The organism is Streptomyces sp. NPDC126510, assembly GCF_040302345.1.
Classification (GTDB): Bacteria; Actinomycetota; Actinomycetes; order Streptomycetales; family Streptomycetaceae; genus Streptomyces.
Map to the genome: position 1 here is coordinate 1 of NZ_JBEORR010000048.1, position 53,122 is coordinate 53,122.

The window sequence follows — 53,122 nt, forward strand, 5'->3', positions numbered from 1 at the left end:
ATCGCGGCGATCGCCGGCAGTCTGCGCGCGGCGGTGCGGAAGGTGCCGTGGGGCTGTGCGGGGGTGCCCTCGGAGCGGGGGAAGAACTCGTACCACGAGCCGTACAGGGCCCGCTCGCGTTCCACGAGCAGGGGCAGAGGCTCGCTGCTGGTCACCAGGTCACGCAGCGGGTGCCGGGCCAGGACCGCGTCCACCTCCGGCGTCAGCGCCGCCGCCAGACGAGCCGCCGCGGGGCGGTCCTCGTCCCGCAGGGCGTCGACGGCGGTGAGGATCACGGCGCGCAGTCCCTCCTCCTCGGGCACACCGGCCGCTGCCCGCTCGTACAGACGCGCTCCCTCCTCCAGGACGACGTCCGTGTCCATGCCCGCCGGGATCTTGATCTCGGCATGATGGCGCCAGGTACTGACCGGGTCCCCCCATGCCTCGACGGTGAACGTCCACAGCCCGGGCTCTCCCGCCGTGACCGTGGCACCCCACCGGTCCGTCCCCGGGGCCAGCTCCCGCAGGGGTGTGAAGGGGCCGGGGCGGCCCTCGGGGTCCTTCAGGACGACATTGGCGGCCACCGCGTCGTGCCCCTCCCGAAACACGGTCGCCGAGATCTCGAAGGTCTCGCCGGTGACTGCCTTGGCCGGCCGGCGTCCCCGCTGGACCGCCGGACGGACGTCCAGGACGGGTATGCGTCCGACGGCGGTCGCGTCGCTCACGGGGGGTGGTGGCGCGGCCGGTGGACCGGCGTCGGCCGGGCGTGCGGGGCGTGCTTCGCCGCCGGGTGCGCGCGCCCCGGTGGTGCGGCGGCTGGGGGGTGCTGGCGAGTGGTGCTTGGCGGGCATGACCGCTCCTGTCCGCGTCAACGTGGGTAGGCGGATGTCTGTGGGGAGGTGGGTCCTGCATGGTGCTCCTGAGAGGGGTACCCGCAGGAGCCTTCCCACCCTATTCGGGTGAGCAATCCGGCACTTTGTTAACTACTCACGCGTATGTCGACACACAAGACCGGCCTCGTCCGCGACGGACGAGACCGGCCCCCGACGTGGCTGCTCCTTCGCCCTACACGCGCGGCACCCGCAGTAACTTGTCCGGCGAACCGATGCCCCGGCCGGAGACCTTCCCGGTCGCCGCCGTGGCGGTCAGGGCCCTCCCGACCTGCGCCGGAGTGGTTTTCGGATGATCGGCCAGATAGAGCGCGGCCGCGCCGGCGGCGTGCGGGGACGCCATAGAGGTACCCGAAAAGGTCGCCCACGCGGTGTCGCCCGCGGCGGACGCGGAGGTGATACCGACCCCGGGCGCGAACAGATCGAGCGCCGGACCGTGGTTGGAGAAGGCCGGTTTTGTATCCTCCCGGTCGGTCGCGCCGACCGTGAGGGCCTGCTTCACGCTCCCCGGGGAGTACAGGCCGGCCGGCTTGCCGTCGTTGCCCGCGGCGACCGTGTAGGTCACGCCGGAGGCGATGGAGGCGCGGACGGCGGCGTCCAGCCGTTCGTTGCGCGGTCCGCCCAGACTGAGGTTGGCGACCGCGGGCTTCTTCGCGTGCCGGGTCACCCAGTCGATCCCGGCGATCACCCGGGCCGTGGTGCCCCCGCCCGCCGCGTCGAGGACCCGCACCGAGACGATCCGGGCCTTCCTGGCGACGCCGTGGGTCGCCCCGGCGACCGTGCCGGCGATGTGCGTGCCGTGGCCGTTGGCATCCGAGGCGACCCGGTCGTTCCCGACGAAGTCCCAGCCGTGGCCCGCCCGGCCTCCGAAGTCCCGGTGAGTGGTCCGGACGCCGGTGTCGATCACGTACACCGTCACTCCCGCACCGGCCGACCGGGGCCAGGCGTAGCTCCGGTCCAGAGGCAGCCGCGGCTGGTCGACGCGGTCCAGCCCCCAGGACGGGGGTTCCTTCTGCACCCCGTCCAGGCGCACACGGGTGTCCTGGACGACCGAGGCGACACGGGGGTCGGCGGCCAGCCGCCCGGCCTGTCTCTCGTCCGCGCGGACCGCGTAGCCGTTCAGGACCGTGCCGTAGGTATGGCTGATCTCCACCCCGTACTCTCCGGCGAGGTCCCCTCCGGCCGCCGACCGGGCCCAGGTGCCCTCCTTCAGTGTCACCAGGTAACTTCCGTGCACGGAGCCGGGTGATCCGGCGCCGAGTATTCGCCCCTCCGGTGCGGCCTGCGCGGGCAGGGTGGTGGCCGAAAACGCCGCGGCGCACATCGCCGCGACCAGGCCCCCCGTCCGGCGCAGACGCCGCTCGCGCGTCCGAGCCATGGTCCGATGCCCCCTCCTCGACTCGGCGTACGGCGGCCGCGCGGCGCCGCGCGCGGCGGGCACGGGCCGGTACGCCGGAGGCAGCCTCTCGTGGCGGGTGAAGCACCACAAGGACGCCTATGGGGGTGGAATCGGCCATATCCGCGGATGGTGCTGTTCAGGCCGATCGGGGGTCGGGTCGCGGAGCCTCAGCGGCGGGGGCGCCGACGTGGGTACTGTCGTAGGAGACGTCGTCGAAGCCCTGCGAAATCCAGCGAACGCGCCGAGGTGGAACCCGTGAAGGCGATCCGTCGATTCACCGTCCGACCCGTTCTCCCCGACCCCCTCCGGCCGCTCAGCGACCTGGCCCGCAACCTGCGCTGGTCGTGGCACGCGGAGACCCGTGACCTGTTCCGGTCCGTCGACCCCGGGCGGTGGGCCGCCTCGGGCGGCGACCCCGTCCGGCTGCTCGGCAGCGTGCCGCCCGCGCGGCTGGCGGAACTGGCCGGGGACCGCCCGTTCCTGCGCCGCCTGACCGCGGTCGCGGGCGATCTGCACGACTACACCACCGGCGACCGCTGGTACCAGACCCAGCCCGAGGAACTGCCCGCCGCGATCGCCTACTTCTCACCCGAGTTCGGCATCACGGCCGCCCTGCCCCAGTACTCCGGCGGCCTCGGCATCCTGGCCGGCGACCACCTCAAGGCGGCCAGCGACCTCGGCGTCCCGCTGATCGGTGTCGGTCTGCTCTACCGGCACGGCTACTTCCGCCAGACCCTGTCCCGGGACGGCTGGCAGCAGGAGCACTACCCCGTCCTCGACCCGAACGAGCTCCCCGTCGTCCAGCTCGAGGAGTCCGACGGCACCCCCGCCCAGGTCGCCCTCGCCCTGCCCGGCGGCAAACAACTGCACGCCCGGATCTGGCTGGCGCAGGTCGGCCGGGTCCCGCTGCTGATGCTGGACTCCGACGTCGAGGAGAACGACCTCGGCGAGCGCGGCGTGACCGACCGGCTCTACGGCGGCGGCAGCGAGCACCGGCTGCTCCAGGAGATGCTCCTCGGGATAGGAGGGGTCCGGGCGGTACGGACGTACTGCCGGCTGACCGGCCACCCCGCGCCGGAGGTCTTCCACACCAACGAGGGCCACGCGGGGTTCCTCGGTCTGGAGCGCATCGCGGAACTGTGCGCGGAGGGGTTCGACTTCGACTCGGCGCTGGAGTCGGTCCGCGCCGGGACGGTCTTCACCACCCACACCCCCGTACCGGCCGGCATCGACCGTTTCGACCGCGAGCTGGTCGCCCGTCACTTCGGTCCCGACGCCGAGCTGCCCCGCATCGACGTCGACCGCATCCTGCGGCTGGGCATGGAGACCTATCCCGGCGGGGAGCCCAACCTCTTCAACATGGCCGTGATGGGGCTGCGCCTGGCCCAGCGCGCCAATGGCGTCTCGCTGCTGCACGGCAACGTCAGCCGCGAGATGTTCTCCGGCCTGTGGCCCGGCTTCGACGCCGACGAGGTGCCGATCACGTCCGTGACCAACGGGGTGCACGCCCCCACCTGGGTCGCCCCCGAGGTGTTCGAGCTCGGCGCCCGGCAGATCGGTGTCCAGCGCGCCGAGGACGCCCTGACCGTCGGCGGCTCGGACCGCTGGGACGCGGTCGCCGACATCCCCGACCAGGACATCTTCGACCTGCGGCGGGTGCTGCGCGAGCAGCTCGTCGAGGAGGTGCGTCAGCGGCTGCGGGCCTCCTGGCGGCAGCGCGGCGCCCACACGGCCGAGCTGGGCTGGATCGACGACGTCCTCGACCCGGACGTCCTGACGGTCGGTTTCGCCCGGCGCGTGCCCTCGTACAAGCGTCTGACGCTGATGCTGCGCGACCGGGACCGGCTGATGGACCTGCTGCTGCACCCCGAGCGGCCGGTCCAGATCGTCGTCGCGGGCAAGGCACACCCCGCGGACGACGGCGGCAAGCGGCTGGTGCAGGAGCTGGTGCGGTTCGCGGACGACCCGCGGGTACGGCACCGGATCGTCTTCCTGCCCGACTATGGCATGGCGATGGCGCAGAAGCTGTACCCCGGCTGCGACATCTGGCTGAACAACCCGCTCCGGCCGCTGGAGGCCTGTGGCACGTCCGGCATGAAGGCCGCGCTCAACGGCTGTCTCAACCTGTCGGTCCTCGACGGCTGGTGGGACGAGTGGTTCCAGCCCGACTTCGGCTGGGCCATCCCCACGGCGGACGGCGTCGGCACCGACCAGGACCACCGTGACGACATAGAGGCCGCGGCGCTGTACGACCTGCTGGAGCAGCGGGTGACGCCCCGCTTCTACGAGCGGGGGCGCAGCGGGCTGCCCGACCGGTGGATCGAGATGGTCCGGCACACGCTGAGCCTACTCGGGCCGAAGGTGCTGGCGGGGCGGATGGTCCGCGAGTACGTGGAGCGGCTGTACGCGCCTGCCGCGCTCTCCCACCGGGCCGTGGGGCCGGACGCGGCGCGTGATCTCGCCGAGTGGAAGACGAGGGTGCGGGCGGCGTGGCCGGGGGTCACCGTCGACCATGTGGAGACATCGGCGTCGGAGGTGCTGGCGGAGCTCGGGACGACGCTGGGGCTTCGGGTGCGGGTCGCCCTCGGCGATCTTGGGCCGGATGACGTGGAGGTGCAGGTCGTGTCCGGGCGGGTGGACGAGGAGGACCGGATCGGGGACGCGACGGTTGTTCCCCTGAAGCCGGTGGGGTCTCCCGACCAGGACGGGCGCTGGGTCTATGAAGGGCCCTTGTCGCTGGATCGCACCGGGCCTTTTGGGTACACGGTGCGGATCCTGCCCGCGCATCGGCTGTTGGCCTCGAGTGCGGAGTTGGGTTTGGTCGCGGGGCCTTCTGAGGAGTTGGTGGCTGCTGCGGGGTTGTTGATGCGCTGAGTGTGCGGGTGTGTGGGGGTTGCTCGCGCAGTTCCCCGCGCCCCTAGGTGTCTGCGCCGCCCTGCGTTGACAGGTTCCGCAGGACGGCGCCGCACCGTCGCGCATACGCGTGCTGGAATCCCCTGGTCGCGGGGCCACCCGCCTTCGCGTACCACTTGGCGGGCCGGCTGAACGCGTTCACCGTCAGCCACACCGTGCCGTCTCCCGTGCGGTCGACCACGAAGGACTCCTCGCCGGTCTCCGGGTGGCCGGGCAGGGTGCCGTAGGCCCAGCCCGCGCGGCGTGGTTCCTCGACCGTCCAGACCACGCGGCAGGGGGCCTTGATCATGCCGGCGAGGGTGACGGTGACGTCGACACCGGGGGCGGCCCGGTCCGCGCTCGCGTCGAGTCCGACGCCCATCGCGCGGTGCATCTCCCAGGTGAGGACGGCCTCCGCGGCGCGGCGGAAGACCTCCTCGCCCTCGCCGAGACGGGTGCGTACGTTCATGGGACGGAAGCCCGGCGGGCAGAAACCCTGGTCACGGGTGGCGCCGACATCGGCGTAGGTGAAGTCCTGCGAATCCGTAGAAGACACGGTCCCCAAGACTAAGGCGGTACCCGGACCCGCTTCGGGTCCGGGTACCGCCCGTGGTCGTGGACCGGTCAGCCGACGTTGACGGCCGACCAGGCGGACGCGACCGCCTTGTACTCGGTGCTGGACGCGCCGTACAGCGCCGAGGCCGCGTTCAGGGTCGCCGTACGGGCCTGGGCGTACTTGGTCGTCGACGTCATGTACGTCGTCAGCGCCTTGTACCAGATCTGCAGCGCCTTGGTCCGGCCGATGCCGGTGACCGTGGAGCCGTTGGAGGTGGGCGAGTTGTAGGTCACGCCGTTGATCGTCTTCGAGCCGCTGCCCTCGGACAGCAGGTAGAAGAAGTGGTTGGCGGGACCGGAGGAGTAGTGGACGTCCACGCTGCCGAGGCTGGAGGACCAGGCGTCCTTGGACGCGCCGTCCTTGCTGGGCTTGTCCATGTAGCGCAGCGGGGAGCCGTCGCCGTTGATGTCGATCTCCTCGCCGATGAGGTAGTCGCCCTTGTCGGAGGAGTTGTTCGCGAAGAACTCGGCGCCCGCGCCGAAGATGTCGGAGGTGGCCTCGTTGAGGCCGCCGGACTCGCCGCTGTAGTTCAGGCCGGCCGTGGCCGACGTCAGACCGTGGCTCATCTCGTGGGCGGCCACGTCCAGCGAGGTCAGCGGGTGGGTGTTGCCCGAGCCGTCGCCGTACGTCATGCAGAAGCAGCTGTCGGACCAGAAGGCGTTGACGTAGTTGCTGCCGTAGTGGACGCGGGAGTAGGCGGCCTTGCCGTCGTTGCGGATGCCGCTGCGGCCGAAGGTGCTCTTGTAGAAGTCCCAGGTGATCTGGGCGCCGTAGTGGGCGTCGGCGGCGGCGGTCTCGGCGTTGGACGCGTTGCCGGTGCCCCAGACGTCGTCGGAGCCGGAGAAGAGGGTGCCGGTGCCGGAGGTGCCGCGGTTGAGGTTGTAGGTCTTGTGGCCGCCGCGGGTGCCGTCCGTCAGGTTGTAGGCCGACCCGGACTTGGTGGTGCTGAGGGTGACGGCGCCGCTGTAGGTGGTGTTGCCGGTGCCGGTCTCGATGCCCTGGTACTCGTAGAGCTTCTTGCCGGTGGCGGCGTCGGTGATGACGTGCAGCTCGTTCGGGGTGCCGTCCTCCTGGAGGCCGCCGACGACGGTCTCGTAGGCGAGGACCGGCTTGCCGTCGGCCGCCCAGATCACCTTGCGGGGCGCGGAGTCCGCCTCGGTCTTCTCCGAGCCGGCCGCCTTGGCGAGGGTCACGGCCTGCTTCTCGGCCTTGGCGGCGGTGACCGAGGGCTTGAGCGAGGCGACCTTCAGGGTCGCCTTGGTGGCTCTGGTGACGCCCTTGGCCGCGCCGGACTTCGACTCGTGCACCACGAGGTCGCCGCCGAGGACCGGCAGGCCCGCGTAGGTGCGCTCGTAGCGGGTGTGGACCGAGCCGTCGGCGTCCTTCACGACGTCCTTGACGACCAGCTTCTCCTGGGAGCCGAGGCCTATCGCGTCGGCGGTCTTCGTGGCATCCGCCTGCTGCTCCTGGACGAGCGCGGTGCGGGCCTGCGCGGACAGCAGGACGGGGGCGGCGGGGAGGGCCGGCTTGCTCGCGGAGTCCGCGGCGACACTGCTGCCGGAGCTCAGGCCGGTGGTGAGCAGGGCACCTGCGGCGACGGCGGTGGCGATGGCGAGCGTCGCGCGCTTTTGACGCGCGTAGAAAGAGGTGGACACACAAGCTCCTCGATGTGGGGGAAGTGCTGTGCTGCGGTGGTGCTGTGCGGGTGGGGGAAGACTGGCATTCAGGGCGCGTACATGTCAGGAGTGGGTGTGATGTTGGCCGGAAAACGACGGCCAGATGTACGCGAGGGCACGTGAAACGGACGCCGCCCCGGGGGATTCGAACCCACCGGGGCGGCGCCCTGACTTGAAGACCTACGGGCCTGCGGACTTACGGGTCTGTGGGCCCATCGGCCTGCGGACCTACGGGAACGTCAGCTTCCAGCTGTTGATGTAGCCGGTGTCGATGGCCGCGTTGTCCTGGACTCGCAGGTTCCAGACTCCGTTGGCCACCTCGGAGGAGGCGTTCACCGTGTAGGTGGTGTTGAGGTTGTCGGCGCTTCCGCCGGTGCCGTATCCCTTCAGCGCGTAGACCGTGCCGTCGGGGGCGACCAGGTCCACCTTGAGGTCACCGATGTAGGTGTGGACGATGTCCACCGCGACCTGGAGGTTGGACGGCGCGTTGCCCGTGCGGCCGGAGACGGTGACCGGCGAGTTGACGGCCGCTCCCCGGTCCGGGATCGCCACGTCGGCGGTGTTCTCGAAGGACGTGCCGCCGCCGCCCCCGTCACCGGGGCGGGTGCCGACGTTGATGCCCGCCCACGCGTGCTGGACCGCCTTGTACTCGGCGCTGTCCGTGCCGTAGAGCTCACCGGTGGCCGCCAGGGTGCCGGTGCGGGCGCCGGCGTAGTTGGTGGTCGAGGTGAACTTCGTGGTGAGCGCGCGGAACCAGATCTTCTCCGCCTTGTCGCGGCCGATGCCGGTGACCGGAAGGCCGTCCGAGGTGGACGAGTTGTAGGTGACACCGTTGATGGTCTTGGTGCCGCTGCCCTCGGAGAGCAGGTAGAAGAAGTGGTTCGCGGGGCCCGACGAGTAGTGCACGTCGATCGAGCCGATGCCCGAGTACCAGCTGTCCTTGGACGAGCCGTCCTTGCTCGGCTTGTCCATGTAGCGCAGCGGCGTGCCGTCGCCGTTGATGTTGATCTCCTCGCCGATGAGGTAGTCACCGACGTCGGAGGAGTTCTTCGCGTAGAACTCGACCGTCGAGCCGAAGATGTCGGAGGTGGCCTCGTTCAGGCCGCCGGACTCGCCGCTGTAGTTGAGGCCGGCGGTGTTCGAGGTGAGCCCGTGGGTCATCTCGTGCGCGGCCACGTCGATCGACGTCAGGGGGTTCGCGTTGCCCGAGCCGTCGCCGTAGGTCATGCAGAAGCAGCTGTCGGACCAGAAGGCGTTGACGTAGTTGTTGCCGTAGTGGACCCGGGAGTAGGCGCCGACGCCGTCGCCCTTGATGCCCGAGCGTCCGTGCACGTTCTTGTAGTAGTCCCAGGTCAGGGCGGCACCGTAGTGCGCGTCTGCGCCCGCGGACTCCAGGTTGGACGGGGTGCCGTTGCCCCACACGTCGTCCGGGCCGGAGAAGAGGGTGCCGGTGCCGGAGGTGCCGCGGTTGAGGTTGTACGTCTTGTGGCCGCCGCGGGCGCCGTCGGTGAGGTTGTACGTCGAGCCGGACTGGGTGGTCGTGAGGTCGACCGTGCCGGAGTACACCGTGTTGCCGGTGCCGGTCTCGATCGCCTCCCACTCGAACAGCTTCTCGCCGGTGGTGGCGTCGGTGACGACGTGCAGTTCCTGCGGGGTGCCGTCGTGCTGGAAGCCGCCGACGACCGTCTCGTAGGCCACGGTCGGCTTGCCGCTCGCGGCCCAGATCACCTTGCGGGGCGCGCGGTTGATGTCGGCGTTCTTGGCCTCGTCGGCCTCACCGGCCTTCAGGGCCTGCTGCCGGGCCTTCGCGGCGGGCACCGCGGTCTTCGTCGTCGCCGGCTTGATGGCGGCGCGGGTGGCCTTCACGACGGCCGCGGTGGCATCCGCCTTCGTGCTCTCGACGACCAGGTCGCCGCCGAGCACCGGCAGACCGTCGTAGGTGCGCTCGTAGCGCGTGTGCACGGTGCCGTCGCGGTCCTTGAGGACATCGCGGACGACCAGCTTCTCCTTGGCGCCGAGGCCGAGGTCCTTCGCGGTCTCCGCCTTGCCGGCGTTGGCTTCCCGGATCAGCGCGGCGCGCTGGGCGGGGGTGAGCTTGACCGATTCGGAGCCGGGGTTCGCCTTGCTCGCGGCCGACGGCGCCGTCGTAGGGGCCGCGATGGCGGTGCCGCTCTGGACGGCGGCGGCGATCAGCGCGGCGACGCCGGCGAGGGCCACGGCCGCGGTGCGGCGGGGGGTGTGGGGAGTGCGTCTGTGGGAGGTGCCTCTTCGCGAGGAACTGCTTCTCAACACTGACTCCTTCTGCGGGACCGGGGGTCGCCCGGCCTGGGGAGGTGGAGGTGTTGCTGTGGGGTTCCTGTGGAGCAGTCGTGGGAAGCGTGGCAGGGGAGCGCGCTTTCTGTCAGGACCGCGTCAAAAGTATGGCCGGAAACGGTTCGTTGTCCGGAAGTTCATGTTCGCTATGCGGACGCTTCGCTATACGGGCGCGTCGCCGTCCTCGGGCAGATCCCCGTGCCAGGAATGCCACAGCGCCGCGTAGGCTCCGCCTGCCGCCACCAGTTCGTCGTGCGTGCCGAGTTCGGTCAGCCGGCCGTCCTCCATCACCGCCACCCGGTCGGCGTCGTGCGCGGTGTGCAGCCGGTGCGCGACGGCGATGACGGTGCGCCCCTCGAGGACGGCGGCCAGGGCCCGCTCGGTGTGCCGGGCGGTCGTCGGGTCGAGCAGCGCGGTCGCCTCGTCGAGGATCAGCGTGTGCGGGTCCGCCAGCACCACCCGGGCCAGGGCGAGTTGCTGCGCCTGCGAGCCGTCGGTACGGCGACCGCCCTGGCCCAGCGGGGTGTCCAGACCCTGCGGCAGCTCCCGCACCCACGCGTCGGCGCCGACCACGGCCAGCGCGTCCCACACCTGCTCGTCTGTCGCGGCCGGTTCGGCGATCCGCAGGTTGTCGCGGACCGAGCCGAGGAACACGTGGTGCTCCTGGGTGACCAGGACGACCTGACGGCGCAGCCGCTCCGGCCCCAGCCCGACGACCGGCACCCCGCCGACCGTCACCGAGCCTGCGGTCGGCGCGTCGATGCCCGCCATCAGCCGGCTCAGCGTGGTCTTGCCGGCCCCGGACGGCCCGACCATGGCGAGCCGCTCCCCGGGCCGCACCGTCAGATCGACACCGCGCAGCACCTCGACGCCCCCGTCGTACGCGTAGTGCACCCCGACGACGTCGATCCGGTCGCCGTCGGGATCCGGGCAGTCGCCCTCCCCGCCGGCGTGCGGTGCCCGGGCGAGCCCTTCCACCCGGGCGAACGAGGCGCCGCTGCTCTGGAGTTGCTCGACCCGGACCAGGATCTCGTCCAGCGGGTTGCTCAGCTGGTGCAGATACAGGGCCGCCGCCACCACCGCCCCGAGACTTATCGCGCCCGAGGAGTGCAGCACGCCCCCGATGATCAGCACACCGGCCACGGGCAGGACGTACGACACCTCCACCGCCGGGAAGAACACACTGCGCAGGTAGAGCGTGTGGAAGCGGGTGCGGCGGGAGGTCTCCAGGGCGTCCCGGCTCGCGGCCGTGCGCTGCCTCTCCAAGCGGAACGCCTCGACCGTGCGGGCGCCCGACGCGGTCGCCGCGAGGATCTCCGCGACGTCCGAGGTGGCCGCGCCCTCGGCGAGGTAGCCGTCCCGGGCCCTGCGCAGGTACCAGCGCAACGCCAGCCAGACGGGCGTGAGTCCGAGCACCCCGAGGGCGCCGAGCAGGGGGTCCAGGAGGAAGACGGCGCCGATCAGGAACAGACACTGGACGAGGTTGACGAGCAGCTCCGGGCCGGCGTCGCGCAGGGTGTTGCCGACGGTGGTGACGTCGGAGGTGCCGCGGGCGGTGAGGTCGCCGGTGCCGGCTCGCTCGACCACCGAGGCGGGCAGGGCGAGGGCGCGGTCCACGAACCGCTCCCGCACACGGGCCAGGGTCCGTTCGCCGAAGCGGTGCCCCACGTAGCGGGCCCAGCGCGCCAGGAGCAACTGGACGAGGGCGCACAGGAGCAGGGCGAGGGCGAGCCGGTCCACGGCTCCGGCTCCGCGGCCCGCCTGTACGTCGTCGATCATCCGGCCGAGCAGCCACGGCCCCGCGAGACCGGCCACGGCAGCCAGGGCGTTGAGGGCGAGGACCGTGCAGAAGGCCCGGCTGTCCGCCCGTACGAGGTCCAGCATCGCGCGCCGGACGTCCTGCCGTCCGGCGACCGGGAGATGGGTGCGGGTCATCCCAGAGCCTCCTCGCTGTCTCGTGCCTCGGTGTCCCGTGCGACGACGGCCCGGTAGCCGGGTGTCGATTCCAGGAGCTCGTAGTGGGTGCCGGTTGCCGTGACCTTGCCGTCCTTCAGGAAGAGGACGGTGTCCGCGTTGTCGAGGACCAGAGGGGAGGTGGTGGTGACGAGCGTGGTCCGGCCTTGTCGTGCCGCGCCGAGCCGGGACGCGACCGTGGCTTCCGTGTGCGCGTCCAGGGCCGAGGTGGGTTCGACGGTGAGGAGGATCTCCGGGTCGGCCAGGAGGGCTCTCGCCAGGCGGATGCGCTGACGCTGGCCGCCGCTGAGGTTGCGGGCCTGGGCGGTCATCGGGGAGTCCAGGCCGTCGGGGAGGGCCTGGACGATGTCCTCGGCCGCGGCGGTGTGGAGCGCCTTCCGGATCGCCGGGTTCTGCGGTGTGGCGTCCGCGGGTTCGCCGTGGTGACTCGCGCGGTTCCCCGCGCCCCCGGAAGGCGGGGCGATCATCTCCTGGAGCGTCCCGGCGAACAGGTCCGCCTCGTGGTCCGCCAGCAGGATGCGGGACCTGACCTGGGCCAGGGCGATGTCGTCCAGGCGAGTGTCGCCCCAGGTGGTGTTCGACGGTGTGTAGCGGGCCAGGCGGTCCAGGACGGTCGTGGCGTCCGTGGGGTGCTCCGCCACCAGCGCCGTCAGGCGGCCCGGCCGCACGCGCACGCCCGACTCGGGGTCGTACAGCACCGAGGGTTCGGACGGGGCGTCCGAGGTGCCGGTGTCGGGCACCGGCTCCAGGCGCAGGAACCGTACGACCCGCCGGGCGCACACCAGGCCGCGGCTGATCTGGTAGCCGCACTCCACCCAGAAGGACACCGGGCCCACCAGGACCGCCACATAGCCGTAGACCGACACCAGCTCGCCCACGGTGATGTGGCCCTGCGCGGCCAGGCGGGCCGCGAGCCAGGTCACCACCGCGAGGAACAGGGTCGGCAGGCCGATGCCCAGGGCCTGGACCCAGCTGGTCACCGCGCCGACGCGGTAGCCCTGTTCGCGCAGCCGCCCGGAGTCCCGGCGGAAGGCGTCCGAGACCAGGTCCTTGCCGCCGAGGCCGGCGAGGACCCGCAGGCCACCGGCGAGGTCGCCGATGCGGGCGGTCAGGACGCCCTGGCGTTCGCGGTACTCCGCCTCCGAGCCCTGGAGCCGGCCGAGCAGCGGGCCGACCAGCAGGACGAGGACCGGAATGCCGAGCAGCACGACCGCGGCGATGAGCGGAGAGACCGAGATCAGCAGGGCGGCGATGACCAGATAGGCCACGACAGCGCCGACGCCGGGGCCGACGACCGTCAGGGACTGGCTGATCGTCTGGACGTCACCCACGCCGATCGTGACGACCTCACCCGCGCCCATCTGCCGGGACAGGGACGACCCGAGCCGGACCGCCTGGCCGACGACGACCTTCACCGTGCGGAAGTTGGCGTCCATACGGACCCGGGTCATGGTGCGGTGCCGCATGATGCTCAGCCAGGCGTTGAAGGCCCCCACCGCGAACAGCGCGCCGCTCCAGAGCACCAGTGCGCCCATGTCCCCGGGCTCCAGACCGTCGTCGATCGCCCGGGACATCAGATAGGGCGTGGCCGCCAGCAGCACCATCCACACACTGCCGAACATCGCCCCGGCGGCACACCGCCCGGGCTGCCGCGTGACCAGCCACCCCAGGTACCGGGCGCCGCCGCGGTGGTCCGGTGTGCCGGGGTCCTCGTACGCGTCGATCATCCGCCCGCCCTCCGCCGCCCACCTAGGCCAGACTGTCCCGCCATGCCCGGTGCAGATCCGCGAACCTGCCCGTGCCCGCGATGAGTTCGGCGGGTTCGCCGTCCTCCACGATCCGGCCGTGCTCCATCACCAGGACACGGTCCGCGATCTCCACCGTCGACAGCCGGTGCGCGATGACCACGGCCGTACGTCCCTTCAGCACCGTGGTCATGGCCCGCTGCACGGCGCGCTCCCCGGGGACGTCCAGCGAGCTGGTCGCCTCGTCGAGGATCAGCACCGCCGGGTCGGCCAGCAACGCCCGGGCGAACGCGACCAGTTGCCGCTGCCCGGCGGAGATCCGGCCGCCCCGCTTGCGCACGTCGGTGTCGTAGCCGTCGGGCAGGGAGACGATGAAGTCGTGCGCGCCGATCTCCTTCGCCGCCTGCTCCATCTCCTCGCGGGTGGCGTCCGGGCGGCCGATCGCGATGTTGTCGGCGACCGTGCCGGAGAACAGGAACGCCTCCTGCGTCACCATGACCACCCCGCGCCGCAGTTCCGGCACGGGGAGGTCGCGCAGGTCGACCCCGTCCAGCAGCACCCGGCCGCCGGAGGGGTCGTAGAACCGGGCCAGCAGCTTGGCCAGCGTCGACTTGCCGGCACCCGTGGACCCCACGACCGCGACCGTCTGCCCGGCCGGCAGGGTGAGGTCGAACGCGGGCAGCACCTCGCCGCCGGTGCGGTAGCCGAAGCGGACGCCGTCGAAGACCACTTCGCGGCCGGGGTGTTCGCTTGCGAGCGGCGGGAGCTGCCGGGGGGCGGCCGGCTCGGGGACCGACGGACTCTGGGCGAGCAGGCCGGCGATCTTCTCCAGCGAGGCCGCCGCCGACTGGTAGGAGTTCAGGAACATCCCGAGCCGGTCGATGGGGTCGTACAGCCGCCGCAGGTACAGCACCGCAGCCGCCAGCACACCGAGGGCCAGCGTGCCCTCCGCGACCCTTTGGGCGCCCCACAGGACGATCGCCGCGACCGCCGTGTTGGCGACCAGGCGGGAACCGGTGACGTAGCGGGCCATCTCCAGCAGCGCGTCGCCGTTGACCCGTTCGTGCCGCCGGTTGAGCTCGCCGAAGTCCGCGTCGTTGGCGGACTCGCGACGGAAGGCGCGCACCGGGCGGATGCCGTTCATGGTCTCGACGAACTTGACGATCACGGCCGCGATGGCGGTCGACCGCGCCCGGTACACCCGCCCGGCCCGCCGCTGGTACCACCGCACGAGCGCGTACAGCGGCACCAGGGACGCCACCGCCACACCCCCGAGACCCAGGTCGAGCCAGAGCAGCATCGCCGAGATGTAGACGAAGGACAGGATCACCGACACGAGCTCATGGAGACCCTCGTCCAGCAGTTCTCGCAGCGACTCCACGTCGGTCGTGGAGCGGGAGATGAGCCGGCCCGAGGTGTAGCGATCGTGGAAGTCGACGCTCAGCGCCTGCGCGTGGCGGAAGATCCGGCCGCGCAGGTCGAGCAGCACGTCCTGGCTGACCCGGGCCGCGGCGGCGACGAACGCGAACTGCAGCCCGCCCGCGGCCAGCGCGCACGCCAGATATCCGGCGCCCACCGCGATCAGCGGCCCGTGGTCCTGCGCGCGGAACGCCGGCACGCCGCGGTCGATGGCGTACGCCACGAGCAGCGGGCCCGCCTGGACGACCGCCTGCTGGAGCAGCAGCAGGAGCGTCGTGACCGTGACCCGGGCCTTCATGGGCGCGAGCAGGGAGCGAAGCAGGGCCCCGGTGGCGCCCGGCGGGGTGGGCAGGACGTCCTGGTCGAAGGGGTCGCCGGTGGCGGCCGGACGATCGCCGGGTCGGCCGTCGGGTCCGTCGTCGGGCCGGTCGCCGGGTTTGTTGCCGGCCGGTGCGCCGGTGGCCGCCGTCATCGTGCGCCCTCCTCTTCCCCTGACATTTCCCCGGACATCAGATGCGCGTACTCGGCGTTCGTGCGCAGCAGTTCGTGGTGGGTGCCGACCGCGGCGATCCGGCCGCCGGACAGCAGCGCGACGCGGTCGGCGAGCAGGACGGTGGACGGGCGGTGCGCGACGATCAGGGCGGTGGTGTCCGCCAGCACCTGCCGCAGGGCGGCCTCCACGGCGGCCTCGGTGTGCACGTCCAGGGCCGACAGCGGGTCGTCCAGGACGAGGAACTCCGGCTGCCCGACGACGGCCCGGGCGAGCGCGAGGCGCTGGCGCTGGCCACCGGAGAGGCTGAGGCCCTGCTCGCCCACCCGGGTGTCCGCCCCCTGCGGCAGGGCATGCACGAACTCGGCCTGGGCGACGGCGAGGGCACGTTCCAGATCGGCTGTGCCGGCGGTGTCCTTCGCCCCCATGAGAACGTTGTCGCGGACCGCGGCCGAGAACAGCGTGGGTTCCTCGAAGGCCACGGCGACCTTGGCACGCAGCGCTTCCCGGGACAGCTCGGTGATGTCGGCGCCGTCGAGGGTGATGCGGCCCGAGGTCGGTTCGTAGAGGCGGGGGACGAGCGCGGTGAGGGTGGTCTTGCCGCTGCCGGTGGCCCCGACCAGGGCCATGGACTCGCCGGGGCGGATGTGCAGGTCGACGTCCTGCAGGACGGGAGGGGAACCGGGCGGGGCGTCCGGGTAGCGGAACCGGACGTGGTGGAAGCGCAGACCTGTGTCCCGCGGGTCCTTCGCGCCGGTCCGCGCACCGGAGGCGGTGTGCTCGGGTGTGGAGTGCTCGGAGCCGGTGTGCTCGGAGGCGGGATGCTCGGCCTCCTCGTCCATCACCTCGAAGAACCGCTCCGTCGCCGTCGCCGCCTCCTGGCTCATCGCCAGCAGGAACCCGATCGACTCCACCGGCCACCGCAACGCCAGTGCCGTCGACAGGAACGCCACCAGCGTCCCCGCCGACAGGGCACCGTCGGCCACCTGGACGGCCCCCACCACCAGCGCCGCCCCGATCGCCACCTCCGGCAGCGTCACGATGACGCCCCAGATCGTCGCCAGCAGCCGCGCCTTGCGCAGTTCCGTGCCGCGCAGCGTCCGCGACAGGTCCCTGAACGCCCGGGCCTGGCTCCGGTGGCGGCCGAAACCCTTGATGATGCGGATGCCGAGCACGCTCTCCTCGACGACCGTGGTCAGGTCGCCGACCTGGTCCTGGGCCCGCCGGGCCACCTGCGCGTACCGCTTCTCGAAGACCAGGCAGGTGATCATCACGGGCACGGCGGGTCCGAGGACGACGAGCCCCAGTGTCCAGTCCTGGAGCAGCATGATGACCACGCCCACGACGATCGTCACCCCGTTGACCAGCAGGAACGTCAGGGGGAAGGCCAGGAACTGGCGCAGCAGCATCAGGTCGGTGGTGCCGCGGGACAGCAACTGCCCCGAGGCCCACCGGTCGTGGAAGGCCACCGGCAGCCGCTGGAGGTGCCGGTAGAGTCCCGCCCGCATGGACGCCTCGACATGGGTGAGCGGACGGGCCACCAGCCACCGCCGCAGTCCGAACAGCAGGGCCTCCGCGAAGCCGAGCAGCAGCAGGTACAGCGCGCCGAGCCACACCCCGGCGGGGTCCCGCCCGGCGATCGGCCCGTCGACCATCCACTTCAGGACGAGCGGGATCACCAGGCCCACGCAGGAGGCGAGTATCGCGACGAACGCGGCGCTGAACAGCCGCGCCCGCGCGGGCCGCACGTACGGCCACAGGCGCAGCAACGAGCGCACGGCGGAACGGTCCTGGGCGGGGGCGGGTGTCGTGGCCATCAGCAGCGAGCCTACGGATCGCCACTGACACTGCCCACCGAGTTTCCGCCGGACCGGTCTCGGTCCTTGGTCCTACGACCTGGGGGAACGTTCGACGGGGCGTACGGCTGCACCGGTCACGCCGTTACTGCTGCACCCGTCGGGCCGTACTGCCGCACCCGCGTGACCGTACGACGGCAACCCGCCGGGTCGTACGGCCGCATCAGCCGATCGGCCGATGCCCGTTCGAGCGTGACGGCCGATGTGCCGGGCCCCGCCCCACCGGGACCCTCTTCGTATGCCGACCGCACCAGTCATCGAAGTCACCGAACTGCGCAAGAGCTACGCCGGCCGCCGCGCCGTCGACGGAGTCTCCTTCGCCGTGGAGGAGGGCGAGATCTTCGGGATCCTCGGCCCGAACGGCGCCGGGAAGACCACCACCGTGGAATGTGTGGAAGGGCTGCGTGTGCCCGACTCCGGCCGCGTCCGGGTCGCGGGGCTCGACCCCGTCACCGAACACGAGGCCACCCGCCGGGTGCTCGGCGCGCAGCTCCAGGAGAGCGAACTCCAGGCCAAGCTCACCGTCCGCGAGGCGCTGGAGCTGTACAGCGCCTTCTACCTGAGCCCGCTCGACTGGCGGCCCCTCGCCGAACGCCTCGGTCTGACCGCCAAACTCTCCACCCGCTTCGCCAAGCTCTCCGGCGGCCAGAAGCAACGGCTGTTCATCGCGCTCGCCCTGGTGGGCAACCCGAGAGCAGTCGTCCTGGACGAGCTGACCACCGGACTCGACCCGCGCGCCCGCCGCGACACCTGGGAGCTGATCGAGGACGTCCGCGCGAACGGGGTGACCGTGCTGCTCGTCACCCACTTCATGGAGGAGGCGCAGCGGCTGTGCGACCGGATCGCCGTGATCGACAAGGGCCGGGTGGCCGCCCTCGACACCCCGGCCGGGCTGATCCGCCGCTCGGCGGGCGCCACCATCATCAGCTTCACCCCGTCCGCGCCTCTGGACGAGCGTGATCTCGGCGCGCTCCCCGCGCTCGCGTCCGTCGAGCACAAGGACGGCCGCGTCATCCTGTCCGGCACCGACGAGACCGTCAACGCCGTCATCACCCTGCTCGCCCGCACCCGCGTCACGGCCCACCAGCTCCGGGTCACCGACGCCACGCTGGACGACGCGTTCCTCGACCTCACGAAGGAGGCGGCGGCATGAACACCGCCCTCGTCAACACCGCCGTACTGAAGAGCGAGATCCGCCTCTTCCGCAGAGAGCCCGGCGCTCTCTTCTGGATCCTGGCGTTCCCCACCCTGCTCCTGGTGATCCTCGGCTCGATCCCCTCCTTCCGGGAGGCCGATCCGGACTTCGGAGGGCTGCGCCCGGTCGACGGCTACGTCCCGGTGTGCGTGCTGCTCGGGCTGATCATGGCCGGGATCCAGGGCATGCCGCAGACCCTCACCGGTTACCGGGAGCGCGGCATCCTGCGCCGGATGTCCACCACGCCGGTCCGGCCCGCCGCCCTGCTGTCCGCGCAGATGCTGCTGTACGGCGGGGCCGCCCTGGTCTCGGCGCTGCTCGCTCTCACGACCGGCCGGCTCGCCTTCGCCGTCCGGCTGCCCCGCCAGGGCTTCGGATACGCCCTCGCCCTGATCCTGGCCGTGCTCGCCGCCCTCGCACTGGGCTCGGTGATCTCCGCGCTGTCCCGGTCGACGAAGATCGTCGGTGCCATCGGGTCGGCCGTCTTCTTCCCCGCCATGTTCTGCGCGGGCGTGTGGATGCCCGTGCAGACGATGCCGGACGTCCTGGCCCGGTCCGTCGGCTTCACGCCCTTCGGCGCGGCGGCCGAGGCCCTGAACCAGGCCGCGGCGGGGCACTGGCCCGGCTGGGGCCACCTCGGGGTGCTGGTGGCCTGGACCCTGCTGCTGACGGCCGGGGCCGTGCGCTGGTTCCGCTGGGAGTAGGCGGAAATCCGTGCACAATGGCGCGATGACCCCGGTGGACGAACACATCGAGCACCGGCAGAACCAGTTCCACACCTGGGGTGTCTACGGGCTGCTCGCCGTCTCCGCCCTCCTGTCGGTGGCCTCGCACGAGCTGATGGTGAGCCCGGCCGAGTGGTACGCGGGCGGTGCCCTGCTCGTCGCCGCGGTGCTGCTCCAGCTGTGGCACGGGCCCCGCTGCGGCCGCCGCACCCCGTCCCCGCGCGGGACCGCCTACTACGCGCTGCGCTGGGCGCTCTCCTTCGCCCTCACCTGGCTGAACCCCTTCTTCGGGTTCTACGCGTCCGCCGGCTACTTCGACAGCGACGAACTGATCGCCGGACGGCGCCGGCAGTGGCTCGGCCTGCTCGCCACCGTGGTCGTGGTCGCGGGCTCGCAGTCCGGCGGGATGCCGATCGACGGCCCGGTGCAGTGGCTGCTGTTCGGCGTGCTGCTGGCCACGAACTTCGGCCTGCTGACGGTGGTCGGCCACATCGCCCAGCAGGAGGAGCAGCGCTCCCGTGAGCGGGCCGTCACCATCACCGAACTGGAACGCACCAACACCGCCCTGCAGCAGGCCCTCGACGAGAACGCCGCCCTGCACGCCCAGTTGCTCGTCCAGGCACGGGAGGCGGGTGTCGCCGACGAGCGCCGGCGGCTGGCCGCCGAGATCCACGACACCATCGCCCAGGGCCTGACCGGCATCATCGCCCAGCTCCAGGTCGTCACGAACGCCCCCGACCCGGCCACGGCCCGCACCCACCTCGAACGCGCCTCGGACCTGGCCCGGCACAGCCTCGGCGAGGCCCGCCGCTCCGTGCACAACCTCGCCCCGGTGGCGCTGGCCGACGCCGGACTGCCGGAAGCGCTGAAGAAGACGGTCGCCGAATGGGGCGAACGGACGGGGGTGCGCGCCGAGTTCACGGTCACCGGCACCGACGAGCACCTCCACGAGGAGATCGCGGCCACGCTCCTGCGGATCGTCCAGGAGGCCCTCTCCAACACCGCCCGCCACGCTGCCGCGGGCCGTGCCGGAGTCACCCTGTCCTTCCTCGGCGAGGAGGTCATCCTCGACATCCGCGACGACGGCCACGGATTCGACCCGCTCGCCGTCCCCGAACGCACCCGCGCCGGCGGCTTCGGCCTCGACGGCATGCGCGCCCGCGCCGAACGCGTCGCCGGGTCCCTCACGGTCGAATCCGAGCCGGGCCACGGTACGGCGGTCTCCGCTCGCGTACCGTTGGTCCGCCATGACTGAACACGCCGCGACGGGGGCCGCCCCGATCACCCTGCTGATCGTCGACGACCACCCCGTCGTCCGGGACGGCCTGCGCGGCATGTTCGAGTCCGCGCCCGGCTTCCGGGTCCTCGGGGAAGCGCCGAACGGCGTCGAGGCGGTCGCGCTCGCCGCGGCCCTCGACCCGGACGTGATCCTGATGGATCTGCGCATGCCGGGCGGCGGGGGAGTGGACGCCATCCGCGAACTGACCCGCACCGGCGCCCGCGCCGAGGTCCTCGTCCTCACCACCTACGACACCGACTCCGACACCCTGCCCGCGATCGAGGCGGGCGCGACGGGCTACCTGCTGAAGGACGCCCCGCGCGACGAGCTGTTCTCGGGGGTGCGGGCGGCGGCGGAGGGCCGTACGGTCCTGTCCCCCGCGGTCGCCTCGCGCCTGGTCTCCGCGGTGCGCGCCCCGGGCAACGAGCCCCTGTCCGCCCGTGAGCGCGAGGTGCTCGCCCTGGTCGCCAGGGGCACGTCCAACCGCGAGATCGCCCGCGAACTGTTCATCAGCGAGGCGACGGTCAAGACCCATCTCACCCACCTGTACGCCAAGCTGGGCGTCAAGGACCGCGCGGCGGCGGTCGCGACGGCGTACCAGCGGGGGATCCTCGGCTAGGCCGGCTGGGCCGGGTAGGGCAGCAGGGTTCGGTCGGTCCTCTCCCAGGCGGCCTTGAGCTCGGCGAGCAACTCCGGTCGGTCCGGGGCGAGATCGGCCTGTTCGCGCTGGTCCTCGGCGAGGTCGTACAGGTGGTCCTTGCCTGCGGCGTCCCGGTAGTACTTCCAGTTTCCCCGCCGCAGCGCCCGGTTGGCCCGCACACGCCAGAACAGGTCGTGCTCCGACGGCTGCTCGCCCCGCAGCAGGTATCCGGCCAGGCTCGCACCGTCCAGCGGGTAGGCCGGATCGGGTCGCGCGCCGGCCACCTCCAGGAAGGTCGCGGTCCAGTCGGGGGAGAGGTTGGGCGCGTGACTGACCTGGTTGCCGTCGATCCGGTGCGGCCAGCGCACGATCGTCGGCACCCGGATGCCGCCCTCCTGCAGCACGAACTTCTCGCCGCTGAGCGGCCACAGGTACGACCAGCGCTCACCGCCGTTGTCGCTGGCGAAGTACACCAGCGTGTGCTCCTCCTGCCCCGAGCGGCGCAGCGCCGTGAGCACCTCGCCGACGGCCGCGTCCAGGCTCTGCACCATCTCGGTGTACTTGGCGACCGAGCCGCCGTCGTGGTGGTTGAGCGCGGCCGACACCTCCGCCCGGCTCTTCGCGTTCCGGATCTTCTCCGCGATCTCGGCGCCGGTCTCCTCGTCGCCCTCGGCGAGCCAGGGCCAGTGCGGGGTGGTGAAGTTGAGGTTGAGCAGCCAGGGCTTGTCGTGGTCGCGGCTCACGTACTCCACGGCCCGTTCGGTCAGGACGTTCGTGTAGTAGCGCAGGTCCTTGTACTCGGCGTCGCCCTCGTAGAGGTCGTACTCGCCGAGCTGCCCCAGCTTGGAGAAGTACTCCAGCACGCCCCCGTGGTTGCCGAAGAACTCGTCCCAGCCGGACTTGGTGGGGCTGTAGTCGGGGAGCCAGCCGCAGTGCCACTTGCCGATGAGCGCGGTGGCGTAACCGGCCTTCTTCAACAGCGAGGCGAGGGTCGGGTGGTTCGGGTCGAGCCCTTGGGCCCTGTCGGCGATCGGCTCGGCCAGTCCGCCCTTCGTACGTCCCGGATAGCGGCCGGTGTAAAGGCTGAACCGGGTCGGCGAGCAGGTGGCGGAGCCCGAGTAGGCGTCCGTGAACCGCACTCCCTGACGGGCGAGCCGGTCCAGGTTCGGCGTGCTGATGTGCGGGGCGCCGTAGGAGGACAGATCGGCCCAGCCGAGGTCGTCGCCGAGGATGACCAGGAGGTTGGGGCGCTGTCCAAAGGCGGCGCCGGGCCGGGCCCGGAAGGGGCGCTCGGCCGGAGCCGCCTCGGCGGCACCGGCCGTACCGGCTACGGCGCCCACGGCACCACCGCCGACGAGAGCACCGAGGGCACGACGGGAAATTTCGGGCATGCGGAGGTCCTGGAGGGTCCGAGGGAGGAGTGGGGGGAGCCGAGGCTCAGCAACGACGCTGCCAGCGGTGCGACGGCGGGGTCAAGAAGATCCCCGCCGCGTTCACGCACCCGCAACGCGGCGCGACAATCCCCGGCACCGCCCCTCCCGCTGACCGGCGCCACGGCACCTCAGCGCACCGCCGCCCGCGTCGGCATGGCCCGCCTCGCTCTGGCGGCCGATTGGCGAAAGGGCGCCTCGGCAGGCCGTCCGCAGGGCACTGCCGTCTGCGTCGGCATGGTCCGGCTTCGCTCTGGCGGCCGGTGGCGAGACGGTGCCTCGGCAGGCCGTCCGCGGGGTACTGCCTCTCGCGTTGGCATGGCCCGGCTTCGCTCTGGCGGCCGATTGGCGAAAGGGCGCCTCGGCACGCCGTCCGCGGGGTACTGCCTCTCGCGTTGGCATGGCCCGGCTTCGCTCTGGCGGCCGATTGGCGAAAGGGCGCCTCGGCAGGCCGTCCGCGAGGCACTGCCGCCTGCGTCGGCACGGCCTGGCCTCGCTCTGGCGGCCGGTGGCGAGACGGCGCCTCGGCACGCCGTCCGCGGGGTACTGCCTCTCGCGTCGGCATGGCCCGGCTTCGCTCTGGCGGCCGATTGGCGAAAGGGCGCCTCGGCAGGCCGTCCGCAGGGCACTGCCGTCTGCGTCGGCATGGCCCGGCTTCGCTCTGGCGGCCGATTGGCGAAAGGGCGCCTCGGCACGCCGTCCGCGAGGCACTGCCGCCTGCGTCGGCATGGCCCGGCCTCGCCCTCTCGGCCGGTTGGCGAAACGATGCCTCAGCCTGCCACCCGCAGCAGCAGCACCGCCCGCGCCGGCATGGTGATCTCCGTCCCCGCGCGGTGCTCCACGCCCGGCGCCTCTCCCTGCTCCTCCAGGCTCGTGTCCACGACCACCTCGTACCGCTCGGCCCACGGCGGCCCCGGCAGCGCGAAGTTCACCGGCCCCTCGCCCGCGTGCAGGACGGCCAGGAAACTGTCGTCGAGGATCTGCTCCCCGCGTTCGTCGCGGCCCGGGATGTCCCGGCCGGACAGATACATGCCGAGGGTGGCCGCCGGCGCGTACCAGTCCTGCTCCGTCATCTCCGTGCCCCGGGACGTGAACCAGGCCAGGTCGCGCAGCCCGTCCGCGGTCTGCGCCCGGCCCGAGAAGAACGCCCGGCGCCTGAGCACCGGGTGGCGGTGGCGCAGCGCGATCAGCCGGGAGGTCAGCGCGAACAGCGCCTGCCAGCCCGGGTCCTCCAGCAGCCCCCAGTCCACCCAGCTGATCTCGTTGTCCTGGCAGTAGGCGTTGTTGCTGCCGCGCTGGGTGCGGCCCATCTCGTCGCCCGCGACCAGCATCGGCACGCCCGTCGACAGCAGCAGCGTGGTCAGGAGGTTCCTGAGCTGGCGCCGCCTGAGCGCCCGTATCCCCTCGTCGTCCGTCTCGCCCTCGGCGCCGCAGTTCCAGGCCCGGTTGTCGTCCGTGCCGTCCCGGTTGCCCTCACCGTTGGCCTCGTTGTGCTTGCGCTCGTAGGACACGAGGTCGCGCAGGGTGAAACCGTCGTGCGCGGTGACGAAGTTGACGGACGCGTACGGCCTGCGCCCTCCCCAGGCGTACAGGTCGCTGGAGCCCGACAGGCGGTAGCCCATCTCCCGCACGTCCGGCAGCGCATGCCGCCAGAAGTCCCGTACGGCGTTGCGGTACCGGTCGTTCCACTCCGTCCACAGCGGGGGGAAAGCCCCCACCTGGTATCCGCCCGACCCCACGTCCCACGGCTCGGCGATCAGCTTCACCCGGCGCAGCACCGGGTCCTGGGCGATGACCGCCAGGAACGGGGAGAGCATGTCGACGTCGTGCATGGAGCGGGCCAGCGCCGCCGCCAGGTCGAAGCGGAAGCCGTCGACGCCCATCTCGGTGACCCAGTACCGCAGCGAGTCCGTGATCAGGCGCAGCACGTGCGGCTGGACCACGTGCAGGGTGTTGCCGCAGCCGGTGTAGTCGGCGTAGCGCCGGGGGTCGTCCTGGAGGCGGTAGTGACCCCGGTTGTCGATGCCCTTCAGGGACAGCGTCGGACCGAGCTCCCCCGCCTCCGCGGTGTGGTTGTAGACGACGTCGAGGATGACCTCGATCCCGGCCGCGTGCAGGGCGCGCACCATCCGCTTGAACTCGCCGACCTGCTGCCCGGCCGTCCCGGAGGCCGCGTAGCCCGCGTGCGGGGCGAAGTAGCCGATGGAGTTGTAGCCCCAGTAGTTCCGGAGACCTCTGCGCAGCAGGTGGTCCTCGTGCGCGAACTGGTGCACCGGCAGCAGCTCCACCGCCGTCACGCCCAGCCCGACCAGGTGCTCGATCGCCGCCGGGTGCGCGAGACCGGCGTAGGTGCCCCGCAGCTCCTCGGGGATGTCCGGGTGCAGCCGCGTGAAGCCCTTGACGTGCAGCTCGTAGATCACCGAGTCGGCCCACGGCGTCTTGGGGCGGCGGTCGTCGGCCCAGTCGTCGTCGTCCTGGACGACGACGCCCTTCGGCACGTACGGCGCCGAGTCCCGGTCGTCGCGCACGGTGTCGGCGACGTGCTGCTGCGGCCAGTCGCGGACGTGCCCGTACACCTCCGGCGGCAGGCCGAAGTCCCCGTCCACGGCGCGGGCGTAGGGGTCGAGCAGCAGCTTCGCCGGGTTCCAGCGGGCGCCCGTCCAGGGGTCCCAGCGGCCGTGCACCCGGTAGCCGTAGCGCTGCCCGGGCAGCACGCCCGGAACGAAGCCGTGCCAGATCTCGTGGGTCAGCTCGGCGAGCCGGACCCGCGACTCCTTGCCCGCCTCGTCGAACAGGCACAGCTCCACGCCCTCGGCCCCGCCCGCCCACAAGGCGAAGTTGGTGCCCGCGACCCCGTCCGGACCGACCCGGAACCGGGCGCCCAGCGGGGTCGGCGCGCCCGGCCACGCGGGCACGGTGGGCGGCGGCGCGGCCCTCCGTGCGCCGTTCACGGCGGCGGACTGGCGCCCGTTCCCGGTGGCCCGATGACCGGCCACCGCCTCCTGCTCGGCTGCGCTGGACACCTGTCAGCCTCCCACCGGCTCATGGGACGACGGGGGACAGAGGGTGCGGCCCTGTGCTGCGGCCCGGGTCGCGGCTCCCCTGCGCGTCGTCCTCCCCACTGTTCTGCCCAGAGCGTGGGTCGCACTCACGTTTCCCCGGGGGCGGGCATGGTCGTTTCCCGGGGACGCGACCGGTCGTTGGGCACCCCGTGAGGCACGTACAAGGGCGCGCGCGGCGCGCGAGGGCCGCGCTGGCCGCCGTAGTGACATGGGCAGGGCTCCTGGCCGGGGCCACGGGGTGTACCTCGGACGACGCGGGCGGGATCTCCGGGGCCCCCGGCGCGCCCCCGGCGCCCGAGGACGTCATCAAGGTCTCGCCCGGCCACGGCAGCAGAGGTGTGCGCCCCGGCAGGGAGCTGCGGGTGCGCGTGCCCGACGGCCGGCTGGAGAAGGTGAAGGTCGTCAGGTCGCAGGACGCGCAGGAGACCCCGGTGCCCGGGCACCTCTCCGCCGACGGCCTGACCTGGGAACCCGAGGAGCGGCAGCTCGCACTGGCCGCCAAGTACACGATCGACGCGGTGGCCGTGGACGGCGACGGGCGCCGCTCGGCCCGGCACACCACCTTCACCACCTACGTCCCCGAGGAACGCTTCATCGGCTACGTCGCCCCGGAGAACCGCGCCACGGTCGGCACCGGCATGATCGTCTCCCTGGAGTTCAGCCGGGCGATCACCGATCGCGCCGCCGTCGAACGCGCGGTCCGGGTCACCGCCCGCCCGGCCGTCGAGATCCGCCCGCACTGGTTCGGCAGGACCCGCCTCGACTTCCGCCCCGCGGACTACTGGAAACCCGGCACCCAGGTCACCGTCGCCCTACGGCTGCGCGACGTCGAGGGCGCGCCCGGGGTCTACGGCCTGCAGCACAAGACGTTCTCCTTCACCGTCGGCCGCAGCCAGGTCTCCGTGGTCGACGCCGCCGCGCACTCCATGGAGGTCCGGCGCGACGGCGAACCCCTGGCCACCGTGCCCGTCACGGCGGGCGCGCCGATGAACGCCACGTACAACGGCAAGATGGTGGTCACGGAGATGCTCGACGTGACCCGGATGAACGGTGCCACCGTCGGTTTCAAGAAGCGCGACGGCCAGGGCGAGTACGACATCCCCGACGTCCCCCACGCCATGCGCCTGACCGACTCCGGCACCTTCCTGCACGGCAACTACTGGGCGCACCATTCCGTGTTCGGCCGCACCAACGTCAGCCACGGCTGCATCGGACTGCGCGATGTGAAGGGCGGCAGCTCGGACACCCCGGCCGGCTGGTTCTTCGACCGCAGCCTCGTCGGGGACGTGGTGGAGGTCGTCAACAGCAATGACAAAAAGGTCTCTCCCGGCAATGGGCTCGGAGGCTGGAATATGGGCTGGAATGCATGGAAGGCGGGCAGTGCGGTGAAGTAACCGGACAGTGGGGCGCGTTGACCTGTGATCCGTTGGGACCGAACGGTGACAATCGCGGGCCGCCGGTGCCCGGTGCCTTGTGGTTACTATGCGCCGACGCGCGGGGGACGCGCGGGGTGCGGGCCTGACCAGGCCCTGGGAGGGGAGAACCACGTGAACGGGCGACCGATATCGGGGGCGTCGGTTGGGCGCAGGAACGGAGTGCTCGCGTCGGCGATCGGCGTGCTGCTCCTCGCCGTCACGGCGTGTGGCGGTGGGGGAACCGGCTCCGGTTCCGGCGAGGGCGACAACAAGGGCAAGGACCCGGGCAGCGCGCAGAGCAAGCAGTCCGAGGCGGTCGTCGGCATCACCCCCGAGGACGGGGCGAAGTCCGTCGACACGAGCGGTGCGCTGAAGGTCACCGCGACGAAGGGGAAGCTGACCGAGGTCGAGGTCAAGGACGCCGAGGGCAGGAAGGTCGAGGGCGAGATATCCGGGGACGGCTCCGGCTGGACGCCGTCCACCCATCTGGCCGGTGCCACCAAGTACACGGTCCACGCGGTGGCCAAGGACTCCGAGGGCCGCACGGCCGCGGAGGACGCGGGCTTCACCACGCTGACCCCGGAGAACACCTTCACCGGCACCTTCACGCCCGAGGACGGCTCGAAGGTCGGCGTGGGGATGCCGTTCTCCATCCGCTTCTCCCGGGGCATCACCGCACCGGAGGACGTCGAGAAGGCCATCCGCATCAAGACGGAGCCGGCCGTCGACGTCGAGGGCCACTGGTTCGGCAACGACCGCCTCGACTTCCGGCCGGAGAAGTACTGGAAGCCCGGCACCAAGGTGACCGTCGACCTGAACCTGGACGGCGTCGAGGGCCGCTCCGGCGTCTACGGCGAGCAGGACAAGACGGTGAAGTTCACCATCGGCCGCAACCAGGTCTCCGTGGTCGACGCCAAGAAGCTCACGATGAAGGTCATGCGGGACGGCAAGACCGTCAAGACCATCCCCGTCACCACCGGCCAGCCCGGCATGGAGACCTGGAACGGCCAGATGGTCATCAGCGAGATGCTCACGGTCACCCGGATGAACGGCGAGACGGTCGGCTACGGCGGTGAGTACGACATCAAGGACGTCCCGCACGCCGTCCGCCTGACGACCTCCGGCACCTTCCTGCACGGCAACTACTGGGCGAGCGGCGCCTTCGGCAACTACAACGCCAGCCACGGCTGCATCGGCCTGCGCGACGTGCGCGGCGGCTGGGACAAGAAGGTGCCGGCCGCGTGGTTCTTCAACCACTCGATGGTCGGCGACGTGGTGGTCGTCAAGAACTCCGAGGACCGGATCGTCGACCCGGACAACGGGCTCAACGGCTGGAACATGTCCTGGGAGAAGTGGAAGAAGTAGTCCTTCGACGGCACGAGGGCCCCGGCGCGACGGACCGCACCGGGGCCCTCGGTGTTGGCCTCGTGCTGTGCCGGCCCGGGGGCGGCCCCCGGACCCCCGGCCGGTGGGGTGAGCTGACGGATGCGGCTCGGGAGCGGATGGTTTCTCCTATTTGGGCGCCGCAGCCCTCATCCGCCACCGCCGAATCACCGAGTGAAGCGACGGCCGGCCACCCGAGTCAGCGCCATTCCGGCGGGATGTTGGCCAGTTGACTCAGCAGATCCCAGTCGGCCGGCATCAGCTGCGGCTTGTGCCACTGGGCACCGTGACCGACCCAGTAGCCGCGCAGCTCACGGACTTGCGTCACGGTGTCATCACCGACGCCGGACTCGTTGTAACAGCACCCGCAGATGACATACCGAGGGAACCCGTGCTCGTAGAGAGCCTCCCCGTCGTCCAGCCCGCAGATACGGCAAGCGGTCTCGACCGTGTTCTCCATCAACACAGGCTATCGATCCCATCTGATGCAACGACGTCTCAGCCCCGGGGGGGGCCACCCCCGGACCCCAGGCCGGTGTGACCCACCGCACCGGCCCCAACCCTGTTAGTCCCCGTTAACCTGCTGCCTATGACCGTCTCTCTCGAAGTCGCTGAAGGCGTCGGCACGATCCGTCTCGACCGCCCGCCCATGAACGCGCTGGACATCGCCACGCAGGACCGGCTGAAGGAACTCGCCGAGGAGGCCGCGCGGCGTGAGGACGTCCGGGCGGTGGTGCTCTACGGCGGGGAGAAGGTGTTCGCGGCCGGCGCGGACATCAAGGAGATGCAGGCGATGGACCACACCGCGATGGTGCTGCGCTCCCGCGCCCTGCAGGACTCCTTCACGGCGGTGGCCAGGATCCCCAAACCGGTCGTCGCGGCCGTGACGGGCTACGCGCTGGGCGGCGGCTGCGAACTCGCCCTGTGCGCGGACTTCCGCATCGCCGGCGAGAACGCCAAGCTCGGCCAGCCGGAGATCCTGCTCGGCCTGATCCCCGGCGCCGGCGGCACCCAGCGGCTGGCCCGCCTGGTCGGCCCCTCCAAGGCCAAGGACCTCATCTTCACGGGCCGGATGGTGAAGGCCGACGAGGCCCGCGAGATCGGCCTGGTGGACCGGGTCGTCCCCGCCGGCGAGGTGTACGACCAGGCGCACGCCTGGGCCGCGAAGCTGGCCCAGGGCCCGGCCCTCGCGCTGCGCGCCGCGAAGGAGTCGATCGACACGGGCCTGGAGACGGACATCGACACGGGTCTCGCGATCGAACGGAACTGGTTCGCGGGCCTGTTCGCCACCGAGGACCGCGTACGCGGAATGCGCAGCTTCGTGGAGGAGGGGCCGGGCAAGGCGAAGTTCCTCTGAACATTCCTCCAGGGGCTTGCAATTGACGTGGTGTCTGACCCTGGGTCCCTCGTTGGGGCGGTTTATGGGAGCCTTAAGGCGACCTTAAGCGTGCCGGAACGGGAGAGTCCGGCGATTACCCCGGAATGCGATGTTCCAGCAGGTCAGGCGGGGTGCCGATGGCTTCGAAATGCCTTTGGCATATGACGGATGATCGCTCATCCGCCGTCCGTTCCCCGGGGTGTATTCCCCGGGAACGGCCCCTCGGGGTGCTGCGGGCGGCCATGATGGGGGCATGGCGGGGCTGGAGGGTACGGAACAGCCGCGGGGACACGCACATGCGGCCGCGGCGCGCTGGTCGCCGACCGTCGAGGACGAATACGCGCTCAAAGCGCTGGAGTTGTACGGCAACCCGACGGAGGCAGAGGTTCCACTGCCGTCCCGTCCCGAGTCCGCGGCCACCGCGAGACGGCTCACCCAGGTCGTGATCCTGCGTCACTGGGGACTCACCCCCAAGACCACCGAGGACGCGGTGCTGCTCGTCTCCGAACTGGTCGGCAACGCCGTACGCCACACCGGCGCCCGTGTCTTCGGACTGCGTCTGCACCGGCGCCGCGGCTGGATCCGCGTGGAGGTCCGCGATCCCTCCCGCGGGCTGCCGTGCCTGATGCCGGTGCAGGAGATGGACATCAGCGGCCGGGGTCTGTTCCTCGTCGACAAGCTGGCCGACCGCTGGGGGGTCGACCTGCTGCCCCGGGGCAAGACCACCTGGTTCGAGATGCGGGTCGCCGACCGCTGAGCACGCGCGCGATCCCTCACCCGGTCGCCGGACGGACGAATCATGCGTTTCGCCTCGGAGCCCCATTTAAATGGTGCAATGCGCCCCCAACTCCTCAAGAGCACCCTGGTCGCGGGTGCCGTCCTCGCCGTCCTCGCCGCCTGTGGCACCGGAAGCGGGGAACGGCTCGCCGAGGGGCACGGCACCAAGGCCGCCGTGCCTCTCCCGCCCGAGAAGAAGCCCGTGAAGGGCCTGCCCGGCATGCCGCCCGTCCTGGACCCCGAGGACGTGTACGCGGCCGACCGCCCGAACAAGCTGTCCCCGGTGGTCAAGGACTTCCCGTCCCGGGTCTACGTCCCCAACACCGAGTCCGACACGGTCACGGTCATCGACCCGAAGACGTACGAGGTCACCGAGACGATCGGGGTGGGCCGGCAGCCCCAGCACGTCGTGCCCTCCTGGGACCTGAAGACGCTCTGGGTCAACAACAACCGCGGCCACACGCTGACCCCGATCGACCCGAAGACCGGCAAGGCGGGCAAGGACGTCGAGGTCCACGACCCGTACAACCTGTACTTCACGCCCAACGGCAGATACGCCGTCGTCATGGCCTCCCTCGACCGCGAACTGGTCTTCCGCGACCCGCACACCATGGAGATCAGGAAGACCGTCCCGGTCTCCTGCTACGGCGTCAACCACGCCGACTTCTCCCTCGACGGCCGCTACTTCATCGTCTCCTGCGAGTTCAGCGGCGAGCTGCTGAAGGTCGACACGGAGAAGATGGAGGTCGTCGGTCAGCAGCGGCTGCCGTTCCAGGGCGCCATGCCGCAGGACGTGAAGGTCTCGCCCGACGGCAAGAGGTTCTACATCGCGGACATGATGGCCCACGGCATGTGGGTCCTGGACGGCGACCGGTTCACCGAGCCCACCCTGATGCCCACCGGCAAGGGCTGCCACGGCCTCTACGTCAGCCGCGACTCGCGCGAGATGTACGTGACCAACCGCGGCGAGGGCACGATCTCGATCTTCGACTTCACCCAGGGCAAGCTGACCAAGAAGTGGCAGCTGCCCGACGGCGGCAGCCCCGACATGGGCGGGGTCTCCGCCGACGGCAAGGTGCTGTGGCTGTCGGGCCGTTACGACGCCGAGGTGTACGCCGTCGACACCCGTACCGGCACCCAGCTCGCCCGCATCCCGGTCGGCAGCGGCCCGCACGGCCTCGCGGTCTATCCCCAGCCAGGCCGCTACTCGCTCGGCCACACCGGGGTCTTCAGGTGAGGGGCGGCCGGGTCGTGTGCGGCCCGCCCCGCAGGTCGGTCACCTGTGCGAGGTCACTGATCACGCGCCCCATCAGAAGCAGAACGATCGCTTTTATAGTGGCGACTTGACCTTCACCCTGACGTCAAGGTTGATGCTGCGGCTCATGCACACCTCACCGATTCCCCCCACCGACCGAGGCTCCGCCTGGGCCCTGGCCGTCCTGACCCTGTGCTCGTTCACGCTCGGCACCGGCGAGATCATGATCGCGGGCCTGCTGCCCGACATCGCCGCCGACGCCGGTGTCTCGCTCTCCACCGCGGGCCTCCTCGTCAGCTCCTTCGCCATGACGGTGGTGGTCGGCGGTCCGGTCCTCGCGCTGACCACCGGACGGACGCGGCGCCGCCACCTGCTGATCGCGCTGATGGTCACCTACCTCCTCGGCAACGTCGTGTCCGCCGTGGCGACCTCGTTCTGGCCGCTGGCCATCGGCCGGATCATCGCCGCGCTCGCCCACTCCGCCCTGATGCCGCTGTTCTTCGGTATCGCGGCCGATGTCGTGCCGCCGCACAAGCGGGGCACGGCGGTGGCCCGGGTCTCGCTGGGCTTCAGCCTGGCGATGATCGCGGGACTGCCCATCGGCACCGCCCTCGGTCAGTGGCTGAGCTGGCACGCCACCTTCTGGGCGGTCGCCGCGCTCACCCTCGCGGTCACCGTGCCCGTCGCGGCCCTCGCGCCCGGCACCCTCGCGATCCCCGCGGCCGAGGACCGGGGGCGACTGGCGGAGCTGCGGGTCCTCGGCGACCGCCGGGTGCGGATCGTCACCGGCATCACGGCGCTGTGCGCCGCCGCCTCCTTCACGGCGTACACCTACGTCACACCCCTGCTCACCGACGCCGTCGGTTTCGGCGAGCCGGCGGTCACCCCGCTGCTGCTGCTCTTCGGCATCGGCGGCACGGTCGGCAACCTCATCGGCGGCCGGCTGACCGACCGCTCGGTGCTCGGTGCCGTGTCCGTCTGCGTGGCCGCGCTGGCCGGCTCCCTGCTCCTCCTGGGCGCGACCACATCGTTCAAGGCGCCGGCGGTCGGGTTCCTCTTCCTCTTCGGCGCCGCCTACTACGCGGTCATGCCGGCGGTGAACACGCGGCTGCTGAACGTCGCCTCGCAGCAGGCCCGCACGCTGGCCCTGACCGTGCAGAGCTCGGCATTCAACCTCGGCACGGCACTGGGTGGCTGGCTCGGTGGCCGGGTCATCGCGGCGGGAGCCCCACTGGGCTGGCTGCCCGTGGCCGGCGGCGGGGTCGCCGTGCTCGCCCTGGTGTTCGCACTCGTCGAGGCGGCCGGGGAGCGGCGCCGTACTCCCGCGGCCGGCCCGGAACCGGCCGGCCCGGCCGTGGAGACGCCGAAGGCGGCCTCGAGCACCATCTGACCGGAAACCGAAAGGAGCCCCATGCGCATCGGGGAACTCGCGCACGCCACCGGCACCACCACCCGGGCGCTGCGGTACTACGAGGAGCACGGGCTGCTGCACCCCGAGCGCTCCTCCAACGGGTACCGCACCTACGGGCCTGAGGCGGTGCGGGTCGTGGAGAACATCCGGCTGCTTCTGGCCGCCGGGCTGACCACGGACGATCTGCTGCTCGTCGACGGCTGTCTGCGGGACGAACTGCTGAGCGACCACAGCTGTGTGGACCCCGGCGCCAAGATCGCCGTGTTCGAGCAGCGGCTCGACGTGATCCAGCAGCGCATCGACGACCTCACCCGGGTCCGTGCCCAACTGCTCGACCGGCTCGGCACTCTGCGCGGCCGCACCCACCCGCCCGGAGTCCGGGTCTGCCCGCAGCGGCTCGGTGAGAAGAAGGACAGCACGTGGCCGACGGGCGGCACCCCGCCCGGGCCGCCCCACCGTGGGCAGGGGGCCTGACGGGCGTCAGTACGGCGCTGCGGTCGCCCACCACCACCGGGGTGCCCGGTGCCGCCGCGCCGGAGGCGGGCACGGCCGGTTAACCTGACCTCCGTCAGACCTGCGTCACTGGGACGCACAGCACGAGATGAGGGGCGGATCGGTGGCGGACATCGAGGAAGCACGCAAGCAGTTCGAGCGGATCGATACGGACGGTGACGGATTCATCACCGCTGCCGAGTTCAAGGCCGCCCTGGCCCAGTCGGGTGACTGGAACGTCACCGAGTCGGTCGCCGAGGTCGTCATCAAGACCCGCGACCTCGACGGCGACAAGCGGCTGAGCTTCGACGAGTTCTGGGCCTACCTGAACAAGTAGGCGCACCGCTCGCCCGCCGTGAGCGAAGGGGCCCGGTCCACCATCTCGGACCGGGCCCCTCGCCGTACCCGGAGGACCGGGCCCCTCGCCGGAGTCGGATACCCCCTCACTGCCCCGGAATAGCCCGCCCTCCCCGGGGGTTGACCCAGCTCACGAGACTCCACGAGGCGCTGTTCATCTCCGGAAGGGCGAGGCGAGGACATGAAGATCGGCATCATCGGAGCGGGCAACATCGGCGGCAATCTGACCCGGCGGCTCACCGCCCTCGGTCACGAGGTGTCCGTCGCCAACTCCCGCGGCCCCGAGACGCTCACGGCCCTGGCGGAGGAGACCGGCGCGACCCCTGTGACCGTCGGGGAGGCCGCCCGGGGCGCCGAGATAGTCGTCGTCACCATCCCGCTGAAGGCGGTCCAGCACCTTCCCTCAGGCCTGCTCGACGGCGCGGCGGACGGCGTCGCGGTCATCGACACGGGCAACTACTACCCCCGGCAGCGCGACGGCAGGATCGCCGCGATCGAGGACGACGGCCTCACCGAGAGCCGCTGGACGGAACACCGGATCGGTCACCCGGTCGTCAAGGCCTTCAACGGCACCTACGCGCAGGACATCCTGGACCGCCCGCTCCCCGCCGGCGACCCCGGCCGCATGGCCCTGCCGGTGGCGGGCGACGACGCGGCGGCCAAGCGCAAGGTGCGGGAGCTGATCGACGCGCTCGGCTTCGACACCGTGGACGCGGGCGGCATCGACGAATCCTGGCGCCAGCAGCCCGGCACCCCGGTCTACGGCTTGCGCGAAGGCGTGGCGGGCGTCACGAAGGCCCTGGCGGAGGCGTCCCCGCAACGCACGCCGGAGTTCAGCGGCTGAGGCGTTCGGCTGATCAGGCGTCCCCGGCCCATCTCCGCAGCGCCGCCCTGCTGTCGAAGGCCGCCACGTTCTTGTCCAGCGGGTCGTCGGTGTACTGGTGGAAGCGCCACTTGGCCTTGATGCGCGGTTTGCCCGCCGAGACGTAGTCGGCGATCCACAGGCCGTCGCCCGCGTAGGACGTCGTGTCGACGTTCAGCCAGAAGTCGCGGTTGGCGTAGAGGACGACCCGGTTGTCCGGCCGCAGTTCCTTCAGCTTCCTCAGGAACCGGTCCTTCTCGGCGTTGCTCGCGTGCGTCCCCTCACCGGTCCTCTCCCAGTCGACGGCGAGGATGTCGCCCGGCCGGTCCGGGGCCTTGCCGACGAAGTACTCGGCCTGGGCGGTGATGTTGCCGGGCCACAGGAAGTGGTAGAAGCCGACGACCAGCCCGGCGTCACGCGCGCGCTTGGTCTGGGCGGCCAGTTTGGGGTTGACGTAGGACCGCCCCTCGGTCGCCTTCACGAAGACGAAGGAGAGACCGTCGGTGCTGTAGGAGGAGGACTGGTAGGCGCTCACGTCGATGCCGCGCAGCATGGGGGCTCCCTTGGTGCAAGTGGGGCTGAAGTCCCATCGGGCCGGGGGATGTTGTTATGCCCCGCGACCGTGGCCGTACGCCGGGCGCGAGGGGGCTCGCGACCCGGCGGTGGTGAGCGCCGGTCGGTCTGAGGGTCGGTTCGAGGGTCGGCGTCAGGAGGCGGGGGAGCCCGCCGGAGCCCGGGTCGCGTCGTCGGCGGAGGCCGCCTCGCGCTCCTCCAGGGAGACGTGTTTCGTCTCCTCGCCGAGCAGGAGCGCGATCAGCGTCAGCACCGCCATCGCCGAGAGGTAGACGCCGACCAGCCACGGCGAGCCGTCCCCGGCCTCCCACAGCGCCACGGCGATGAACGGGGCGACCGCCGCCCCGAGGATCGAGCTGACGTTGTACGAGATGCCGGAGCCGGTGTAGCGGACGCTGGTCGGGAAGAGCTCGGGCAGGAGCGCGCCCATCGGTCCGAACGTCATGCCCATCAGGGTGAAGCCGAGGACGAGCCACAGCACCACGCCGACGGTGCCCAGACTGATCAGCGGCACCCAGACCAGTCCGAAGACCATGATCGCGGCGGTGACCCAGATCAGGGTGGTGCGCCGCCCGTACCGGTCCGCGAGCGGACCCGAGGCCAGGGTGAACGCGGCGAAGAACAGCACACCGAAGATCATCATGAGTACGAACGTGGTGTAGTCGTACCCGAGTCCCGGCACGGCGGCGTCCTTCGCGGCGCGTCCGTAGCTCAGCGAGAACGTGGTCATCAGGTAGAAGAGCACGTACGTCGCCAGCATGATGAAGGTGCCCAGGACCAGCTGCTTCCCGTGGCCGCGCACCACGGTGACGAGCGGCAGCCGCCGCACCCCGCCCGACTCGCGGGTCTTGGCGAAGACCGCCGACTCGACGAGCCGGGAGCGCACCCACAGGCCGATCGCGACCATCACCGCGGAGAACAGGAACGGGACCCGCCAGCCCCAGTCGACGAAGGCGTCCGAGGGCTGCGAGGGGTCGGCGCCGGACGTGGACGGCAGCAGCGCGCCCATGACCAGGAACAGGCCGTTGCCGATGATGAAGCCGAGCGGGGCGCCCAGTTGCGGGAAGGTGCCGTACAGGGCGCGCTTGCCGCTGGGGGCGTTCTCGGTCGCGACCAGGGCGGCGCCGCTCCACTCGCCGCCGAGCGCGAAGCCCTGCGCGAGCCGCATCAGCACGAGCAGCGCGGTGGCCGGCCACCCGGCTTGCGCGTAGGTGGGCAGAACGCCGATGAGGAACGTGGCGATGCCCATGGTCAGCAGCGAGACGACGAGTGTCTTCTTGCGGCCGAGCCGGTCACCGAGGTGCCCGAAGACGACGGCGCCGACCGGACGGGCGACCATCGCGGCGCCGAAGACCGCGAAGGACGACAGCAACGCGGTGGTCGGGTCGCTGCTCGGGAAGAACAGCTGGGGGAAGACGAGCACCGCGGCGGTCGCGTAGATGTAGAAGTCGTAGAACTCGATCGTCGTGCCCATGAGGCTGGCGACGAGCACGCGGGACCGCGGGTTGACGGGCGTGCGGGCGGAATCGGTGGCTGGTGCGGGCATCGCTCGGTCTTTCACGTGTGAAACATGGGTGATGCAACGATGTCAGCCGTCTTGTTTTCCGGTACGAACGTCTCGCATGTTGAGATCGTCAACTGGGCAGCCACGCGTCGACGGCGGCCGCCAGTCCGTCCTGGCCGGTGAAGACGTGCCCGTCCATGCCGACGGCCTGCGCCGCGCGGACGTTCTCCTCGCGGTCGTCGATGAAGAGGAAGTCGGCGGGCGCGGCCCGCAGGGCGATGACGCAGTGCTGGAAGGCGGCCGGGTCGGGCTTGGCCGCACCGATCTTGCCGGAGAAGGCGACGTGGTCGAGGTCGTGCAGCCAGGACTGGGCGGCGAGGAAGGCGTCCGCGTGGTCGGCGGGGATGTTGGACAGCAGCGCGACCCGGGCGCGGTTTCGCAGGTTCCGCACGTAGGTCACCATGCTCCTGTCGACGCGGGACCAGCTGTCGATGTCGATGAGCCGCAGTTCTTCGATCGTGTCGGCGTCGGCGGGGCGGGACAGCGCGCGCAGTACGTCGGTCCAGTACGCGGACGCGGTGTGCCGGCCGGCGTCGTAGGGCGGGCGGTGGGTCCAGTAGGCCGTGGTGAAGGCGTCGACGGAGGTGTGGCAGCGGGCGGCCATCTTCTCCAGGGCGCCCGGGCGTTGGTGGCGGGCTATGACCCCGAAGAGGTCGAAGAGCACGATGCGGCGACTGTCGGTGGACATGAGGGTGTCGGTTCCCTTGGGTTGTCGGGGCGTGCGGGTCAGTGCCGGTGGGGCAGGGCGCGGGCGAGCGAGTCGAGTGCGGCCAGGGGGTCGGGCCCCGCCGGGGCGAGAACGACGCTGGTCGCGCCGGCCGCATGACGGGCGTCGATCGCCTTGCGGGCCTGGTCGGGGGTGCCGGCGATGCTCAGCGCACGGACCCAGTCGGCGGGCATCGTCCGGGCGAAGTGCCGGGCGTCGGGGCTGGCGGCGCGGTGTGCGCGCAGTTCCTCGGCGAAGGGCAGGGGGTCGATGTGCGCGGCCCACTGCGGTTCACCGACCGATTCCAGGGAGGCGCGGACGCGGGTCAGGGCGGCTTCCTCGTCGTCGTCCACGGCGGCGGCGTCGTAGACGACGATCTCCGGAGAGCCCGCGGAGGCGTGGGGGCCCAGGTTGCGCAGGGAAGCGGTGATGTAGTCCGGTGCGGCGGGCTCGGCCAGCAGGAGGCCGTCGGCGACCTCACCCGCGACGGCCTGCGACTTGGGGCCGCGGACGCCCAGGATCACCGGGGGGACGAGGTCCGGGGTCTCGGTGATGACGACGCCCTCGCAGCGCACGTACCGGCCGTTCTGGGGGCCGGGCTCACCGGCGATGAGCAGGCGCAGCGCTCTCGCGTACTCCTTGATCAGCGTCAGCGGGCTGGCGGGCCAGGACCCGGCCTGGCGCATCCAGCCGGGCATGCCGTGGCCGATGCCCGCGATGAGCCGGCCGGGGTGGAGCTGGGCGAGGGTGGCCAGTTCCATCGCGGCGAAGGCCACGTTGCGGGCGCCGGCGGGCATGATCCCGATCCCGACGGTGAGGTTCGTGGTGGAGGCCAGGACGGTGGCGGCCTGGGCGACACCGCCGCGCCAGCCGAGGTCCTCCACCACCCAGACCTGGTCGAACCCCAGCTCCTCGGCACGCCGGACATAGGGCAGCACCTCGCCGACGGGGAGGTCGAGCGGCAGCATGACACCGACACGGCCGGGGGCAGGACGTGAGGGGGACTCGGACATCGGGGACTCCTTCGGTCGGCTGAGGACGTTCTTCGCCCCGGCCTCGGGTGAGGCGGGGAAAGGAGAGCTTGTGCGGCACGGCTGTCAGGGACCGTGCCGCACAAGCGGTCAGTGGGGGCCGGCCGCCATCTCGGGCCGGCGGGTGCTGTCGTCGGATCCGGTGCGCAGGACGCCGGCGCCCACGGCCGTGGTCACGCACAGCAGGGTCAACAGGACGAAGGCGTGGTTGAGGGCGACGACGTGGGTCAGCCAGCCGATCACGGCGGGGCCGGCGAGCATGCCGACGTAGCCGAGTCCGGCGACGCGGGAGACGTTGGCCCCGGCGGCGGAGGGATCGGCGTGCCCGGCCGCGCTGAACAGCTGCGGGACGCAGCCGGACAGGCCCAGGCCGAACAGCGCCCAGCCGGTGAACACGGCCCACAACCACGGGCCGAGGACCACGAGGGTGATGCCGACGGCGGCCATGACCGCGCCCTGGCGCAGGATCGCCAGGGAACCGAACCGGGCGACGAAGCGGTCGGCCAGCAGGCGGCCGAGGGTCATCGCCGCGGCGAAGGTGCCGTACGCGAAGGCCGCCGCGCCGGCGGACGCGCCCAGGACGTCCTTCATGTGCAGGGCGCTCCAGTCGTTGGCGGCGCCTTCGCACAGCATCACCATCAGCGCCAGGACGGCCAGCAGCCAGACCCGGCCCGTGGTGCCGCCGCGCCCGCCGGCCTGTGGCGTTCCGTTCTCCTCCGTGGAGCCGGTGCTCCCGACGGCGGGAGCGGCGGGCAGCAGGGCGCGTGCCGAGGCCAGGGCGATCACGACGCCCACGGCTCCCATGGCGGCCATGCTCACCGCAGGGTGCAGTCCGGCGCTCGCCGCGCCCGCTCCGGCGAGTGCGGCGAGGACACCGCCGACGGAGAACGTGGCGTGGAAGCCGGACATGACGGGGCGGCCGTACGCCTTCTCCACGTGTACGGCGTGGGCGTTCATGCTCACGTCCAGACAGCCGTTGCACAGCCCGAAGACCAGCAGCGCGCCGGCCAGCGTCCACGGATCGTGGGCGAGACCGGGGAGGAACAGGGTCGCGCCGCAGAGCACGCCGCCGGCGGGCACCACGACGCGGGTGCCGAGACGGTCGGTCAGCGGCCCCGCCACCTGCATGCCTACGAAGGCCCCGAGCCCGAGCACCACCAGCAGGCCGCCGAGGGTGGCGTGGCTGATGCCCACGCGTTCCTCGATCGCGGGGATGTGCACCACCCAGGTGCCCAGCAAGGTGCCGTACAGGACGAAGTAGACATAGGTCGCCACGCGGGCGGCTCGCAGGGAATGTTCCATACCGCCCAGCGTAACGAACATCTAGCGTGTTCGGAAATCCTGCTAACGAACAGATTTGTTGTTCATTTTCTGGTGGTGTTCAATCGCGGTATGAGCAACGCAGACCGGCACGGGCTGATCGCGAAGGCCGTCAGGGACGCCGGAGACGCGACGGTCCAGGAACTGGCGGAGCTGACCGGCGCCTCCGAGATGACCATCCGGCGCGACCTCGACACCCTCGCCACCCAGGGCGTCCTCGAACGCGTCCGCGGAGGGGCACGCACCCTGCTGCTCCGGGGCGAGGAGCCGCCCTTCGCGCTGCGCGCCCACGAGTCGATCGACGCCAAACGCCGGATCGCCGCCCGGATCTCGGCACTGATCGCCGACGGCGAGAGCGTCCTGCTGGACAGCGGCACCACCTGCCTGGAGGTCGCCCGCCTCCTGCGCGAGCGGCCCGTCACCGTGATGCCCCTGTCCCTGCAGGCCATCCACCTGGTCGGTGAGACACCCGGCCCGGCCACCCTGGTCGTGCCCGGCGGACAGCCCCGGGCCGCCGAGGGAGCCCTCACCGGGCCCCTCACCCTGGCCTCCCTGGCGGCCCTGCGCTTCGACACCGCCGTCATCGGCTGCTGCGGACTGACCGCGGCCGACGGCCTGACCGCCTACGACCTCGACGACGCCGCAGTGAAGAAGGCGGGCATCGCCTCCGCCCGCCGCGTCGTCGCCGCCGCCGACGGCAGCAAACTCGGCCACACCGCCTACGCCCACGTCGGTCCCGCGTCCCTCCTGCACACCCTGGTCACGGACACCACCGCAGCCGCCGGGGAAGTCACCGCGCTCGAGGACGGCGGCACCGTCGTCCAGACCGTCTGACGGGCCGTCCGCTCCGCAGGCGCCTACCGCCCGTGCGGCCGGATCCCGGCTGCACGGGCGGTAGGCGTCACCGGGCGCGGGGCCGTCTCAGAGGTGCTGCTCGGTGGCCCGGATGCGGTCGTATTCCTCCTGGCGCTCGTCCGTGATGTACGCCGGGATCGGGAAGTCCCACCAGCCGGGCACCCAGGGGCCCGCGGCGTCGCGGTCCGTGGGCACCTCGATCAGGGCGGGTGCTCCCGACTGGACCGCCTTGCGCAGGGTCGGCTCCAGGGACGCGGCGTCGTTGACCTTCCACGACTCGATCCCGAAGGCCCGGCCCATGGCCGCGAAGTCGGGGCTGTACGGCGAGCCGTCGGGGTGCGAGAACTCGGTGCCGATGTGCCGCGAGGTCTGCTTGCGCTGGCCGCCGCGGATCGACATGTAGCCCGCGTTGTTCTGGACCACGAAGATCACCGGTGCGTCGGCGGTGACGCTCAGGGCGATCTCCTGGGAGGTCATGAGGAAGTCACCGTCGCCGAGGACGCACACGACGGGGCTGTCGGGCCGGGCGAGCTTGGCGCCGACGGCGGCCGGGATCGCCCACCCCATGGACGAGAAGCCGCCGGAGGTGAGGTGGGTGCGCGGGGAGTAGACCGGGAAGGTCTGCTTGACCGCTCCCTGGGTGTTGCCCGAGCCGGCGACGATGATCGCGTCACGCGGGAGCACGTTGCGCAGGGCGCCGAGCGGGCGCTGGGACGTGAACGGGAAGCGGTCGCTGTCGCGGCGGCCGGCGAGCTTCTCCTCCCAGTCCTGCTTGAGCTGGGCGAGTTCGGCGAGGTACTCGGAGCGGTCGACGCCCTTCGAGGGGAGGGAGTCGACGATCGCGGCCACGGCGCGCTGCGCGTCCGCGACGATGCCCACCTCGGCGGGGTAGTTCTTGCCGATCTCGTGGGGGTCGATGTCGATGTGGATGAGCTTCGCGGGCGGGATGGAGAAGCTGATGCCCTTGGCGTAGCTGGAGGCGGACCAGTCGGTGAAGCGGCAGCCGACCGAGATCACGACGTCGGCGGAGCTCGCGATCGCGTTGCCGGTCATCGTGCCGGTCTGGCCGACGCTGCCGGCGAACAGCTCGTGGTCCTCCGGGAAGGCGCTCTTGCCGTTCCACGTGGTGACGACCGGGATCTGCCACCGCTCGGCCAGCGCGAGGACCTGGTCGGACGCCTCGGACGTGATCGCACCGCCGCCGACCACGATGACCGGCCGGGCGGCCGCGCGCAGCACGTCCACGGCGCGGTCCACGGCCTCCGGGTCGGGGTGCTGGCGGCCGACCGGGATACGCCGCTCCAGGTCGTGGAGGTCCACGTTCGCGGCCTCGGCCTGTACGTCCATGGGGACTTCGAGGTGCACCGGGCCCGGGCGACCCGTCAGCATGGAGTTGAAACAGCGGTGCAGGACGAAGGGGAGCTCCTCGACCCGGGTCACGACCCAGTGCCGTTTGCTGACCGCCTCGGCCACCTTGGGGAAGTCGTTCGCCGTGTAGCGGTCGAGTTCCTGCAGCAGTCCGTGGCCACGCATGTGGGTGGGCGGGCCGCCCGTGACGACGAGAACACTGGTGGAGTCCGTGAACGCGGTGCCCATGCCGATGACGGTGTTGCTCGCGCCGGCGCCGATGGAGGTCACAGCGGCCTGCGGGCGGCCGGTGACGCGGTAGTAGCCGTCGGCGAGGTGGACGGCGCTCTGCTCGTGGAAGGTCTGGATGAAGGGGATCCTGGACTCGTCGTCGAGGAAGGCGTCGGTCAGTGACCAGATGCCGTGGCCGGGGATGCCGGCGACGACGTCGACCCCGTAGTTGCGCAGGGTCCGCGCGACGATCTGGCCTCCGGTGAGGACAGGCATGGTGTGCTCCCAATCAGCTCGGTTCGAAGGGGGTCAGGCGTCCTGACGGGCGGCCCAGGCGAAACCCTGTGTGCACAGGCGGGTGACGTCCGGGTTCTGGAGGTCGTCGAGGTCGTGTCCGACCGCGCTGTAGAAGACGCGGCCCCGTCCCCAGGTCCGGGTCCAGGCCTGAGGGATCGTCTTTCCCTCCAGCCACGGCAGGTGTTCGCCGGTGAAGGTGGACTCGGCCAGGACGTGGTTGTTGGGGTCGACGGACATGTAGTACTGCTCCGACGCGACCTGGAAGTCCTTCACCCCGGCGGTGATCGGGTGGCCGGTGTCGGTGAGGGTGACTGCGTAGGGGTACTTCACGCCTTCGCCGGCGGGGTGTTCGAGGAAGCTGCCGCCGATGAGCCAGTGGTACTTCAGGCTCGTGCGGAACGCGGCGGCCGCGCCGTGCCAGGCGGCGATCCCGGTGCCGTTCTCCACCGCCCCCAGCAGGTTGGCCTCCTGGGCGGCGGTCAGCCCCTCGGACAGCAGCGCGTTGTTCCAGTTGAGCGCGATGAGGTCGTAGCCGGTGAGGTCGGCGTCGAGCGCGAAGATGTCGTTGGTCTCGTCGACGTCGAATCCGAGGTTCTTGAAGATCGGGAGGGCCCATTCCTCGGCCACCTGGTAGGGCTTGTGCCCCGGCCAGCCTCCGTACAGATACAGAACGCGGGTCATGCGGTGTTCCCTCCGGTCGTACGGGACAGGGCCGCGGCGCGGCTGCGCAGCCGCTCGGCCACCTCCATGGCGTCGCCTTCCGGCGCAGTCGACTTGCGCTCCGGCTTCGCGGCCAACAGATACACGAGCCCCACGGCCGAGACGACGAGGAACCCGATGAGTGCGACCCACCGGTCCACGAACGGGGTTCCGGAGTCGCCGGTGGGCATGGCGAGAAGAACCATCCCGAGCACGCCGTAGACCAGAGCCGCCACGTTGACCAGGAAGCCCCAGCGGCCGAGGGTCCAGGCTCCGGCGGGACGCCAGCCCTTCAGGCGCATGCGCAGCGCGGCCAGTACGACCATCATGAACGCCGCGTATCCGGCCAGCATCTGGAACGCCGCGATCTTGGTGAGGGAGTCGGGCGAGTAGTAGACGAACACGAAGAGCAGCAGCGGCAGGACGTTGACGGCCAGCAACGCGTTCAGGGGGACGCGGTGCTTGCGGGTGATCTGCGAGAAGACGCGGGAACCCGGGAACATGTCGTCGCGGGCGAAGGAGAAGACGATCCGGCTCGCGGCGGCCTGCTGGCTCATCACACCCGCGATGAAGGACGTCATGATCACCGCCAGCACCACCTTCGTGCCTATGGTGCCGACCGAGCTCTGCAGGATCGAGGGGATCGGGTTGGTGTCCTTGCCCGAGAGGATCGAGGCGAGGTCCGGAGCCGCCAGTGCGTAACCGACGAACGCGAACAGCGCGGCCACTCCACCGACGGCCACGGTCAGCTGCATGGCCCGCGGGATGCTGCGGGAGGGGTTGGGAACCTCCTCCGCGATCTCGCCGCACGCCTCGAAGCCGTAGAAGAGGAAGAGCCCGACGAGCGAGGCGGCGATGAAGGCCATGACGTAGCTGTCATGGGTGGAGCTGCTGGCCTCGAAGAAGATCGAGACGGAGTTGTGCCGTTCGAAGATCAGCAGGTAGAAGCCCACGAGGACGATGCCGATCAGTTCCGCGGCGAGTCCGATCTTGGAGATCAGAGCCAGGGTCCTGGTGCCGAAACAGTTGCAGATCATGCAGACGGCGGTCACACCGATCGCGATCCACAGGCGCTGGGCGGGGGTGGAGCTGATGGCGGGCTCGGCAGCGGTTCCGGCGAAGAGGCTGGCCGCGAAGTCCGAGCTGAACAGTGCGGTGCTGGTGATGCCGATGGTGATGCAACAGATGTACGTCCACGCGTTGAACCAGGCATAGCGCCCGTTCCAGAGCCTTCTGACCCACTGGTAGAGCCCGCCCGCGAGCGGGAACTGCGAGACGACCTCTCCGAAGACCAGCGCGACCAGGAACTGTCCGGCCCCGACGATGCCGATCCAGAAGATGGACGGTCCGCCGGCGGTCGCCAGACCGACCGCGAAGAGGGCCACGACGCCGACGAGGGGCGAGAGGTACACGAAGCCCAGGGCGAAGTTCCCCCAGAGGCTGACCTTGCGGTCGAACTTCTGCTCGTAGCCGAGTACGGCGAGCATTTCCGCGTCCGCGGCCGACGAGACGGGAGTCGCGGTCCCGCCCGAGGGGCCGCCGGGGGTGGATGTGGGCGCCGCGTGCGCCTCGTTGTCCGTAGCTGACATGACGATCTCCGTGGGTTGAGAGGGAAAAGCTCCTTGTCGAACGACTGCCGTGACCCGTTTGCGGTCCGGCATAAGTCGCGATGGGCCATCGCGGTTCAGCCCTGCTCGAAGGTGTGGTCGGTCCAGTCCAGCCGGGCCGATCCGTAGCGCGCGGCGCGGACGTCCCCCGAGCGCGCGTGTCCCTCGAAGTTCTCGATGCGCGAGGCCCTGCCACAGATCTCGCCGAGCCGGGCACTGGAGCCGGCGTCCCTGATCTCCTGGTAGGTCATGGTCTTGAGGTACTTGCCGACCCAGAGGCCGCCGGTGTAGCGGGCCGCCCCCAGGGTGGGCAGCACGTGGTTGGTGCCGATGACCTTGTCGCCGTACGCGACGCACGTCTTGTCCCCGAGGAACAGGGCGCCGTAGTTGCGCATCCGGTGCAGCGCCTCGCGGGGCTCGGCGGTGAGGATCTGGACGTGCTCGCTGGCGTACTCGTCGGCGAGTTCGTAGGCGGCGTCCAGGGTGGGGACCACGATCACCTCGCCGTGGTCGCGCCAGGCACGCCCGGCGACCTCTCCGGTGGGCAGGTCCGGCAGCAGCTTGTCCACCCAGGCGATGGTCTGCCTGCCCACCTCCTCGGAGGTCGTGATGAGAACCGTCGGGGAGTCGGGTCCGTGCTCGGCCTGGGACAGCAGGTCCGTCGCCACCACGAACGGGTCCGCGGTGTCGTCCGCGACGATCAGTACCTCCGTCGGTCCGGCGAAGAGGTCGATCCCGACCTCGCCGAAGAGCTGGCGCTTGGCCTCCGCCACATAGGCGTTGCCGGGGCCGGCGAGCATGTCGACCGCGTCGATCGTCTCGGTGCCCAGCGCCAGCGCGGCCACGGCTTGGACACCGCCCATGACGTAGATCTCGTCCGCCCCGGCCAGATGCATCGCGGCGATGCTGACGGGCGGCGGAGCACCCCGGTCCGGCGGAGTCGTCGCGGCGACCCGTCCGACCCCCGCGACCTTGGCCGTCAGGACGGTCATGTGGGCCGACGCCGTGAGGGGGTAACGGCCGCCGGGCACGTAGGCGCCGGCCGCGCCGATGGGGATGTTGCGCTGCCCCAGGAACACGCCGGGCAGCGTCTCCACCTCGAAGTCGGTGAGGGAGTCCCGCTGCGCCTGGGCGAAGCCGCGGACCTGCTTCTGGACGAACCGCAGGTCGTCGAGGACCGTCTCGGGGACGGAGGAGACGACGGAGGCGATCTGGTCCGGACCGAGCCGGTAGGACTCCGGGCTCCAGTCGTCGAACTTCTGCGACCAGCGGCGCACGGCGGCGTCGCCGTTGGCCCGTACGTCGGCGATCACGTCCGCGACGGTCTCGACGATTTCCGGACGGCTGGTCCGCGACGTCTTCACGGCGACAGGAGCCTTGATGGTCTTGTGTTGGGCTGACACTCTGCACTCCTTGCACGGGGTCGTGCCTGCGGGCTTGCCCTGAAGTCTGGGGAAACGGGGGGTGGGACGACAGGCACAGTGTGTGCAATATTGACCGGGGGTTCTGCACACACCGAGGTCGTGGATCATGGCTCAAGTCCTGACGGTGCGCGCCGCGCTGGAGCTCGAGGTGTTCACGCGCACCGCCGTGCGTGTGTATGCCGGGGAGAGGAATCTGGACCGTCCTGTGCGCTGGGTGCACACCGGTGAGATCCCGGACATCCACCGCTTTCTCACGGGTCAGGAGATGCTGCTGACGGCCGGCCTCGGCATGGGCGCGACGCAACTGGAGCAGCGTGCCTTCATCCGGCGCCTCGCGGACGCCCACGCGGCCGTCCTCGTCGTCGAACTGGCCGGGCGCATGTTCGACTCCATGCCGGAGGCCGTGATCGAGGAGGCGGAGGCGGTCGGCCTCCCCCTGGTGGGACTCTCCGACGAGATTCCCTTCGTCGAGACGTCGGCCCAGGTCCACGAGGTCCTGGTCGGCATGCGCGTCAAGCAGCTGATCGCCGAGGAGGCCACCAGCCAGGCGTTCATGGATCTCCTCCTGGCGGACGAGGACTACGTCGGCGTGGTCAGAGAACTGGCGCGTCGCACCGGGCACCCCGTGGTGCTGGAGGACGTCGCCCATCAGATGCTGGCGTACGGAGGCGCGACGCCGGAGGCCGACCGGATCGTGGACGAGTGGAGTGCGCACTCCCGGGCGATCCACGAACGCCACCCCTCGCTCGCGGCGCAGCGCCCCGAGGTCCCGACCGCCTCGGCGGCCTCGTTTCGCGAGGTCGCGCCGTGCGCTCGCCAACCCGTGGTGCTCAGGGGCGAGTCGTGGGGGTGGCTCCACCTCCTGCACGGCGGAAGGCAGCCGAGCCCGCCCGAACTGCGCACGCTGGAGCGGGCCGCCGCGGCCGTGGCGATCTCGCTGCTGAGCGAACGGGAGAGCGGCGCCCGCGCCTCCCAGCGCCAGACGGCGCTGCTCAACCGGCTTCTGCTCGGCGACGTCACAGGAGAGCGGTTCGTGACCCTCAGCCTGGCGCTCGGCCAGGACCTGCGCGGGCGGGACCTCGTCGTCGTCACGGCATGGGCGGGGGACGAGGAGCCCGTCAAGGACCACATCCTCGCCCGTCTTCTGGAGGAGGCCGGCTGGCCCGCCGTCGTGGGCGACACCGGAGACTTCGACGTGGCGGTCGTGGGCCTGCCCACCCGCGCCGACGCCGGCCATGTGCGGACCCTGCTGACCGATCACGGGGTTAGGGGTGGCATCAGCCGCGTCGTGGAGCCGGCGGTGCTTCCGCTGGCACTGCGCCAGAGCCGCAGCGCGGCGTCCGTCGCCGCGGCGGCCTCGACCACGGAAGTGCGTCACTTCGACGACCTCGGAGCGCTGCGCCTCCTCGTCGCGCTCTCCGAGGGTCCCGAGCTCAGGCGTTACGTCGAGGACGAACTCGGTCCGCTCCTCGAGCACGACGCACTGGCGAAGAACCCTCTGCTGCCCACCCTCCGCACGTTCCTCGACTCCGGTGGCAACAAGGCACGGGCCGCGGAGGAGCTCTTCATCCAGCGCCGCACCCTCTACCACCGCCTCGACAAACTCTCCGAGATCCTCGGCCTCGACCTCACTCAGGTCAGCAACCAGCAGCGGCTGCAACTGGCCGTGCGCGGAAACGACCTGCTGCGCAAGCCGACCTTGCGGCGGACCTGACCTGCGGCGGGCCGGGCCGCTACGGCGTCAGCCCTTCGTCGCCCTGGCGAGGGACGGGGCGATGCGCAAGGCGTTCGCCCCGATCGTCAGGGCCGGGTTGAGCGCCGCGGAGGACGGGAAGAACGACGAGTCGGCCAGCCAGAGGTTCTCGACGTCATGGCTGCGGCACAGGGGGTCCAGCACGCTCTGCGCCGGGTCGTCGCCCGCCACGGCCGTTCCGCACATGTGGGAGTTGGTCTCGATGCCCATGCGCTGGGTGAAGATCAGCGGATAGCCGGACGTGCGGACCGCCCGGGTCACCCGGCGCACCAGTTCGTGGTGGGGGCCGAGGTTGGTCGGCGTCCAGTCGATGAGGATGCGCTCGCCGTCCACGCGCACCCGGTTGTTCCGCGACGGGAGGTCCTCGGTCGTCAGGTAGATGTCGAGGCTCCTGGCCGCCATGAACTTCAGTGCCCAGGTCGGTGCCCACGGACGCGCGGGCTTGAGCATGGGGGCCTGCAGCTTGCCCAGCATCTGGAGGTTCCCGAGCGGGAAGCGCGTCCCGGGTCCGGCTTCGTAGAAGTCGTTCAGACCGAGGGTCTTCTGCCACTGCGTGGGGTTGGTCCGCAGCGGGTTGACCCCGACGAAGAACGTGCTGTTGTGGACCATGTAGTTGCGGCCCAGCAGTCCTGAGGAGTTGCCGAGACCCTGAGGGTGCGCGTCGTCGGCCGAACGCAGCAGCAGCGCGGCCGAGTTGACGGCACCTCCGGCGAGGGCGAAGGTCTTGGCGTTGATCCGGACGGTGCGGCCCGCGTGCCATGCCTCGGCGGCGACGACCTTGCGGCCGTCGGGGGAGGTGATCAGGCGGGTGATCTCCGCGCCCGTGAGGATCTTCACGCCGTCGCGCAGCGCGGGGAGGAGGAGCCGGTTCTCGGCGTCCGACTTCATGCCCGTCTCGTCCGGACAGCCGTCGGCGGTCGTCACGGCGGCGCGATCGGCCTGCGTGCTGAGGTTCAGGGCGTTCGGCGTGTGGAACGGATGCAGGCCCTGCCTGCGCAGCGACCGGGAGAACCGCTCGATCTCCGGTTCGTGCTGGAGCGCCGGATACGGGTAGGGCTTGGAGCGAGGCGGCTCGGTCGGGTCCTCGCCGGTCTGCCCGTGCACCTGGAGCAGATGCTCCATGACGGTGTAGAAGGGCTCCAGGTCGTCGTAACCGAAAGGCCAGGCTTGCGAGACGCCCTCGTGGTGTTCCACCTCGGTGAAGTCACTGCGCCGGAAACGGGGCAGCATGGCACCGTAGAAACGGGTGTTTCCGCCCACCCAGTAATACACACCCGGCGAGAACGGCTTGCCGGTGCTGCCGTCGTACCAATAGCCGGCGTTCTTGTACCGGCCCTTGATGTACATCTCGGCCGGCTGCGAGTTCTCCGGTTCACGGGGAAGGAAATGGCCGCGTTCGGCGACGAGGACGTCGAGACCGGAGTCCTTCAGCGCCCAGGCCAGCGAGGATCCGCCCATGCCGGAGCCGATGATCAGGACATCGGTGCTGATCTCCTCGGCGGTACCGACTGAAACGAGGGCCTCGGGCCGGAGTTCCGGGGGAGTGTAATCCTGACGGACCGGGTGGGACATGACTCGGAATCCCCTTAGGCGCTCGGGTACGGCGGAGGTTCGAGGAGAGCCTAAACAGCGGCATGAATGCAGCACATGCACGGAATGGGTAATGGCTGCCGCCCCGGTTGCTCACTTCGTGCATGTGCTGAGCGGGCCCGGCGTCTCTAGCCTCTCCAGAGACCAGCTCCAGGGAGGCGCAATGGACAGGGAATCGTATGACTACGTCGTCGTCGGGGCCGGCTCGGCCGGCTGTGCGCTGGCGGCCCGGCTGTCCGAGGATCCCGGCGTCACGGTCGCGCTGATCGAGGCGGGTCCGCCTGCCCGGGGCCGCCTCTTCGAGATACCCGCACTGTTCTCGCAGCAGCTCAAGACGGCGTTCGACTGGGACTTCGAGACGGAGCCCGAGCCGCAGCTCGGCGGGCGCCGCGCCTACCTGCCCCGCGGCCGGGCGATCGGCGGCACCAGCTCGATGAACACCATGCTGTACGTCCGCGGGCACCGCTACGACTACGACACCTGGGAGCGGCTCGGCAACCCGGGCTGGGGCTACGACGACGTCCTGCCGTTCTTCAAGAAGTCCGAGGACAACGAGCGCGGGGCCGACGACTTCCACGGCACCGGCGGCCCCCTCACCGTCAGCAACCCCAACTCGGTCCACCCGCTGCTGACGGCATGGGTCGAGGCGGCTCAGGACGCGGGCCACAAGTACAACGCGGACTTCAACGGAGCCGAGCAGGAGGGCGTGGGCTACCACCAGGTCACGCAACGGAACGGCCTGCGGTGCAGCAGCGCGATCGCGTTCCTGGAGCCGGCCGCGGGGCGTCCGAACCTCACCGTGCTTCCCTCGACGACCGCCCTGCGCCTGAGCTTCGACGGCTCGCGGGCCACCGGCCTGGAGGTCGACCACCTCGGAACCGTCCGGACGATCCACGTCGACCGTGAGATCGTGCTGTCCCTCGGCGCCTACAACTCGCCCCACCTGCTCCTCCAGTCGGGCGTCGGGCCGGCCGACGAACTGACCGCGGGAGGGATCACCCCCCTGCACGACCTGCCGGACGTGGGCAGGAACATGCAGGACCACACCGGGTGCTTCATCAGCTTCTTCAGCGACACCGAACCGCTCCTGGGACCGGACACCTCGGCGGAGGAGCAGCTCCTGCGCCGGCAGGGCACCGGCCCGATGGCCTGGAACGAGACCGGCGGCTTCTTCAGCTCCAGCGACGACCTTCCCGCCCCGGACATCCAGGTGCACGCCGCGCTGGGCATCGTCCGTGACGAGGGTCTGGCCGCGCCGCTGGAGCCGGGCATGTCGTTCGGGCCCTACGTCGCACGGCCCGCGAGCCGCGGCTCGGTGCGGCTGCGGCACTCCCACCCCTACGCCAAGCCGCGCATCTTCCACAACTACCTCGACGACCCCGACGACCGGCGGCGGCTGCGCGAGGGCGTGCGGCTGTGCATGCGTATCGCCCGTGAGCAGCGGCTGACGTCCCTGCTGCAGTCGGACCTGCGTGGTGCCGCCGATGCCGGACTCGCCCCGCTGTCGGACAGCGACCAGGACATCGACGACTTCATCCGCACACAGTCGTTCTCCTTCTACCACCCGTCGGGCACCTGCATGATGGGCAAGGTCGTCGACCACGAACTGCGCGTGCGCGGGCTGGAGAACGTCCGGGTGGCGGACACGTCGATCATGCCGACCCTCGTCACCGGGAACACGAACGCCCCCGCCATCATGATCGGAGAGAAGGCCGCCTCGCTGATACGGACGTCGGCGGGGTGAATCCGCCCCTCAGCACTCGATGATGTTCACCGCGAGCCCGCCCCGGGCCGTCTCCTTGTACTTGACCGACATGTCGGCGCCGGTGTCCTTCATGGTCTTGATGACCTTGTCCAGGGACACCTTGTGGGAGCCGTCGCCGCGCATGGCCATGCGGGCTGCCGTGACGGCCTTGACCGCCGCCATGCCATTGCGTTCGATGCAGGGGATCTGCACCAGGCCGCCGACCGGGTCGCAGGTGAGGCCGAGGTTGTGCTCCATGCCGATCTCGGCGGCGTTCTCGACCTGCTCGGGCGAGCCGCCGAGGACCTCGGCGAGGGCGCCCGCGGCCATCGAGCAGGCGGAGCCGACCTCGCCCTGGCAGCCGACCTCGGCGCCGGAGATCGAGGCGTTCTCCTTGAAGAGCATGCCGATCGCGCCCGCGGCGAGCAGGAAGCGGACCACGCCCTCCTCGTCAGCGCCCGGCACGAAGTTCATGTAGTAGTGCAGGACCGCCGGGATGATGCCGGCGGCGCCGTTGGTGGGCGCGGTGACGACCCGTCCGCCGGCGGCGTTCTCCTCGTTGACCGCCATGGCGTAGAGGGTGATCCACTCCATGGACAGGGCCAGCGGGTCGCCCTCGGAGCGCAGCTTGCGCGCGGTGTTCGCGGCCCGGCGGCGCACCTTGAGACCGCCGGGCAGGATGCCCTCCTGGGACAGTCCGCGCGCCACGCAGTCCCGCATCACCTGCCAGATCTCCAGCAGGCCCTCGCGGATCTCCTCCTCGGAGCGCCAGGCCCGCTCGTTCTCCAGCATCAGCGCGGAGATGGACAGGCCGGTCTCCTCGGTCAGGCGCAGCAGCTCGTCACCCGTGCGGAAGGGGTATTTCAGAACGGTGTCGTCGAGCTTGATGCGGTCGGCGCCGACCGCGTCCTCGTCGACGACGAAGCCGCCGCCGACCGAGTAGTACGTCTTCGTCAGCAGCTCGGCGCCCGAGGCGTCGTACGCCCACAGGGTCATGCCGTTGGCGTGGTAGGGCAGGGCCTTGCGGCGGTGCAGCACCATGTCGTCGTCGAAGGAGAACGCGATCTCGTGCTCGCCGAGCAGGTTGAGCCGGCCGCCGGTCCTGATCGCCTCCACCCGCCCGTCGGCGCTCTCCACGTCGACCGTGCGCGGCGAGTCGCCCTCCAGGCCGAGCAGCACCGCCTTGGGCGTGCCGTGGCCGTGGCCGGTGGCGCCGAGCGAGCCGTACAGCTCCGCGCGGACCGAGGCGACGGACCCCAGAAGCTCCTCGTTGCGCAGCCGCCGGACGAACAGGCCGGCCGCGCGCATCGGGCCGACGGTGTGGGAGCTGGACGGGCCGATGCCGATCGAGAACAGGTCGAAGACCGAGATGGCCACGGGGGAACTCCTGACTACGGGGGTGGTGCAGAGGGGGCGGACCTTGCCTCCGGTCACCAGGCAGTCGACCCTCGCCTTCGCCCAGGCGCCCTTG

General features: G+C 71.1%; 40 protein-coding genes. 17 read left to right on the plus strand and 23 right to left on the minus strand.

Features of this window, described 5'->3' with window-relative positions:
* A partial coding sequence (locus ABTX60_RS39585) for a maltotransferase domain-containing protein (protein WP_352101683.1) occupies nucleotides 1-830 on the minus strand: 830 nt, incomplete at its 3' end.
* A 214-nt stretch (nucleotides 831-1,044) separates the two neighbouring features.
* Entirely contained in the window at nucleotides 1,045-2,247 is a 1,203-nt protein-coding gene (locus tag ABTX60_RS39590) for a S8 family peptidase (protein ID WP_352101684.1), read from the minus strand.
* Between the two features lie 276 nt (nucleotides 2,248-2,523).
* On the opposite strand from ABTX60_RS39590, the gene ABTX60_RS39595 reads away from it, so the two are divergent.
* Nucleotides 2,524-5,142 (plus strand): glycosyltransferase family 1 protein, encoded by a 2,619-nt coding sequence (locus tag ABTX60_RS39595; protein WP_352101685.1) that lies wholly within the window; start codon nucleotides 2,524-2,526, stop codon nucleotides 5,140-5,142.
* A gap of 43 nt (nucleotides 5,143-5,185) precedes the next feature.
* Here the strand turns inward: ABTX60_RS39595 and ABTX60_RS39600 are convergent, their stop codons facing one another.
* The 7 genes from ABTX60_RS39600 to ABTX60_RS39630 form a co-directional block, all read right to left on the minus strand.
* On the minus strand, nucleotides 5,186-5,716 hold the full coding sequence (locus tag ABTX60_RS39600) for a DUF1990 domain-containing protein (protein ID WP_502992485.1): 531 nt from the start codon (nucleotides 5,714-5,716) through the stop codon (nucleotides 5,186-5,188).
* 68 nt (nucleotides 5,717-5,784) lie between these two features.
* Nucleotides 5,785-7,431, minus strand: coding sequence for a M4 family metallopeptidase (locus tag ABTX60_RS39605; RefSeq protein ID WP_352101687.1), 1,647 nt, complete (start codon nucleotides 7,429-7,431; stop codon nucleotides 5,785-5,787).
* A 249-nt stretch (nucleotides 7,432-7,680) separates the two neighbouring features.
* Nucleotides 7,681-9,741, minus strand: coding sequence for a M4 family metallopeptidase (locus tag ABTX60_RS39610; RefSeq protein ID WP_352101688.1), 2,061 nt, complete (start codon nucleotides 9,739-9,741; stop codon nucleotides 7,681-7,683).
* A 186-nt stretch (nucleotides 9,742-9,927) separates the two neighbouring features.
* Nucleotides 9,928-11,700 carry an ABC transporter ATP-binding protein gene (locus ABTX60_RS39615; RefSeq protein ID WP_352101689.1) on the minus strand — a complete coding sequence of 591 codons (1,773 nt, stop codon included), beginning with the start codon at nucleotides 11,698-11,700 and terminating at the stop codon, nucleotides 9,928-9,930.
* The gene (locus ABTX60_RS39620; protein ID WP_352101690.1) at nucleotides 11,697-13,466 is read right to left on the minus strand and encodes an ABC transporter ATP-binding protein; all 1,770 of its coding nucleotides are present in this window, start codon (nucleotides 13,464-13,466) and stop codon (nucleotides 11,697-11,699) included. Before ABTX60_RS39620 ends, ABTX60_RS39615 begins: the two co-directional genes overlap by 4 nt.
* A gap of 22 nt (nucleotides 13,467-13,488) precedes the next feature.
* Nucleotides 13,489-15,375, minus strand: coding sequence for an ABC transporter ATP-binding protein (locus ABTX60_RS39625; RefSeq protein ID WP_352101691.1), 1,887 nt, complete (start codon nucleotides 15,373-15,375; stop codon nucleotides 13,489-13,491).
* Nucleotides 15,372-17,210 (minus strand): ABC transporter ATP-binding protein, encoded by a 1,839-nt coding sequence (locus tag ABTX60_RS39630; RefSeq protein WP_352101692.1) that lies wholly within the window; start codon nucleotides 17,208-17,210, stop codon nucleotides 15,372-15,374. Before ABTX60_RS39630 ends, ABTX60_RS39625 begins: the two co-directional genes overlap by 4 nt.
* A gap of 277 nt (nucleotides 17,211-17,487) precedes the next feature.
* On the opposite strand from ABTX60_RS39630, the gene ABTX60_RS39635 reads away from it, so the two are divergent.
* The 4 genes from ABTX60_RS39635 to ABTX60_RS39650 are packed head-to-tail and all read left to right on the plus strand — an operon-like array spanning nucleotide 17,488 to nucleotide 21,067.
* Entirely contained in the window at nucleotides 17,488-18,402 is a 915-nt protein-coding gene (locus tag ABTX60_RS39635) for an ABC transporter ATP-binding protein (RefSeq protein ID WP_352101693.1), read from the plus strand.
* Nucleotides 18,399-19,148 (plus strand): ABC transporter permease, encoded by a 750-nt coding sequence (locus tag ABTX60_RS39640; RefSeq protein ID WP_352101694.1) that lies wholly within the window; start codon nucleotides 18,399-18,401, stop codon nucleotides 19,146-19,148. The genes ABTX60_RS39635 and ABTX60_RS39640 overlap by 4 nt, the downstream gene beginning before the upstream one ends.
* Nucleotides 19,149-19,173: 25 nt before the next feature.
* A complete protein-coding gene (locus ABTX60_RS39645; RefSeq protein WP_352101695.1) occupies nucleotides 19,174-20,424 on the plus strand; it encodes a sensor histidine kinase in 1,251 nt (416 codons plus the stop codon).
* Nucleotides 20,417-21,067, plus strand: a complete 651-nt coding sequence (locus ABTX60_RS39650) for a response regulator (protein WP_352101696.1) — start codon at nucleotides 20,417-20,419, stop codon at nucleotides 21,065-21,067. The genes ABTX60_RS39645 and ABTX60_RS39650 overlap by 8 nt, the downstream gene beginning before the upstream one ends.
* On the opposite strand, the gene ABTX60_RS39655 is transcribed toward ABTX60_RS39650, so the two are convergent.
* Together ABTX60_RS39655 and glgX are read right to left on the minus strand one after the other, a co-directional pair.
* Nucleotides 21,064-22,479: a sulfatase family protein gene (locus ABTX60_RS39655; protein ID WP_352101697.1), complete on the minus strand. Its 1,416-nt coding sequence runs from the start codon at nucleotides 22,477-22,479 to the stop codon at nucleotides 21,064-21,066. The genes ABTX60_RS39650 and ABTX60_RS39655 overlap by 4 nt on opposite strands.
* 809 nt (nucleotides 22,480-23,288) lie before the next feature.
* Entirely contained in the window at nucleotides 23,289-25,541 is a 2,253-nt protein-coding gene (gene glgX, locus ABTX60_RS39660) for a glycogen debranching protein GlgX (RefSeq protein ID WP_352101698.1), read from the minus strand.
* A gap of 188 nt (nucleotides 25,542-25,729) precedes the next feature.
* On the opposite strand from glgX, the gene ABTX60_RS39665 reads away from it, so the two are divergent.
* Both ABTX60_RS39665 and ABTX60_RS39670 read left to right on the plus strand, forming a co-directional pair.
* Complete coding sequence (locus ABTX60_RS39665; protein WP_352101699.1) at nucleotides 25,730-26,974, plus strand: L,D-transpeptidase; 1,245 nt, start codon at nucleotides 25,730-25,732, stop codon at nucleotides 26,972-26,974.
* A gap of 153 nt (nucleotides 26,975-27,127) precedes the next feature.
* Complete coding sequence (locus ABTX60_RS39670; protein WP_502992486.1) at nucleotides 27,128-28,360, plus strand: L,D-transpeptidase; 1,233 nt, start codon at nucleotides 27,128-27,130, stop codon at nucleotides 28,358-28,360.
* Nucleotides 28,361-28,577: 217 nt separating this feature from the next.
* On the opposite strand, the gene ABTX60_RS39675 is transcribed toward ABTX60_RS39670, so the two are convergent.
* On the minus strand, nucleotides 28,578-28,838 hold the full coding sequence (locus tag ABTX60_RS39675; RefSeq protein WP_352101701.1) for a hypothetical protein: 261 nt from the start codon (nucleotides 28,836-28,838) through the stop codon (nucleotides 28,578-28,580).
* A gap of 129 nt (nucleotides 28,839-28,967) precedes the next feature.
* On the opposite strand from ABTX60_RS39675, the gene ABTX60_RS39680 reads away from it, so the two are divergent.
* The 7 genes from ABTX60_RS39680 to ABTX60_RS39710 all read left to right on the plus strand — a co-directional run bounded on the left by ABTX60_RS39680 (nucleotide 28,968) and on the right by ABTX60_RS39710 (nucleotide 34,892).
* On the plus strand, nucleotides 28,968-29,735 hold the full coding sequence (locus ABTX60_RS39680; protein ID WP_352101702.1) for an enoyl-CoA hydratase/isomerase family protein: 768 nt from the start codon (nucleotides 28,968-28,970) through the stop codon (nucleotides 29,733-29,735).
* Nucleotides 29,736-29,934: 199 nt separating this feature from the next.
* Nucleotides 29,935-30,513: an ATP-binding protein gene (locus ABTX60_RS39685; RefSeq protein ID WP_352101720.1), complete on the plus strand. Its 579-nt coding sequence runs from the start codon at nucleotides 29,935-29,937 to the stop codon at nucleotides 30,511-30,513.
* Between the two features lie 78 nt (nucleotides 30,514-30,591).
* On the plus strand, nucleotides 30,592-31,770 hold the full coding sequence (locus ABTX60_RS39690) for a YncE family protein (RefSeq protein ID WP_352101703.1): 1,179 nt from the start codon (nucleotides 30,592-30,594) through the stop codon (nucleotides 31,768-31,770).
* 145 nt (nucleotides 31,771-31,915) lie between these two features.
* Nucleotides 31,916-33,178, plus strand: a complete 1,263-nt coding sequence (locus ABTX60_RS39695; RefSeq protein WP_352101704.1) for an MFS transporter — start codon at nucleotides 31,916-31,918, stop codon at nucleotides 33,176-33,178.
* A gap of 21 nt (nucleotides 33,179-33,199) precedes the next feature.
* A complete protein-coding gene (locus ABTX60_RS39700; protein WP_352101705.1) occupies nucleotides 33,200-33,673 on the plus strand; it encodes a MerR family transcriptional regulator in 474 nt (157 codons plus the stop codon).
* 142 nt (nucleotides 33,674-33,815) lie between these two features.
* Nucleotides 33,816-34,028, plus strand: a complete 213-nt coding sequence (locus ABTX60_RS39705) for an EF-hand domain-containing protein (protein WP_344458902.1) — start codon at nucleotides 33,816-33,818, stop codon at nucleotides 34,026-34,028.
* A gap of 201 nt (nucleotides 34,029-34,229) precedes the next feature.
* The gene (locus ABTX60_RS39710) at nucleotides 34,230-34,892 is read left to right on the plus strand and encodes an NADPH-dependent F420 reductase (protein WP_352101706.1); all 663 of its coding nucleotides are present in this window, start codon (nucleotides 34,230-34,232) and stop codon (nucleotides 34,890-34,892) included.
* 13 nt (nucleotides 34,893-34,905) lie between these two features.
* On the opposite strand, the gene ABTX60_RS39715 is transcribed toward ABTX60_RS39710, so the two are convergent.
* The 5 genes from ABTX60_RS39715 to ABTX60_RS39735 form a co-directional block, all read right to left on the minus strand.
* Nucleotides 34,906-35,463: a glycoside hydrolase family 25 protein gene (locus ABTX60_RS39715; protein ID WP_352101707.1), complete on the minus strand. Its 558-nt coding sequence runs from the start codon at nucleotides 35,461-35,463 to the stop codon at nucleotides 34,906-34,908.
* Between the two features lie 153 nt (nucleotides 35,464-35,616).
* Complete coding sequence (locus ABTX60_RS39720; RefSeq protein WP_352101708.1) at nucleotides 35,617-37,029, minus strand: MFS transporter; 1,413 nt, start codon at nucleotides 37,027-37,029, stop codon at nucleotides 35,617-35,619.
* Between the two features lie 88 nt (nucleotides 37,030-37,117).
* Nucleotides 37,118-37,735: an HAD family hydrolase gene (locus ABTX60_RS39725; RefSeq protein ID WP_352101709.1), complete on the minus strand. Its 618-nt coding sequence runs from the start codon at nucleotides 37,733-37,735 to the stop codon at nucleotides 37,118-37,120.
* 38 nt (nucleotides 37,736-37,773) lie between these two features.
* Nucleotides 37,774-38,766 carry an LLM class flavin-dependent oxidoreductase gene (locus ABTX60_RS39730; protein WP_352101710.1) on the minus strand — a complete coding sequence of 331 codons (993 nt, stop codon included), beginning with the start codon at nucleotides 38,764-38,766 and terminating at the stop codon, nucleotides 37,774-37,776.
* 108 nt (nucleotides 38,767-38,874) lie between these two features.
* Nucleotides 38,875-40,086 carry an MFS transporter gene (locus ABTX60_RS39735; RefSeq protein ID WP_352101711.1) on the minus strand — a complete coding sequence of 404 codons (1,212 nt, stop codon included), beginning with the start codon at nucleotides 40,084-40,086 and terminating at the stop codon, nucleotides 38,875-38,877.
* 90 nt (nucleotides 40,087-40,176) lie between these two features.
* Here ABTX60_RS39735 and ABTX60_RS39740 point away from each other — a divergent pair, with 90 nt between their 5' ends.
* Nucleotides 40,177-40,938, plus strand: coding sequence for a DeoR/GlpR family DNA-binding transcription regulator (locus tag ABTX60_RS39740; protein WP_352101712.1), 762 nt, complete (start codon nucleotides 40,177-40,179; stop codon nucleotides 40,936-40,938).
* 87 nt (nucleotides 40,939-41,025) lie between these two features.
* Here ABTX60_RS39740 and ABTX60_RS39745 read toward each other — a convergent pair whose 3' ends face one another.
* The 4 genes from ABTX60_RS39745 to hisD form a co-directional block, all read right to left on the minus strand.
* Nucleotides 41,026-42,813 (minus strand): thiamine pyrophosphate-binding protein, encoded by a 1,788-nt coding sequence (locus tag ABTX60_RS39745; protein ID WP_352101713.1) that lies wholly within the window; start codon nucleotides 42,811-42,813, stop codon nucleotides 41,026-41,028.
* Nucleotides 42,814-42,846: 33 nt separating this feature from the next.
* On the minus strand, nucleotides 42,847-43,515 hold the full coding sequence (locus ABTX60_RS39750) for a ThuA domain-containing protein (protein ID WP_352101714.1): 669 nt from the start codon (nucleotides 43,513-43,515) through the stop codon (nucleotides 42,847-42,849).
* Nucleotides 43,512-45,122, minus strand: coding sequence for an APC family permease (locus ABTX60_RS39755; protein WP_352101715.1), 1,611 nt, complete (start codon nucleotides 45,120-45,122; stop codon nucleotides 43,512-43,514). Before ABTX60_RS39755 ends, ABTX60_RS39750 begins: the two co-directional genes overlap by 4 nt.
* A gap of 95 nt (nucleotides 45,123-45,217) precedes the next feature.
* A complete protein-coding gene (gene hisD / locus ABTX60_RS39760; protein WP_352101716.1) occupies nucleotides 45,218-46,543 on the minus strand; it encodes a histidinol dehydrogenase in 1,326 nt (441 codons plus the stop codon).
* Nucleotides 46,544-46,670: 127 nt separating this feature from the next.
* On the opposite strand from hisD, the gene ABTX60_RS39765 reads away from it, so the two are divergent.
* Nucleotides 46,671-48,278 carry a PucR family transcriptional regulator gene (locus tag ABTX60_RS39765; RefSeq protein ID WP_352101717.1) on the plus strand — a complete coding sequence of 536 codons (1,608 nt, stop codon included), beginning with the start codon at nucleotides 46,671-46,673 and terminating at the stop codon, nucleotides 48,276-48,278.
* Between the two features lie 27 nt (nucleotides 48,279-48,305).
* On the opposite strand, the gene ABTX60_RS39770 is transcribed toward ABTX60_RS39765, so the two are convergent.
* On the minus strand, nucleotides 48,306-49,889 hold the full coding sequence (locus ABTX60_RS39770; RefSeq protein WP_352101718.1) for a GMC oxidoreductase: 1,584 nt from the start codon (nucleotides 49,887-49,889) through the stop codon (nucleotides 48,306-48,308).
* A 181-nt stretch (nucleotides 49,890-50,070) separates the two neighbouring features.
* Between ABTX60_RS39770 and ABTX60_RS39775 the strand changes: the two genes are divergently transcribed.
* On the plus strand, nucleotides 50,071-51,651 hold the full coding sequence (locus ABTX60_RS39775; protein ID WP_352101719.1) for a GMC family oxidoreductase: 1,581 nt from the start codon (nucleotides 50,071-50,073) through the stop codon (nucleotides 51,649-51,651).
* A gap of 9 nt (nucleotides 51,652-51,660) precedes the next feature.
* Here the strand turns inward: ABTX60_RS39775 and ABTX60_RS39780 are convergent, their stop codons facing one another.
* A complete protein-coding gene (locus tag ABTX60_RS39780) occupies nucleotides 51,661-53,028 on the minus strand; it encodes an L-serine ammonia-lyase (protein ID WP_352101721.1) in 1,368 nt (455 codons plus the stop codon).
* Between the last annotated feature and the right edge of the window lie 94 nt (nucleotides 53,029-53,122).

Coding starts and splice junctions, on each gene's coding strand:
- ABTX60_RS39750 (WP_352101714.1), bottom strand. CDS start 43,515: ATGACCCGCGTTCTGTATCTGTACGGAGGCTGGCCGGGGCACAAGCCC.
- ABTX60_RS39655 (WP_352101697.1), bottom strand. CDS start 22,479: ATGCCCGAAATTTCCCGTCGTGCCCTCGGTGCTCTCGTCGGCGGTGGT.
- ABTX60_RS39715 (WP_352101707.1), bottom strand. CDS start 35,463: ATGCTGCGCGGCATCGACGTGAGCGCCTACCAGTCCTCCTCCTACAGC.
- ABTX60_RS39730 (WP_352101710.1), bottom strand. CDS start 38,766: ATGTCCGAGTCCCCCTCACGTCCTGCCCCCGGCCGTGTCGGTGTCATG.
- ABTX60_RS39725 (WP_352101709.1), bottom strand. CDS start 37,735: ATGTCCACCGACAGTCGCCGCATCGTGCTCTTCGACCTCTTCGGGGTC.
- ABTX60_RS39620 (WP_352101690.1), bottom strand. CDS start 13,466: ATGATCGACGCGTACGAGGACCCCGGCACACCGGACCACCGCGGCGGC.
- ABTX60_RS39695 (WP_352101704.1), top strand. CDS start 31,916: ATGCACACCTCACCGATTCCCCCCACCGACCGAGGCTCCGCCTGGGCC.
- ABTX60_RS39720 (WP_352101708.1), bottom strand. CDS start 37,029: ATGCCCGCACCAGCCACCGATTCCGCCCGCACGCCCGTCAACCCGCGG.
- ABTX60_RS39680 (WP_352101702.1), top strand. CDS start 28,968: ATGACCGTCTCTCTCGAAGTCGCTGAAGGCGTCGGCACGATCCGTCTC.
- ABTX60_RS39765 (WP_352101717.1), top strand. CDS start 46,671: ATGGCTCAAGTCCTGACGGTGCGCGCCGCGCTGGAGCTCGAGGTGTTC.
- ABTX60_RS39615 (WP_352101689.1), bottom strand. CDS start 11,700: ATGACCCGCACCCATCTCCCGGTCGCCGGACGGCAGGACGTCCGGCGC.
- ABTX60_RS39735 (WP_352101711.1), bottom strand. CDS start 40,086: ATGGAACATTCCCTGCGAGCCGCCCGCGTGGCGACCTATGTCTACTTC.
- ABTX60_RS39745 (WP_352101713.1), bottom strand. CDS start 42,813: ATGCCTGTCCTCACCGGAGGCCAGATCGTCGCGCGGACCCTGCGCAAC.
- ABTX60_RS39775 (WP_352101719.1), top strand. CDS start 50,071: ATGGACAGGGAATCGTATGACTACGTCGTCGTCGGGGCCGGCTCGGCC.
- ABTX60_RS39770 (WP_352101718.1), bottom strand. CDS start 49,889: ATGTCCCACCCGGTCCGTCAGGATTACACTCCCCCGGAACTCCGGCCC.
- ABTX60_RS39630 (WP_352101692.1), bottom strand. CDS start 17,210: ATGGCCACGACACCCGCCCCCGCCCAGGACCGTTCCGCCGTGCGCTCG.
- ABTX60_RS39640 (WP_352101694.1), top strand. CDS start 18,399: ATGAACACCGCCCTCGTCAACACCGCCGTACTGAAGAGCGAGATCCGC.
- ABTX60_RS39650 (WP_352101696.1), top strand. CDS start 20,417: ATGACTGAACACGCCGCGACGGGGGCCGCCCCGATCACCCTGCTGATC.
- ABTX60_RS39710 (WP_352101706.1), top strand. CDS start 34,230: ATGAAGATCGGCATCATCGGAGCGGGCAACATCGGCGGCAATCTGACC.
- ABTX60_RS39690 (WP_352101703.1), top strand. CDS start 30,592: ATGCGCCCCCAACTCCTCAAGAGCACCCTGGTCGCGGGTGCCGTCCTC.
- ABTX60_RS39590 (WP_352101684.1), bottom strand. CDS start 2,247: ATGGCTCGGACGCGCGAGCGGCGTCTGCGCCGGACGGGGGGCCTGGTC.
- ABTX60_RS39635 (WP_352101693.1), top strand. CDS start 17,488: ATGCCGACCGCACCAGTCATCGAAGTCACCGAACTGCGCAAGAGCTAC.
- ABTX60_RS39755 (WP_352101715.1), bottom strand. CDS start 45,122: ATGTCAGCTACGGACAACGAGGCGCACGCGGCGCCCACATCCACCCCC.
- ABTX60_RS39700 (WP_352101705.1), top strand. CDS start 33,200: ATGCGCATCGGGGAACTCGCGCACGCCACCGGCACCACCACCCGGGCG.
- ABTX60_RS39625 (WP_352101691.1), bottom strand. CDS start 15,375: ATGACGGCGGCCACCGGCGCACCGGCCGGCAACAAACCCGGCGACCGG.
- ABTX60_RS39740 (WP_352101712.1), top strand. CDS start 40,177: ATGAGCAACGCAGACCGGCACGGGCTGATCGCGAAGGCCGTCAGGGAC.
- ABTX60_RS39675 (WP_352101701.1), bottom strand. CDS start 28,838: ATGGAGAACACGGTCGAGACCGCTTGCCGTATCTGCGGGCTGGACGAC.
- ABTX60_RS39645 (WP_352101695.1), top strand. CDS start 19,174: ATGACCCCGGTGGACGAACACATCGAGCACCGGCAGAACCAGTTCCAC.